The organism is Rhodococcus sp. P4_F3_2 (assembly GCF_056401335.1).
This window is the reverse complement of record NZ_JBFUJN010000029.1, coordinates 1-57,671: the sequence shown is the minus strand read 5'-3', so window position 1 is coordinate 57,671 and position 57,671 is coordinate 1. Positions and strand designations below refer to the sequence as shown.

The 57,671-nt window shown below is 62.7% G+C and carries 38 protein-coding genes (1 of these 38 running past the window's edge); 28 read left to right on the top strand and 10 right to left on the bottom strand.

Features of this window, described 5'->3' with window-relative positions:
• Positions 1-6,956, top strand: partial view of a non-ribosomal peptide synthetase gene (locus tag AC1DWA_RS25685; protein ID WP_477917190.1) — the final stretch only. It extends 9,238 nt beyond the left edge of the window; 6,956 of the gene's 16,194 nt are visible here — the last part of the coding sequence; its start codon lies off the left edge, out of view; the stop codon is at positions 6,954-6,956.
• Between the two features lie 350 nt (positions 6,957-7,306).
• Here the strand turns inward: AC1DWA_RS25685 and AC1DWA_RS25680 are convergent, their stop codons facing one another.
• Positions 7,307-7,876 (bottom strand): DUF5655 domain-containing protein, encoded by a 570-nt coding sequence (locus tag AC1DWA_RS25680; RefSeq protein WP_019748792.1) that lies wholly within the window; start codon positions 7,874-7,876, stop codon positions 7,307-7,309.
• 41 nt (positions 7,877-7,917) lie between these two features.
• Positions 7,918-8,571, bottom strand: a complete 654-nt coding sequence (locus AC1DWA_RS25675) for a GNAT family N-acetyltransferase (RefSeq protein WP_308370739.1) — start codon at positions 8,569-8,571, stop codon at positions 7,918-7,920.
• 123 nt (positions 8,572-8,694) lie between these two features.
• Here AC1DWA_RS25675 and AC1DWA_RS25670 point away from each other — a divergent pair, with 123 nt between their 5' ends.
• The 5 genes from AC1DWA_RS25670 to AC1DWA_RS25650 all read left to right on the top strand — a co-directional run bounded on the left by AC1DWA_RS25670 (position 8,695) and on the right by AC1DWA_RS25650 (position 15,041).
• On the top strand, positions 8,695-10,092 hold the full coding sequence (locus AC1DWA_RS25670) for an MFS transporter (RefSeq protein WP_477846889.1): 1,398 nt from the start codon (positions 8,695-8,697) through the stop codon (positions 10,090-10,092).
• Positions 10,089-11,663 carry a pyridoxal phosphate-dependent decarboxylase family protein gene (locus AC1DWA_RS25665; RefSeq protein ID WP_477846888.1) on the top strand — a complete coding sequence of 525 codons (1,575 nt, stop codon included), beginning with the start codon at positions 10,089-10,091 and terminating at the stop codon, positions 11,661-11,663. The genes AC1DWA_RS25670 and AC1DWA_RS25665 overlap by 4 nt, the downstream gene beginning before the upstream one ends.
• A 145-nt stretch (positions 11,664-11,808) precedes the next feature.
• Positions 11,809-13,140, top strand: a complete 1,332-nt coding sequence (locus AC1DWA_RS25660) for a cyclopropane-fatty-acyl-phospholipid synthase family protein (protein ID WP_355331493.1) — start codon at positions 11,809-11,811, stop codon at positions 13,138-13,140.
• A 288-nt stretch (positions 13,141-13,428) separates the two neighbouring features.
• Entirely contained in the window at positions 13,429-14,301 is an 873-nt protein-coding gene (locus AC1DWA_RS25655) for an alpha/beta fold hydrolase (RefSeq protein ID WP_477846886.1), read from the top strand.
• Positions 14,302-14,369: 68 nt separating this feature from the next.
• Positions 14,370-15,041 (top strand): DUF1345 domain-containing protein, encoded by a 672-nt coding sequence (locus AC1DWA_RS25650; protein ID WP_020908009.1) that lies wholly within the window; start codon positions 14,370-14,372, stop codon positions 15,039-15,041.
• 21 nt (positions 15,042-15,062) lie between these two features.
• Here AC1DWA_RS25650 and AC1DWA_RS25645 read toward each other — a convergent pair whose 3' ends face one another.
• Positions 15,063-15,692: a LysE family transporter gene (locus tag AC1DWA_RS25645; RefSeq protein WP_019748785.1), complete on the bottom strand. Its 630-nt coding sequence runs from the start codon at positions 15,690-15,692 to the stop codon at positions 15,063-15,065.
• Between the two features lie 110 nt (positions 15,693-15,802).
• On the opposite strand from AC1DWA_RS25645, the gene AC1DWA_RS25640 reads away from it, so the two are divergent.
• Complete coding sequence (locus AC1DWA_RS25640) at positions 15,803-16,459, top strand: nitroreductase family protein (RefSeq protein WP_003942413.1); 657 nt, start codon at positions 15,803-15,805, stop codon at positions 16,457-16,459.
• Positions 16,453-17,094, top strand: a complete 642-nt coding sequence (locus tag AC1DWA_RS25635) for a dihydrofolate reductase family protein (protein ID WP_477846885.1) — start codon at positions 16,453-16,455, stop codon at positions 17,092-17,094. The genes AC1DWA_RS25640 and AC1DWA_RS25635 overlap by 7 nt, the downstream gene beginning before the upstream one ends.
• On the opposite strand, the gene AC1DWA_RS25630 is transcribed toward AC1DWA_RS25635, so the two are convergent.
• The gene (locus tag AC1DWA_RS25630) at positions 17,091-17,894 is read right to left on the bottom strand and encodes a sulfite exporter TauE/SafE family protein (protein ID WP_259349288.1); all 804 of its coding nucleotides are present in this window, start codon (positions 17,892-17,894) and stop codon (positions 17,091-17,093) included. The two genes, AC1DWA_RS25635 and AC1DWA_RS25630, sit on opposite strands and share 4 nt — an antisense overlap.
• A gap of 92 nt (positions 17,895-17,986) precedes the next feature.
• On the opposite strand from AC1DWA_RS25630, the gene AC1DWA_RS25625 reads away from it, so the two are divergent.
• Positions 17,987-18,790 carry an AraC family transcriptional regulator gene (locus tag AC1DWA_RS25625; RefSeq protein ID WP_133727455.1) on the top strand — a complete coding sequence of 268 codons (804 nt, stop codon included), beginning with the start codon at positions 17,987-17,989 and terminating at the stop codon, positions 18,788-18,790.
• Here AC1DWA_RS25625 and AC1DWA_RS25620 read toward each other — a convergent pair.
• From AC1DWA_RS25620 to AC1DWA_RS25610, 3 genes are all read right to left on the bottom strand, one after another.
• Positions 18,768-19,217: a DUF8021 domain-containing protein gene (locus tag AC1DWA_RS25620; RefSeq protein ID WP_003942394.1), complete on the bottom strand. Its 450-nt coding sequence runs from the start codon at positions 19,215-19,217 to the stop codon at positions 18,768-18,770. The genes AC1DWA_RS25625 and AC1DWA_RS25620 overlap by 23 nt on opposite strands.
• 46 nt (positions 19,218-19,263) lie before the next feature.
• Complete coding sequence (locus AC1DWA_RS25615; protein WP_477847084.1) at positions 19,264-20,517, bottom strand: glycoside hydrolase family 1 protein; 1,254 nt, start codon at positions 20,515-20,517, stop codon at positions 19,264-19,266.
• A 140-nt stretch (positions 20,518-20,657) separates the two neighbouring features.
• A complete protein-coding gene (locus AC1DWA_RS25610) occupies positions 20,658-23,927 on the bottom strand; it encodes an arabinosyltransferase domain-containing protein (protein ID WP_477917187.1) in 3,270 nt (1,089 codons plus the stop codon).
• A gap of 55 nt (positions 23,928-23,982) precedes the next feature.
• On the opposite strand from AC1DWA_RS25610, the gene AC1DWA_RS25605 reads away from it, so the two are divergent.
• From AC1DWA_RS25605 to hisF, 11 genes are all read left to right on the top strand, one after another.
• Entirely contained in the window at positions 23,983-24,528 is a 546-nt protein-coding gene (locus tag AC1DWA_RS25605; protein WP_477917185.1) for a hypothetical protein, read from the top strand.
• A gap of 152 nt (positions 24,529-24,680) precedes the next feature.
• A complete protein-coding gene (gene hisD / locus AC1DWA_RS25600) occupies positions 24,681-26,003 on the top strand; it encodes a histidinol dehydrogenase (RefSeq protein ID WP_020908000.1) in 1,323 nt (440 codons plus the stop codon).
• A complete protein-coding gene (locus AC1DWA_RS25595) occupies positions 26,000-27,142 on the top strand; it encodes a histidinol-phosphate transaminase (protein ID WP_019748776.1) in 1,143 nt (380 codons plus the stop codon). The genes hisD and AC1DWA_RS25595 overlap by 4 nt, the downstream gene beginning before the upstream one ends.
• Positions 27,139-27,753 carry an imidazoleglycerol-phosphate dehydratase HisB gene (gene hisB, locus AC1DWA_RS25590; RefSeq protein ID WP_003942383.1) on the top strand — a complete coding sequence of 205 codons (615 nt, stop codon included), beginning with the start codon at positions 27,139-27,141 and terminating at the stop codon, positions 27,751-27,753. Before AC1DWA_RS25595 ends, hisB begins: the two co-directional genes overlap by 4 nt.
• On the top strand, positions 27,750-27,899 hold the full coding sequence (locus AC1DWA_RS25585) for a hypothetical protein (protein WP_007732248.1): 150 nt from the start codon (positions 27,750-27,752) through the stop codon (positions 27,897-27,899). The genes hisB and AC1DWA_RS25585 overlap by 4 nt, the downstream gene beginning before the upstream one ends.
• Positions 27,900-27,991: 92 nt before the next feature.
• The gene (locus AC1DWA_RS25580; protein WP_477847082.1) at positions 27,992-29,113 is read left to right on the top strand and encodes an MFS transporter; all 1,122 of its coding nucleotides are present in this window, start codon (positions 27,992-27,994) and stop codon (positions 29,111-29,113) included.
• A gap of 9 nt (positions 29,114-29,122) precedes the next feature.
• Positions 29,123-29,758: an imidazole glycerol phosphate synthase subunit HisH gene (hisH, locus tag AC1DWA_RS25575; protein ID WP_003942389.1), complete on the top strand. Its 636-nt coding sequence runs from the start codon at positions 29,123-29,125 to the stop codon at positions 29,756-29,758.
• Entirely contained in the window at positions 29,755-30,006 is a 252-nt protein-coding gene (locus AC1DWA_RS25570) for a hypothetical protein (RefSeq protein ID WP_019748773.1), read from the top strand. The genes hisH and AC1DWA_RS25570 overlap by 4 nt, the downstream gene beginning before the upstream one ends.
• Positions 30,007-30,025: 19 nt before the next feature.
• Positions 30,026-30,760, top strand: coding sequence for a bifunctional 1-(5-phosphoribosyl)-5-((5-phosphoribosylamino)methylideneamino)imidazole-4-carboxamide isomerase/phosphoribosylanthranilate isomerase PriA (priA, locus tag AC1DWA_RS25565; RefSeq protein WP_003942371.1), 735 nt, complete (start codon positions 30,026-30,028; stop codon positions 30,758-30,760).
• A 9-nt stretch (positions 30,761-30,769) separates the two neighbouring features.
• Complete coding sequence (locus AC1DWA_RS25560) at positions 30,770-31,603, top strand: inositol monophosphatase family protein (RefSeq protein ID WP_021333657.1); 834 nt, start codon at positions 30,770-30,772, stop codon at positions 31,601-31,603.
• On the top strand, positions 31,600-32,373 hold the full coding sequence (gene hisF, locus AC1DWA_RS25555; RefSeq protein WP_003942380.1) for an imidazole glycerol phosphate synthase subunit HisF: 774 nt from the start codon (positions 31,600-31,602) through the stop codon (positions 32,371-32,373). Before AC1DWA_RS25560 ends, hisF begins: the two co-directional genes overlap by 4 nt.
• Here hisF and AC1DWA_RS25550 read toward each other — a convergent pair.
• Positions 32,370-32,987: a TetR/AcrR family transcriptional regulator gene (locus AC1DWA_RS25550; protein ID WP_029255504.1), complete on the bottom strand. Its 618-nt coding sequence runs from the start codon at positions 32,985-32,987 to the stop codon at positions 32,370-32,372. The genes hisF and AC1DWA_RS25550 overlap by 4 nt on opposite strands.
• Before the next feature lie 118 nt (positions 32,988-33,105).
• On the opposite strand from AC1DWA_RS25550, the gene AC1DWA_RS25545 reads away from it, so the two are divergent.
• Positions 33,106-34,587, top strand: a complete 1,482-nt coding sequence (locus AC1DWA_RS25545; protein WP_020907997.1) for a flavin-containing monooxygenase — start codon at positions 33,106-33,108, stop codon at positions 34,585-34,587.
• A 21-nt stretch (positions 34,588-34,608) separates the two neighbouring features.
• Here AC1DWA_RS25545 and AC1DWA_RS25540 read toward each other — a convergent pair whose 3' ends face one another.
• Positions 34,609-35,130, bottom strand: coding sequence for a universal stress protein (locus tag AC1DWA_RS25540; protein ID WP_477846883.1), 522 nt, complete (start codon positions 35,128-35,130; stop codon positions 34,609-34,611).
• 101 nt (positions 35,131-35,231) lie between these two features.
• Between AC1DWA_RS25540 and hisI the strand changes: the two genes are divergently transcribed.
• The 4 genes from hisI (at position 35,232) to AC1DWA_RS25520 (ending at position 36,990) form a co-directional block, all read left to right on the top strand.
• Positions 35,232-35,579, top strand: coding sequence for a phosphoribosyl-AMP cyclohydrolase (gene hisI / locus AC1DWA_RS25535; protein WP_003942390.1), 348 nt, complete (start codon positions 35,232-35,234; stop codon positions 35,577-35,579).
• A gap of 6 nt (positions 35,580-35,585) precedes the next feature.
• Positions 35,586-35,879 carry a DUF1905 domain-containing protein gene (locus AC1DWA_RS25530; protein WP_019748768.1) on the top strand — a complete coding sequence of 98 codons (294 nt, stop codon included), beginning with the start codon at positions 35,586-35,588 and terminating at the stop codon, positions 35,877-35,879.
• 24 nt (positions 35,880-35,903) lie between these two features.
• Entirely contained in the window at positions 35,904-36,530 is a 627-nt protein-coding gene (locus tag AC1DWA_RS25525) for an SRPBCC family protein (RefSeq protein WP_020907995.1), read from the top strand.
• A 73-nt stretch (positions 36,531-36,603) separates the two neighbouring features.
• A complete protein-coding gene (locus AC1DWA_RS25520; RefSeq protein ID WP_020907994.1) occupies positions 36,604-36,990 on the top strand; it encodes a DUF2784 domain-containing protein in 387 nt (128 codons plus the stop codon).
• A 60-nt stretch (positions 36,991-37,050) separates the two neighbouring features.
• Here AC1DWA_RS25520 and AC1DWA_RS25515 read toward each other — a convergent pair whose 3' ends face one another.
• Positions 37,051-37,476, bottom strand: coding sequence for a nitroreductase/quinone reductase family protein (locus tag AC1DWA_RS25515; protein ID WP_477846882.1), 426 nt, complete (start codon positions 37,474-37,476; stop codon positions 37,051-37,053).
• A 109-nt stretch (positions 37,477-37,585) separates the two neighbouring features.
• On the opposite strand from AC1DWA_RS25515, the gene AC1DWA_RS25510 reads away from it, so the two are divergent.
• The 3 genes from AC1DWA_RS25510 to AC1DWA_RS25500 form a co-directional block, all read left to right on the top strand.
• Positions 37,586-38,008, top strand: a complete 423-nt coding sequence (locus AC1DWA_RS25510; protein WP_020907992.1) for an ArsR/SmtB family transcription factor — start codon at positions 37,586-37,588, stop codon at positions 38,006-38,008.
• A complete protein-coding gene (locus AC1DWA_RS25505; protein WP_020969780.1) occupies positions 38,005-39,030 on the top strand; it encodes a cation diffusion facilitator family transporter in 1,026 nt (341 codons plus the stop codon). The genes AC1DWA_RS25510 and AC1DWA_RS25505 overlap by 4 nt, the downstream gene beginning before the upstream one ends.
• A gap of 209 nt (positions 39,031-39,239) precedes the next feature.
• The coding region (locus tag AC1DWA_RS25500) for a non-ribosomal peptide synthase/polyketide synthase (protein ID WP_477917183.1) at positions 39,240-57,671 on the top strand (18,432 nt) is incomplete at its 3' end.

Genomic DNA, 57,671 nt, shown 5'->3' with positions numbered 1-57,671 from the left:
GTTCCCTTGGGCTGGTTGTTCCGCTCCGGACCGTGTTCGAGCATCCAACAGTTGCGGCGTTGGCGGCCCGGATCGATTCGCTCGAGCAGAGTGGCCCGGCGACCGATGTTGTCAGACTGGAACCGCGCCGCGACCCAACGCCCGCACCTCTGTCACGGAACCAGCGTGCGATGTGGGTACTGAACCAGCGGAACACGTCGAGCGGTGCGTACAACCTGCCGATCTGCATCGAGATCGACGGTGAACTCGACGTGCCCGCGCTGCGTCACGCAGCGACGGATCTTGTGGGCCGTCATGACGTCCTCAGAACCCGGTATCCGGGCACTCCACCGGTTCAGGTCGTGGATCCTCCGACCCCCCTGACAATGGAAACGCGACTGGTCGCCGACATCGAGGTCGAGGTGCTGCTGCGAGAGTTCGGCTCGCGCGGTTTCGATGTAGCGGAAGACCTGCCGGTGCGCTGGATGCTGCTCCAGGTGTCACCGGTCAGGCACGTTCTGGCAGTGAGCTTTCATCACATCGCAGTCGACGGGGTGTCGATGCGAACGGTGGTCGGCGACCTGCTGACCGCTTACGGCAAGCGACGAGCTGGACTGGATCCGCAATGGTCTCCGCTGCCGATCCAGTACGGGGATTTTGCCGCGTGGGAGGCAGCACGTGACGTTTCCCCTGTCGTCGAGGAGTTCTGGCGCCGAACGCTCGACGGCGTGACATCTGTGTCGCCGCTGACGGTGGATCATTCTGATGGCGGGCCGGATTCCGTAGCGCAGCGAGTGAACTTCGTGATTCCAGCCGTCATCACCTCGGCACTGCAGGCGCGAGCCGATCGATCGAAGGTCTCGCTGTTTGCGGTGGTTCATGCGGCGTTGTCCGTGGTGCTTGCCAAGCTGAGTGGAAATCCCGATGTCGTGATCGCGACAGCTGTCGACGGACGGCGTACGCCTGAGCTCGACGGCGTGGTCGGCATGTTCGTGGATACGGTGCCTCTTCGCCTTCGGATCGACGGGGACGTGCCGATCGACCTTCTGTTGGGTGCAGCTTTCGATGCTGATGTGGCAGCATTCGAAAACAGCTCTGTTCTTGCCGAATTGGTTGGTGAGCTGCTCGGCGGACGAACCCCCCAGATTGCGCTGGGTCTGCAGAACTTCGCGATCCCTGCCGTGGAGGTGGCTGGTCTCACTATCGAGGCTCGCGAAATCGAGACCGCGACTRCGAAGTTCCCCATGCACGTCTCGCTCGCACCCGCTGTCGACGGATCGTTGACCGGAGCGCTCATCTATGCTGCGAGCGCGTTCGATCCTTCGAGCGCCGACGCGGTTGCTCGACAACTGTCGAGAGTGCTCACCTCGATGGCCGAGGATGTGCCAGTACTCGTTTCGGATCTCGCGGTGGGCGCGGCGCCCAGTTGGGCTGCTGTCGAGGTCGATTCGTCCCGGACGCTGACCCAGATCTTCGCTGCCACAGCGGCGCAATTCCCTGACAACATTGCTCTCGACGACGGACAGCGCACGGTGACGTATGCCGAACTCGACTCTGCCTCGGATGCCCAAGCCTGGGAACTGGTGGCTCGGGGCGCAGGACCGGGTGCCGTGTACGAGATTCCGGCGGTACGGACTATCGCGTACCTGGTCCGAATGTTGGCGATCTCGAAAACGGGCGCGGCATTCGTGCCGATCGACCCCGACCTGCCGCCGGCACGGCTGAAGCAACTGCGCACAGTGCTCTCCGACCGCAGCCCCGTTCCCGGTCGGCAGTATCCGGATTCAGTAGCGTACGTCGTTCACACGTCCGGGTCGACTGGTGAACCGAAAGGCGTTGCAGTCACCCACCGAGGACTGGGCCTTCTTACCGACGACGCAATCCGGAAGTACGGCGTGACTTCGGACTCGGTTGTGCTGCACGGTTACAAACCGACGTTCGATGCGGCGATTCTCGAGATGATGTTGGCGATCGGCGCCGGGGCTACCTTGGCGGTCGCTCCTCGGGAGGCTTTCGGCGGAAGGGCACTCGAAGAATTTGTCGCAGAACGCGGCGTCACTCACATGTTGTCCACTCCGGCCGTACTCGACACCATGGCTCCGGAGCGGTTCGACTCGTTGGAGGTGGTTGCGGTCGGTGGCGATGTGCTCTCACCTTCCACCGCGCGTGCGTGGAGTCGACGCGCGCGAATGCTCAATGCGTACGGACCGACGGAATGCACGGTGGTCACGACCGTCGCCGAGGTGGATCATCGGGTCACCATCGGAGTTCCGCTCGCCGGAATCGGTGCAGAGGTACTGGATACGCGACTGCGTCCGGTGCCGTGGGCCGGGATCGGTGAGTTGTACGTCAGCGGGCCCGGGCTTGCGATGGGCTATGCCGGAGATCCCGCCGGCACCGCCAGCTCGTTCGTCGCAGCACCAGGTGGACGCCGCCGTTATCGGACCGGTGATCTGGTTCACCGCCGCACCGATGACACGCTCGGATTCGTCGGACGCTCCGACCGTCAGATGAGCGTGCGAGGAATCCGCGTCGAGCCTGCCGAAATCGAATCAGCTCTGCGGCGGTGCACGGGCGTCGAGGCTGCGGCGGTTGTCCTCGTCGACGAGATCGCCGTTGCGTGCGCGGTTGGCGATGGTGTGGAGGCGGATCAGCTGACAATCGAGTTGGCCGCGATGTTGCCTGCGTATCTGATGCCCGGCCGCGTGATCGTATTGGAGTCGATCCCGCTCACGACGAATGGAAAACTGGACGCAGATGCGTTGCGGCGCCATGTGTTCGAGAGCCAGGCGCCCGATGCAGCAGTGACGGTTTCGGAGGAACTCGTCACCGCTGTCATGTCGGAACACGTGTCCGGAAGTTTCGGCGCTCTGCACAACCTGTTCGAATCAGGTGGTGATTCGTTGGCCGCAGCAGCGGTGGCAGGTCGACTCGCCTCGATCTTCGCGCGGGATGTGCCTGTTCGCGCCGTCTTCGACAATCCGTCGCCGCGAGCGATGTCTCAGTGGCTGTCGGCGAGCGCGTCCGATGGCAAGCGCCGCGAACTGACTCGACGTGATCCCGGTATGCCGGCCCCGCTGGCGCCCTCGCAACAACGACTCTGGCTGATCAATCAGCTTCAGCCGGAATCGACTGCGTACAACCTGACGTTTGCAGCGGTCCTGGCAGACGACATCGATCGTTCGGTCTTGAGCAGCGCCCTCGGCGACGTCGTCGATCACCATGCCGTGTTGCGAACTGTGTTTGTTCCGGGTGAACTCGGTCCACAACAGGATGAAATAGACTCTGTTGCAGTCGATCTCACCGCTGAGTGCGTCGACGATATCCGTGCGAGCGCTTCGGCCTTCGCGACTGTGCCGTTCAACCTCGAACGAGATGTTCCGTTCCGTGTGCGTGTGTTCAGCGAAAAAGCTGGAGCCGATTCTGCAGGATTGACTGTCCTGGTACTGGTTGTTCACCACATCGCAATCGACGGTGCGTCGATGGGCCCGATCCTTGCCGATTTCGCGGCAGCCTTCGAGGCGAGGGTGCTCGGAGGGGAATGGGATCGCTCCGCCGGCGGGATCAGCTACGGCGACTACAGTCTCTGGGCGAGAGAGAGCTTGGGCGATCCGGAGGATCTTCTGAGCGTGGCGCATCGGCAACTCGACTACTGGTCGAACGCACTTGATGGCGTCGAGGATGTGTTGGCTCTACCCGTCGACAACCCCCGGAGTCCGGTGTCTTCACGATCCGACGAGATGGTGACGGAAGTCCTCGACGGCGCCATCTACGACGCGTTGTCGGCGTTGGCTCGTTCGCATGGCGTTACGGTATTCATGGTTGTCCACAGCGTGATTGCCGTGCTGCTCGCTCGCGAGTGCGTCACAGACGACGTCGTGGTGGGAGCAGCTGTGAGTCTGCGGAACGATCCGGCGCTGCTGAGCGTGGCCGGCATGATGGTGGGTACTGTCGCATTGCGCACGAGGATCAACTCCTCCGACCGCTTCGCTGCTGTCCTGGACGAGGTTCGCCGTGTCGATCTGGAAGCAATGGCGAACGCGGACGTCTCGTTCGACGATGTAGTTGCGAAGGTCGATCCGCCGCGCAGGATGAACGAGCATCCCCTGTTCACGGTCATGCTGGCATATCGGCGAGCGCTCGACGTGCCGCAGATCGACGGCATCACCGTCTTCGACATCGACAAGACAGGGTCGTCGACCGGTTACGACTTGACGTGGGACCTGGTCGACACCGGTGACAGTCTGACGATTCGATTGCTGTATGCCACAGACAGATTCCGCGCGTCGACGGCGGAACTGTTCATGCAGCGGGTGACACGTATCGCCGAAGCAGTGACAGGTGAACCCGAGATCGTGGTCGGGGAGATCGAATTGCTGTCCGGTCTCGAACGCTCGGCGCTGACGGCTGCGAATCCTCGACACGTCGAACCGCTGACGATTGCGGACATTTTCGAACGCGCGCTGCGGCAGGCACCCGACGGCATCGCGCTGGAAGAGAACGGCAGGCGCTGGACCTATCGCGACCTGCACGAGGAGTCGTCGCACTGGACTCGCGAGTTGGCGGTCCGAGGAATCGGACCCGATGACGTGGTGGCCGTTGCGCTCGGTCGCGGGCATCTGTGGATCGTTGCGCTGTGGGCGGTAGCGCGGGCAGGCGCAGCGTGGCTGTCGCTCGATCCGGCGCTGCCGACAGCGCGCCGACAGACGATGGTCGAGGAGTGCGGTTCGGTTGTCGGTTTGACAGCGCGAGGTGCATCCGAGAGTTTGCCGGACTCCGTCGAGTGGGTGGCGATGGATGAATCCTGCACTGCTGGTGGGGCTGTCGAGGTATCGGCAACGCCGGCTCATCCCGACAACCTCGCCTACGTCATCTACACGTCGGGTTCCACGGGAAGACCCAAGGGTGTCGAGGTTTCACACCGCGGCATCATGAACGTCTACACCGCGCACGCCGAGATCGCCGAGCTCGATCGTGGCCCCCGAGTCCTGCAATTGGCGTCGTCGACCTTCGACGCGTCGGTGATCGAGATTCTTCTGGCGGCGGCAGGGTGTGGAACGTTGATTCTGGCTCCTGACTTCGTCTACGGGGGAGAGGAACTCACGAATCTGCTGATCGCTGCCGACGTCACACATCTGATCGTGACGCCAACGGTCCTGGCCACAGTCGATCCGGATGCAGTGCAACCGTTGATCGTCGAATCGATGGGGGAGCCGCTCTCTGCCCGCCTTGCGTCGGCGTGGTCACCCCGACATCGCATCGTCAACGGATACGGACCGACCGAATCAACGATCGCGGCATCGATTTCCGCGCGGATCACTGACGGGGACGTCACCGTCGGCACCCCGGTACCTGGCACGACGGCGTTTGTTCTCGATCAGAGGCTCCGACCGGTTCCGGATGGCGTTGCGGGAGAACTATTCCTCGCCGGCGAGAATGTGGCACGAGGGTACGTCGCCTCTCCGGGTCTGACTTCCGAGCGTTTTGTCGCCAATCCTTATGCGGTGGGGACTCGGATGTATCGCACGGGTGACCTCGTGCGTCGTAGGCGTCACGACCGAGCGCTCGAGTACCTGGGGCGCAACGACGCACAGGTGAAGGTGCGGGGTGTCCGCGTGGAACCGGCGGAGGTCGACGTGGCTCTGTCAAGCCATGGAGCAGTGATCTTCTCGGTTACCGTCGTCTCTGACGACGGGCACGGATCCGCTGAACTCCGGTCGTACGTAACGCTGGCGGAAAACGGTTCGGTGACGGAATCGGAGCTTCGCGGGTTTGTCTCCGGCCTGCTGCCGAAGCACCTGCTGCCTTCTTCGGTGACGGTGATGGGAGTGGTCCCGTTGCTCGCTTCGGGGAAGATAGACGTAGCGGCACTTCCTGCTCCTTCGCCGCAGGTAGGGGCGAGTGTGGATCGACCCGTCTCGGATACCGAACGTCAAGTGGCACAGGCATTCGAGGGCGTGACCGGCGCGAAATCGGTGGGCCGCTACGACGACTTCTTCGAGCTCGGCGGGACATCCATGGGTGCAGTTCGAGTGGCTTCGCGCTTGCGTGAGACCCTGAACAGGGATTTCCCGGTTCAATGGATTTTCACCGATCGAACTGTGGCGGAGCTTGCCTCTCGGATGGATCTCGTTCATGCCGACGTCGTGGAGGGTGATTCGTTCCATTCGGATCCGCTGGACACGATCGTCATGTTGGGCGGCAATCCTGATGACCTAAGGCCGCCGTTGTTCTGTGTGCATCCGGTCAGCGGAATTGCCTGGTGCTACGTCGGACTCGTCGGTCAGCTCGAAGGTCGACGGGTATACGGCATCCAGGCAACGGGTGCAGGTGAGCTACCCGGCACGGTGGCGGAGTTGGCGTCGGGGTATGTCGATGCCGTACGGAATGTGCAGCCGTCGGGTGAATACCATCTACTGGGTTGGTCTGCCGGTGGAACGATCGCGCTCGAGATGGCGAGCCAACTCGAAGAGACGGGCGATCTGGTCGGTTCGGTTGTCATGCTCGACGCGCTGTTGCCGGAGATGATGCCATCGGTACAAGCGGCTCCGAAACCTTCCGAACTGTTTGCACAGATCGGACTAGCTGAGGTTGAAACTGAAACTGCAGCATTGACTTTCGTAGACGTTGCGGCAGAGATCCGAAGGCAGACCGGTATGGATTTCCTTTCCGATACGGTTCTCGAATCCGTAGTGGGGCGGGTTGAAAAACTGTCGCGAATCGTTCGGGACCACACGCCGCGGCGCTATTCCGGCTCAGTGGAATTGTTTGTGGCGCAGCATGATCTGCCTGAACATCGTCACCTGGTCGAAAAATGGTCCCAACTGGTGGGGCCGCTGCGGGCGTACCTGGTCGACTGCTCTCACGCGGAAATGTCGAGCATGGAGGCTTTGGCGAGTGTTGCGAAAGTCCTCGTCGACAATCCTCAAGGCGTCGAATCCGAAGCGGGGGAGAGCAATCATGCTGGGGTGCAGTAGATCTGCGGTGCCGGGACTTTGGTCCGGAGTTGTCACACCCGGGGTCCCCATGCTTCCGTTCCACAAGTAGAACCCGTAGCATTTTCCTTGTGGCAGTAAGCCATTCAGAAACTATCTCCGGAGGATCGTATGTTGGGTTCCCTTTTTTCCATCAGCTCTGAAATCGGTGTCCCGTCCGTTGATGCGCTCTTCGAGGCTGCTCGGACCATCATCGGCGCGATCTTCGGCCTGAGCTGACACGTCGCAGCGACCTTCCCCCGCGGTGAAGAAAGTCCCTGTTCTCCGACAAGGAGAACAGGGACTTTCGTGCAGCGTGCCGGTGAGTGGTTGCGTGGCGGCGAGTTAGTGTCCTACCGGCCGTTCTGTAGATACGCGATGGCTATCAGCGATCCGACTTCGTCGTTCACGTCCTCGGTGCTGGTGAGCCCGATCTTGTGAGTCGACTGCCCGGGAGCTTTGGCCGGCACCAGAAGTTCGGAACCGGGGGCCTCGACAAAACGTAGTCCGAGGTCGACTCGGGCTTTGGTGGCCGCTGCGATGGCAGCAAATTGGCGAGCGCGAACAAAGGGCGTGTATGTTCCGCGGCCTTCGACGCGAACATCGGTTCCGAGCTCTTCGATCAGACGTCGGGCTGCATCGAAGATGGGTCGCAGCGCTGCCTTCGGACCGCTGTACTGCTGGTCGATGTATTGCTCGACGGTCGGCTCCACCCATCCGGACTGTTTGGCAGTCTCGAATGCAATTGCCCACTGCGAGTTCTGCGGTACACCGTGCTCTGCTTTCAGCCACTTGCGGACTTCGTTCTGATCGAGCGGGTCGACCCCCGACGTGCGTACAGCCTCAACCCATTCTTCGAGAGTGCGTCCGGTACGGTCGCGCATGGACGAGGTGACTGCGGCCATCATGTCGGAGGGTTCCATGCGTCTGTTCTACCGGTTGCCGCTGTGCACGGGTAGCTCGCTCAGTCGATGCCCAGCATCGCCCTGAGCGCGTCTGCGCCGGTCACTTCGACGGGGTACGGCGGTGCGACAAAATGTTCGCGCCTGAGGGTGAAGAGTCGACGCACGGTCATTCGGCCGTCGGCAGCCAACTCCTCGACTGTGCCGTCGGCGCGGTACCCGACTTTGGTCGACACCGTGATCGAGGCGGGGTTGTCCGTGAACGCCGACGACACGACGCTTCGTGCGCCCAAAGAGTCGAATGCGAATGTGCAGATTGCCTGTCGGGCAAGAGTGCCGATGCCCCGGCCTTGGAACCCGCGCCCGATCCACGAGCCGGTTTCACCGGTACGACTTTTGGGAAAGTCCGTCGCGGCGAACGCCTGGCAGCCGACAATTTCTCCGTCGACGACAATGGCTGTTTCGAATTTCCAGTCGGCCGTGGTCATCGCTCCGCGGACCGACCAGTGGTATTGGATGAATCTTCGCGACACTTCGGTGGGAGTGCCCACCGTCCAGGGGACGAGAAACGGCATCTGTTCGGCAGGGTGAATGCCGGCTCGGACCAGCGCAGCGAGTTCGGGGAAATGGTCGTCGCGCACAGGGACCAAGGTGACGGGCCCACACGTGATCGTGACTCCGTACGGAGGCCAGATCTCTGTCAGTGGACCAACCATCGTCTTCAGGCTTTCGTTCGTGTACGAATCGGTTCACAGTCTGGCATGCCCGGCCCGTCCGAGTGAGCGACTTCTGGTCATCGAGATTCTTTTGCCCTCGCGGTACGGAGTCGTGACATTAGTGTGTGGACGGTGACTACAGACAAACCGGTACGTCTTCGTGAAGGTAGATCGCCTGACAGGCTTTCGCGCGGCGTGGTGGCCGGATACGCAGCGGGAAGTGTCGGCACGGGTGGATTCGGCGTGCTTCCAGGTCTGGTACTGGCGTACTACCTGACCGATACGCTCGGCGTGGCCGCGGCGCTCGCGTCGCTTGTGGTCATTGTCCCGAAAATCGCCGACGTTCTGATCGATCCGCTGATCGGGTCGATCAGCGATCGAAGCTCTCATCGAACTGGTACGCGAGTGCCACTCATGCTCGCAGGCGCTCTGGGACTGCCGTTGCTCTTCATTCTCACGTTCTCAGCCCCCGTGTCTGCGGGCCCCGGAGTCGGGGCGTTGTGGGTGCTCGTCTTCTTCCTGCTCGCGGCCAGTGCCTACAGCCTCTTTCAGGTTCCATATATCGCGTTGCCGACCGAGTTGACCGGCGATTACCACGAACGCACTCGTTTGGTATCGGTTCGAATTGCGGTGCTGGCCCTGACAATTCTGGTCATCGGCGCTGGTGGACCGGAACTCCGCGACGCTGCCGGGGGCGGAGCACGCGGTTATCTGGTCATGGCGATCGGGGTGTCGGCGCTGATGTGTGGGGCAATGATCTGGGCAGTTCGCGGAGCGGCGCGCCACACGGTGACTCACGCGGACGCGCCGGTCGGCTCGTTGCTCTCGCAGTACCGGGACGGGTTCGACGCGATACGACGTACCCGCGCGTTCCGATTGCTGGTCATCGTCTTCGTGCTCCAAGCACTTGCCACCGCTGTGATGTTGGCGGGTGCGCAATATCTGGCGACCTATGTGATGGGCAGCGAAGGCGCGCTCACCGGTCTGTTCGTTGCACTCGTCGGACCAGCTCTCGTCGTCATGCCGCTGTGGTACCGGTTCTCGCATCGGTACGGAAAGCTTCGCGGTTACGTCGTGTCCTCGGTTCTGTTTGTCGTCGCGACGGCGTTGTTGACCCTTGCGGCTGTCAACGCCGGTTCGTGGATCTACGGTGCCGTCGCCCTTGCCGGCGTCGGATATGCCGGCATGCAGGTTTTCCCGTTGGCGATGCTTCCTGACGTCATCGAGGACGACGCGCGAATCGGTGGACGCCAACGTGGTGGTTCGCTCAGTGGTATCTGGACAGCCTCGGAAGCCGCAGGCCTTGCCCTGGGGCCCGCGGTGTTCTTGGGTGTACTCGCGGTGACCGGCTTCGTTTCGAAAACTGCGGGCGAAACTGTCGTGCAACCGGAATCAGCGCTGACCGGAATAGCCCTTGGCTTCTCGGTCGTCCCGGCGATCCTGGTTGCGATCAGCCTGGTCGTACTGCGGAACTACCGCACCGAACAAGAATCCACTCACGAGAACGTAGGTGAACGATGAGTTCCACTCAGGCCGAGGAACTTCAGGGCAAGATCGTCGAGAGCACGAACCTCGAGAAGAGGGCGGCCGACATCTTGACTCGGCTGCGTTCGCTTCGTGAGCAGGACGCCCCGACGCACGGAGGCCGGGTTCTGTCGTACGTGTACGACAGCGGTCTCGCAACCCTCGACGAGTTGGCAGCGGACGCAGCTCGATTGGTTCAGCCGGTCAACGGTCTCGACCCGACGGTGTTCCCGTCCACGGCGGTGATGGAGCGTGAGTTGGTTGCGTTCGCTCGCGAGTTCCTCCATGGAGCTTCAGACCCAGCCGCTGATACAGACACAGATACAGACACAGACACCGGAGGCATAGTCGTCGGAAATGTCACCAGCGGCGGAACGGAGAGTTGTGTGTTGGCCGTCAAGGCAGCTCGCGACTTCCGCGGCCTCCCGCCGGGTGAGGGTTCGCTGGTTCTTCCGACCACCGCGCACGCCGCTTTCCACAAGGCAGCGCACCTACTCGGACTGGAACTCATCCTGGTACCCGTAGATCCCACGTCGGGGCGCGTGGGAGCACACGATATTGCGACGGCAGTTCGGAAGGACACGGTTCTGATCGTCGTCTCGGCGCCCAATTACCCGTTCGCGGCACTCGACCCGATCGCCGACGTCGCGGAAGTTGCTCGTGCACATTCGATTCCATTACATGTCGACGCCTGCATCGGTGGGCTTGCGTTGCCGTGGTGGGGTGATCTGCCGCCCTGGGATTTCCAGGTGCCCGATGTCACCAGCATGTCGGTCGACTTCCACAAGTACGGATACTCGCCCAAGGGCGTCTCGGTCTTGCTGCACCGTGGGCGTAACCTGCATCGCAAGCAGTATTTCGGGCTCACGGACTGGCCGGGGTATCCGGTGGTCAATCCCACTCTTCTCGGTTCCAAATCCGTTGCTGCACTGGCCGGAGCGTGGGCGATTTCGCAAGTTCTCGGGCAATCGGGGTACGCCGAACTGGTGTCCCGGGCGCAGCGGGCCACCCGTGCGCTGATCGAAACGGTCCAGAGCATCGACGGGCTTCGCGTCGTGGGCTCGCCGGTGGGGCCGCTGTTCGCGGTCGCCACCGATGGTTCGGTGCCCCTCGAACGTCGAGTCGATCCGCATCGCTGGGTCAGCGCTGTCGGTGCCCGCGGCTTCGTCCTTCAAGGGCAGCCGGCGTCGACGCAACCTGACGGAACTGTATTACCTCGAACAACCCACCTCACCGTCACCCCGGTGACCGAGTCGGTGCTCGGCGAGTTGACCAATGCGCTCGTCCTCGGTGCCGACGACGTTCGCGGCTTGGCGGCAGCCGAGGCGCCGCCGGCCCTGGCAGAATTGGCCGGAGCATTCGAACGTGGCGATGTCACCGTCGCCGATGTTCTTGCGTTGCCAAGTGACGCTGTCGCGGCAGCTTTGAGGTCGGCGGGGCTGGATCCTCGGGGTTCTGCTGATTCTCCCTTGGACATGGCGGCCGTCCTCGCGGCAGTGGAATCGCTGCCACGTGAGGTGACTAAGAGACTGCTGGTGGAATTCCTCGCCGGGCTGGTGGAGCCCTGACACCGCTATGAATACCGAAACCTCGATGAATACCGAAACTGCGATGAACACTGCCCAAAACTCGGACAAATGGCGCGAAAGATTCGCGAATCGGGCGTAAGTTTTCTGTCATCGGCTAACCATCTTTTGTCGGAGGGGTTGATCTGTGACTGGTGCCGCGACCAAAATTTTGACGGTTTTCGAGGAAGTGATCGGGGTTCCGCTTCCGGTTCGCGTGCGATGTTGGGACGGTTCGGAGGCAGGTCCGCCGGACGCCGCTGCGCGGGTACATTTCCGGAATCGGCGTGCCCTACGCCGAGTCCTGTACTCTCCCAACGAATTGGGACTGGCGAGGGCATACGTGTCCGGCGATCTGGACGTAGACGGCGATATCTTTGCGCTCCTCGATGTCCCGGATCTGGTCACGCGGCTCGGTGAGAATCGTTTGTCGGCGTTGCCGTTGCGCTCGCTGGTGCGCGCCGCCGGTACTTTCGCCGGCTTGGGGGCGGTGGGTCCACCGCCATCGCCTCCGTCGATCGAGATGCGTCGTAAGCGAGGCAAGCGGCACAGTAAATCACGCGATTCGGCCACGGTCTCCCATCACTACGACGTCGGGAACCGCTTCTACGAAATGTTTCTCGGGCCGAGCATGGTCTATTCGTGCGGGTACTGGCCGGAAGGGGTCGAATCCCTCGAAGCTGCTCAGTACGCGAAGCTGGATCTGATTTGCCGCAAGCTCGATCTGAAGCCGGGAATGCGACTGCTCGACGTCGGTTGTGGCTGGGGATCGATGGCACTGCACGCTGCCCAGAACTACGGCGTCGACGTCGTCGGAGTGTCACTGAGCAACGAGCAGGTCGAGTACGCCAAGGGACGAGTTGCCGACGCGGGTTTGGCCGATCGTATCGAGATTCGGGTGCAGGACTATCGCGACGTCGACGACGGCCCGTACGACGCGATTTCGAGCATCGGCATGTCCGAGCATGTGGGCCTGGCCAATTTGCCGGTGTACACGGCAAAACTCTTCGACCTGCTCGTGCCGCAGGGTCGTCTGCTCAATCACGCCATCGCGGCTGTGAAGTCTTTGTCGGACAACGTCGATGACGGACGCAGTTTCATCGACAGGTACATCTTCCCGGACGGTGAGATCCTTCCGCTGAGCAAAACCATTGATGCGCTGGAACTTTCAGGTTTCGAGACGCGTGACAGCGAGGCGTTGCGCGAGCATTACGCCTTGACACTGCGCGCGTGGGTACAGAACCTTCGCGAGAACTGGGACGCATCGGTCCTACAGGTCGGTGCTCCCCGCGTGCGTACCTGGTTGCTGTATCTCGCTGCCAGTGCCCTGGGTTTCGAGGAGCCGCACAGGCTTACGATTCATCAGGTCCTGGCCGTGAAACCAGGCGATCGGGGGGCCAGTGGCATGGCCCGCTCGCGTAGCAGTTGGTATCGATCGATTGAAGTCCCGCAGATCGAAACCGGTCCGCGCGTCGACTGAGGCCTATACGTTGGATTTCCATGAGCACCCGGAAGGTTGTCCTCGCGGCACTGAAGGTTTCGGCCGTTGCGGTATCGGCGCTGTTGTCGACCTCGCTACTGTTCACACCGATATCGAACGCCGAACCTGTGAACGACTTCGTGGCCGGGGGGGGGCCCGCGCCCGACGGTCGTGATCGGTCCGGGCACTCAGGGCCAAGGTGATCAGTGCGCGCCGTCGAGGATGTTTCCCACTGCCGGTCAACTCCGCCTGGCGGAACCCGGGAATCCGTCGAACTACGGTGCCGGTGTGGACAGTGTCGGTGTCAACTACGAGTCCGCATTTGCTTTCGCATTCCTAGCCCAGGGCGTTCGCGTGTTTGTCACCGACTACATCGGACTCGGAACACCCGGTATCCATACCTACGTCAATCGCGCCGAGGAAGCCCACGCGATGTTGGACGGTGCACGCGCTGCCCGAGCCTTGGCGAAGGCAGGAGAGGACGATCCGATAGCGCTGTGGGGCCATTCGCAGGGCGGCGGCGCCACTGCCGCTGCAACCGAACTGGCACCCGAATACGCGCCTGAGTTGAATCTGGTCGGGAGTTACGCGAGCGCGCCCCCGGCAGACCTGGCAAGCGTTCTGCGTCATATCGACGGTACCGGCCTGATGGCCGCGATCGGCTACACGATCAACGGCGTCCTCGACCGATATCCCGCCGCCCGAGAGCCGATCGAATCTCGACTCAACGACTACGGCCGGTCCGTGCTCGCCGACGTCGCCGGGCAATGCCTCATCGATTCCCGAACCAAGTACGGGAAGCAGTCGACGGCGTCGTGGACCACGGACGGCCGGCCACTTGCCGACGTGGTGGAATCGGTACCGGAGATCCAGCAGGTGATCGAGGAACAACGCATCGGGCGGCGAACCCCGGCCTCGCCGATTCTGGTCAACGGAGCGCTCAACGACGATTTCATCCCGTACGAGCAAACCCGGCGCCTGGTTCAGGACTGGTGCGCGCGCGGGGCCGAGGCGACGTTGTTCACCGACACCCTGCCTGCAGTGAATCCGGGGAGCGGTAACAATCACCTCGCGCCGGCCGTAGCGGACTTCGGTGTCGGATTGCGGTACGTGCTGGACAGATTCAACGGCAAGCCATTGGTCGGTGCGTGCAACGCCTGAGACACCTGCTTCTCGATTACCTTGCGGCGTAACCACCGTCTCATTGCGAACGGTGGTTGACTGAGCCCGTGAACGATCGATCGCACGACCTTCCGATCAACCCGGTTCCGCGGAGTGAGCTGGGTGCCGGGCCAGCGCTGAGAGTGTCGACAGGTCTGGTGCTCGGTGTCGCTGCAGGTGTCGTCACGGCGTTGGTCGGCTACCCCCGGTTCGCTTTCCTGATCGGCTGGGATGTCGCGGCGATGGTGTTCACGGTGTGGACGTGGATTCTGGTCTGGCCCTTCGATGCGACGCTCACCGCGAGCCACGCAACGCGGGAAGAACCGGCTCGCAACGTCGCACACCTGCTGATTCTCGGCGCTGCCGTCGCGAGCCTGGTCGGTATCGCGTTCCTGCTCTTGGCGGCACCCGACGGACATCACTACCAAGTCGTGGCGGCATCGGTTGCAGTCGGCAGCGTCGTGATCTCGTGGCTGGCGGTCCACACGCTGTTCGCCCTCGGCTATGCGCGCCTGTACTACTCGGGCCCCGACGGCGGAATCGATTTCAATCAGGAAGAACCGCCGCGGTACAGCGATTTCGCCTACGTGGCCTACACGGTCGGGATGAGCTTCGCGATTTCCGACACCAACTTGAAGTCGTCGGACATGCGCGCGATGGCGCTCGGCCACGCATTGCTGTCGTACCTGTTCGGTTCGGTGATCGTGGCGTCCGTCGTCAACTTGATTGCAGGCCTGTGACCGATCAAGCCGTGTGACCGATCAAGCCGCTGCACGCCCGATGCTCGAGAGGAAGCCGGCGGCTCCGAAGAACAGGCCGGCGAACACTCGATTGGTGGTTCGCTGCTGTTTGGGGGATCGCATCAAGGTGAGCACCCGTGCAGCCAGCCCGGTGTATCCGGTCATCACGATCACGTCGACTGCGCACATCGTGGCGGCGATGATCAGATACTGCGGAAGCAGCGGTGCCGACGGGTCCAGGAACTGTGGGAGCACAGCGAGCATGAAAACGACGGCCTTCGGGTTGCTCGCGTTCACGAGAAAACCGCGAAGCATCATCATCGGGCCCGAACTGCTCGCGGTTGCCTCGTCGGTCTCCACCTCGGTAGGCGTCGATCGCCACTGCCTGATTCCCAGGTAGACGAGGTATGCCACACCGAACCACTTGATCAAGGAAAAGGCCACGGTCGAACTGGCGAGAATTGCACCGACCCCGGCCGCGACAATTCCGATCTGCAGCAGCAATCCCAACTGCAGCCCGAAGATGTTCCAGTATCCGCGCCGCAAGCCGTAGGCAAGCCCTGACGACATCGACGCAATGGCGCCGGCCCCCGGTGACAGGCTGATCACCCAACTTGCTCCGAAGAACGCCAACCAGACGTGCCAACTCATGTCGAAAGTCCTTTGATCGGGGAATACTCCCGACAACCAGCACGCACGGGATCAGAAAAGTGTAGACGGACTGTCCTGCTCACTGCTCGCGACAGTGCAATGATCGGGAGATGACGTCGTATCCCGTACTCGACCTGACACCCGACGAATTACTGACCACAACGCGGACCGTTCGAAAGCGTCTGGATCTGACCCGTCCCGTGCCGTTGGACCTGGTGAAGGAATGCCTCCAGATCGCCCTGCAGGCGCCCTCCGGTTCGAATCGCCAGGGGTGGCAGTGGATGGTGGTGACCGATCCGGCACTGCGTGCAGCAGTCGGGCAGATCTACAAGGAAGTCACCGACGAGTACCTTGCTTCTCACGGTTCGGCGGCAAAACTCTTCGCCGATGATCCCGATCGCGCGCCGATCCAACAGCGAGTAGGCACCAGCGTCGCGTGGCTCGGTGAGCACATGGGCGAGGTGCCGGTTCTTCTCATTCCGTGCATCAAGGCGGGTAAGACGTTGCCGGAGGGGAACCAGGCCGGTCTGTGGGGTTCTCTACTCCCGGCCGCGTGGAGTTACGCTCTGGCCGCACGGGCACGTGGACTCGGTACGGCGTGGACGACATTGCACCTGCAGCGTGAAGCGGAAGTTGCCGAGCTGCTGGGTATTCCGGCCGGATTCCATCAGGCGGCGCTTATCCCGACGGCGTACTTCACCGGCGAGACGTTCAAACCCGCCGCCCGTGAACCGGTCGACAACGTGCTGCACGTGGACCGATGGTGAGCCTGATCTACTCGGCGATCTGCTCGATCGACGGGTATGTGGCTGATGAGCAGGGGAACTTCGACTGGGCGGTTCCCGACGCGCAGGTCCATTCGTTCGTCAACGAGCTCGAGAGGGGAGTCGGCACGTACCTGCTCGGGCGCCGGATGTACGAGACGATGATTCCCTGGGAGACGATGATTCCCTGGGAGACGATGATTCCCTGGGAGACAACGGCACACGAGGACCTTCAAGGTACTTCCGCATCGGTAGGTTCTTCGGTGCCGGACGAGTTTGCCGGAATCGAGGCGGCGACAGTCGAGTTCGCTCAGATCTGGGGTGGCATCGATAAAATCGTGTACTCCACGACGCTGAACGAGGTATCGACGGCGCGCACAACGATTTCCCGGGACTTCGACGCCGACGCCGTTCGTGCGCTCGAGAGCGAAGCGGTACAAGATATCTCGATCGGCGGGCCGACGATCGCTGCAAGTGCATTCGCGGCGGGGCTGGTCGACGAATGCCGACTGTTCGTCTGCCCGGTCAGCGTAGGAGGCGGATTGCCTGCCCTTCCGCGCGGGCGACTGGACCTGCAGCTGCTCGAAGAGAAAACCTTCGACGGCGGCGTCATCTATCTGCGGTACGCCGTCCGCTAAGCCGCGATCATCACCGCCGTGACTACTGCGAGTAGAGCGATGTAGGCGGCGGCATGGATCCGGTCCGGGATGGCGCCGACAATTCGCCGGCTCAGTGCAATCGCAGGTAGAGAGCCGGCCAGTAACGCGCAAACGGCGAGAAGGTCGATTGCGCCGAGTCTGCCCGCTGACAGATCCGAGGCGGTGCTGTGCCCTGATGAGGCCGCGTACACTGCAGTCGCGACGACGGCGACAGGCAAGCTCAACGGGTTGGCGCTCGCGGCGGCGTCGGCCATCGGAACTCCGCCGCGACGCATCATCGGAACCGTCATGACGCTCCCGCCGACTCCGAGGAAACTTGCGACGGCGCCGATGCCTATCCCGACAGCGCGGACGCCGTGACGGTCAAGATGTTCTCGAGGTTCAGGTGGTGTCAGAAACCCTTGTCGCAGAAGGCTGTCGAGGATTGTGACCACGAGGTAGAGGACAAAAAGAATCCTGACGGCGCCGTCGTCGACGTGACCTGCCGCAACCGCTCCGAGGCCTGCTCCGACTGCGACGGGGCCGATCAGTGGTCTGATGTACTCCGCCCGAAGCCGTCCTGACTTCCTGAATGCGATTGTGGCACCGAGTGAATTGACTACCATCACTGCCGCCGAGGATGCGACGGCGACATGCATCGGATCGATGGCGTCCGCCCGAAGTGTGGATGCAGCGTAAACGACTGGGACGGTGACAAACCCGCCACCGAATCCGAACAGAACGGTGGTGACTCCGGTCAAGGCGCCGAAAGCGAGAAGGATGAGGGCGTAATGAAGCACTTGATGAACGGTAGCGATTTCTCCGCTGGCGCACATTCGAAGGTTCGCCACGTTCCATTGTCAATCAGACACGGACTCGGTAGGTTCCTCCGGTGCGCAACATCTCGATCAACGACGTCGATCACTCACCTCGCGGTGTTCTCGCAATCGGAAGCGACTACCCACCCGGTCACGTGTTGGCCGCCCACGAACATCGACGAGCCCAGTTTCTCTTCGCTGTGAACGGTGCGATGAACGTCGAAACCAATGACGGTGAGTGGACGGTTCTGCCGTCCAATGCGGTCATGATTCCCGCCGGTGTCGCTCATGCCGTGACAATGGACGGCGTCAGCACGCGAAGCCTCTACATCGAACCGTCCGCAGCGCCGTGGTTCCCGGTCAGGTGCCGAGTCGTCGCAGTATCGTCGCTCCTGCGTGAGCTGCTCGTCGCTGCAGTCGACATGGATGTCGAGTTGAACGTGGAGGACGACTTCCCGGCACACGGACGCGGCGCCGCGGTATTTCAGCTGATCCTGCACGAACTTCGCGATCTTGCGCCCCTGCCTGTGGAACTTCCGCTGCCTCGGCACCCGGGATTGCGGGCGTTGTGCACGCGGTATCTCGCCGGCCCGTCGATCCACGACTCGCCCACGCGGTGGGCCGAGCAACTCCACATCAGTGAACGAACACTGCACCGCTTGCTGATCTCGGAAACGGGGATGAGCGCGTCGTCGTGGATGCAGCGTGCCTGCATTCTTCACGCGCTCCCGAAACTCTCTGCCGGTGCCAGTGTGACAGCCGTTGCGTCTGAACTCGGATACTCGACGCCGGCTGCCTTCGCAGCGATGTGCACCCGAGTTTCGGGTGCACCGCCCAGTAGCTATCGGGCGCGCGTCACGACACAGACACCGGGATGATGTCGGCGACGACGTCGTGGATGAGACCGTCACGGACTTCGAAGGTTTCACGAATCTCCACGGTCATGAGGCGAGTGCCACCGATTCCCGCGTCGAGCAGATAGGTGGTCGAGACGATGTCCCCGGCTTCCGACATCTCTAGGTCTCGTACGCCCTGGATAACGCGGTATTGGATACCGTTTTCGAGGTCGGCGGACATCTGTGGTCCGGAGAACCCCGTCTTGAGTCCGGCTTCGACGCGCGTCGCATCCGGGGCGAAATGAACATCGGAAACGTCATGGGAGACCAGGGCGTCGATGTAGGCACGTGCCTGCGCCTCGCGGGGTGAATCGGCCGGGTTGGGGGCTGCTGTCGCAGCGCCTCCGGCAACCAGGATCAGGGCAGCCGTGGCAGCGGCAGTTCCGGCGATATTTCGCAGTGTTCGCATGGGACATCCTAACGACGAGGTGTGGAGGAATTTCGGAAAACGGCCGTCATCGAGTAGCCGTACAGCTGCGGGGAGGATCGACGAGCGAGCAGAAAGCCGGGGCCATGACGGGCACGTAGTCGGCCCCGACGCCGTTCTCGTGAATGATCCGGCGGTAGGTGTCGACGCCGTCGGTCGGGATTCGCGCCGCAGTGGGATCGCCGAGAACATCGACCGTGTAGAGGCCGAATCGAGGTCGGTACGAACCCCATTCGTAGTTGTCGGTGATGGACCAGTAGTTGTAGCCGATCACGTCGGCACCGTCTTCTCGGGCGCGTTCCATCCAATAGATGTGATCGCGTAAGTGATTCGCGCGTGTGTAACCGTCGGCGCGCGGCGCTCCGTTGTCGGTAGGCATGCCGTTCTCGACGATGTAGAGGGGGAGTTCCGGATACTTGTCCGAGTACCGCATCAATGCGTCGTACAGGCCTTCGGGTTGTGGTGTGACGTTGTAGAACTCGTCGAGTGCGGCGTACGCGGCAGTCGGATTGTTCAGGGCCACACCGTAGTAGTAGTCGATCCCGAGAAAGTCGAGCTTGTCGCGCACCCGATCCGTGAATACCGAATCGATCGCCTCGGACACGCCGGGAATGAAGGAGAAATTACTGCTCACGCGGGCACCGGGATCGAGAACATGGATGCGGTCGTAGATCGCCCGGTGGGCTCGGACCAATGAATCGAACATCGACGGTGCCTGGGTGAGTGCGATTCCGCCGTAGGTCAATTCACGCTGAACATACACAGTCGGCTCGTTGATCGTGATCCACAGCGCCCCGATTCCGGAGTACCGCTCGACTACCTTCTCTGCGTTGACCAGCCAATCGGCTTCCGTCTTCGGATTTGTCCAGCCGCCTTGATCGACAACCCATCCCGGATACACCCAGTGGTCGAGCGTGATCATCGGAGTCATGCCCCGCGCGCGGATGTGAGCCACCACGTCGTCGTAGTACGCGAATTCGGTCTCGTTCCAGATCCCGGCGGCGGGCTGAACTCGCGCCCACTCGACGCCGAATCGGAAAACCTTCGATCCCAGATCGGCCGCCCGGTCGATGTCCTCGGCGTAGCGATGCCGGAAGTCGACCGAATCACCGATTTTGTCGTGGGTTCGTCCGGAATCGGAGTATCGAGACCAGTTGCTGTCCGGTGACGAACCTTCTGATTGGAATCCGGAGGTGGCAACGCCCCAGAGGAAGTCATCCGGTACCTCCGCCGAGGCGCGAGTGGGAAAGGCGAGCGCCCCGAGCAGGCACGTCAGTGCCATGAGTGCAGGCGTAACAGACCGTGACAGGGCTCCCATGCCTGGGAGACTAAGTCATACAAGTGTCCAGTCGCAGGCGTTTCGTCCGATCCGCCCGCGACTGGACCGTGTCACTCAGTGACCCAGCCGCTCAGAAATTCCGCTCAGAAAACCATGGTCATCGATCCCGGATTCCACGTCCCGGAGCGCTGAACGGTCGCTTCGTCGACCTGGGCAGGCACTGCACTCGGATCGATCGGTGTGTACTTCTCGATCGAACCCCAGTCGCGAGCCCAGTCGTTGTCGAGGTACGACGGAATGGTCTGAGCGGTCAGGAGCAGATCGATCCACCCCAACGGTCCACCGCCGTAGTGGTCCTGCCATGCGCTGGTCACGAGCGCGCCGGAATGGTCGGGAAGGATCCGATACTCGGGGACCTCGGCGATACCGACCCGATGATCGAAGGGGCGTTGGCACGGGAATGCCAGTCCGACAGCCCAATCCAGCATGACGGGCGCCTGTGAACCGACGACGTCGTTGAGCTTCTGAGTCTTCGGAACCCGCGGCGGGGTGACGGCCACCCATTGGTCGGGCTTGCTGTCGTAGTCGCTGACGACAAGTCGAATGCTGTTGGCTTCGACGGGAATCTGGTCCAGCGGCACACGCAGGTTCCGCCATGACGGTGCCGGACCGATGTCGAGGGGCGCGATCTTTCCGAGTGTTTCCACAGCGTCTGTTTCGGCATCGTCGACGCCACGCGCTGTTCCGTATTCGACCTCGATGTTCTGGCCGTAGGTGACGATTCCGTCCTTGTCGACCGACCGAACACGACCAGCGGTTGCAATCGAGATGATGTCTCCGCGTGTGGCGTTCTCGCCCACGTCGGGGAGTTGGTACCAGTCGCTGGTCAGAGTGCCGGGGGAGGGCTGACCGTAACTACCCATGACGGGTGTTGTCGCCGGGTCGAGACCGAACGGCAACGCGACCGAACTACCGTTGACTCCGGTCTGTCCGGCGCCACCGCCGGTTCCGGCCGAGTTACCGGCGGTGTCCTCGGAGGTGTCGACGGTGTTCGCGCCGCCGGTAGCCGTGGCTTCCTTGTCTGCTCGAAGGTCGGAGGCGACGCCATTCGGATCGAATCCCGTAGCCCCACCGGCGGAGAGTGCTGTGGCGACGCTGCCCGAGAGGGGCGTCAGCATCGAGGCGTTCGGATCGGTCTCGAGCAGAACGTCGTTGGCGAGTCCGCAGTGTTGGCCGAGAACGGCGTCGACGTTTGCGCGGCCCACCGAATAGGCCGGGTACTGGGTGATCGCGCCCTTGGCCATGGACAGCACCTCGAAGAGGACCATGGCACCTGCGGCAATCGTCAGTGGCGAAATGGCAAGCAGTCGAGCGTGCTTCGCGGACGGTTCCTTCCCGGCGGTGTACGGCTCACGGAAGAAGTACCACGCGGCGACGCCGAGCATCAGCACCGTCAGCCCGAGGAGGACGGTGCTCGCGCCGAGTCCGCWGATCGACACCGGCTTGTCCCACCACGGAACGCTGTAGCTGGACACGTAGTAATAGCTGTTGCTGCCGGTGAATGCGACAGCCAGGAGAAACAGTACGGCCGCCGCGAAGAGGGCCCGATTGCGCGGCGAGCGCAGGAGTTTTGTTCCCACGGCGACCGCCGTCATCATCGCCAGAACGGCGGTGAGTCCGGCAAAGATTCCGAAGTGGTGCGTCCACTTGGTCGGCGAGAACATCAGCAGTGGCAGTGCGCCGATCGTCAGCCCCACGACGCGGCGTGACGGACCGGCGGCCAAACCGGGAATCCGGCCGCCCTTGCGCAGCATCATCGCGGTGCAGACGCCAAGGCACAGAACCATGACGAACACACCGAATCTGCGAGTCAGAGAACCGTCGACAGAGATGTTGAAGAGGTATTGGTAGCGGAGGTACTCGTCGAACCAGGGCTGGTTCGGTGAGATCGAGTGGACGCGTTGCATCTCGATGACGGCGGCGAGGCTCTGATCGCCGAACGCGGGGATGAGGATCGACAGTCCGGCAGCTAGCAGTGGCCCGACGGCCGCGATGTAACCGGTGGTGCGGGCACGTTCGATGATGATGCGCATGATCGGGCGGATTCCGGCGATCAGTGCGGCGAAGCAGATGAGGCCGGAAGGCCCGGCGGTCAAGGTGAATCCGGCGATCAGAATCGCGACTGCGACCGGCAGAAGTCGTCTCGTCGCAACTGCGCGTTCGATCGAGCACCACGTCAGCAGGACGCCGAGAGCAACGATCGGTTCGGGGCGCAGTCCGTTGTTGAACGGAAGCCAGAACGCGAGGAAGACAAGCGCGCCGGTCCACAGGGCGAGCCGGTTTCCGCGAATTGCGGCTCCCAGTCGAGGCGCGACCTCGCGGCTGATGACGAGCCAGGTGATGATGCCTGCCAACAGAGCAGGCAGACGAACCCAGGGGCTTGCAGTGCTGACGTGCGCCAGGAGTCCGAGGATGTTGTAGTACGGCGTTCCGAACGGGGTCTCGGGGACCGCGAACCACCGGAAATAGTTGGACATGTAGCCCGATTGCTCGGAGGCCCTGGCCATCGTGAACTGGTAGCCGTCATCGGTGGTGGTAGCGCCGATGAAGTGCCAGAGCACCAGAGTTCCGACGACGACGCCGTCGAGGACGGTGAACTTCCACCATCGGGCGGGCAGAAATTTGCGTGTGCCCCGGCCGTCGCGGTTGTCGAGGCGGTGCAGCGCGAAGAGGGACACGACAGCCGTGAGTGCCCCGAGAATCATGGCGAGAGTCTTGATCACCGACGGGCTCGACGTGAAGCGAGAGTCCGCCTCGATCGAGACGTTCAAACCGGCTGATGCCGAATCGAGGTCGCTGAAGACGCCGACTACCTGTGGTCGGCTGTCGCCCTCGATGACGCGCGGTTCGGAACCGGTGGCGCTGAAGGTGGTTCGGGTCGGCTCGGCGGCGAGCGTGAGTGCGCATCCAGTTTGCAGATCAGCAACGGGTGTCGAGAGCAGCACTTGATCGCGCAGGACAACGTCGACCCGAGCGGGAGCGTCGGCGGATTCGGGGGAGACAGTGGCAACAAAGCCGTAGCGGCGCGCATCGGCGGCACCCGGGGGAGCCGTCGAGACGAGTGTTCCGCCGGTGGCGGCCAACTCACTGATCGACGCGCACGGAATCGATGCCTCCATGCGCAGCGGTGTGTACGAGACCAATGGCGCCTCGACGCTTGTCGTCGACCCGGCCTGCGGCCAGTTGACGACGGCTGTGTCCTGCTCGATCGGCAGGAACGGCACTGATCCGCACAAAACTATGCCGAGGATCGATGCGACAATCGCAACGATCCGTGCTCGGTTCGGTCCGCTGGATCGCTGAGGGGTCGGCAAGGCCGGAGGTGCGGTCGTGGCCACGTCACTGTCTGTCACGACTTTGGACCCTAGCTGTGCGTGACGTGTTTGTTATAAAAGCGCGAGTAATGGGATGGTCGTGTTCCCGGTGCCGTTCCGCGGTGCGGGGGTTGTCGGCGATCGAGGCGGGGGTGCTGTGCACGAAGTTCACGAGTCCATTTCGTTGAGCCCACTTCTGCGGCGTTCGACGGCCGCATTGTGCGTCGTCCTCGGAATTGTCCTGGTGATTGTCTGCGGGTTCGCGGCGATCGTGGAACACGACCCGGCGGGCTACGTCGGCGCCGTGTTGTCCGCGGTCCTGTCCTTCGGGTTGGCCGCGTACATGTGGAAGGTGCGCGTGATCATCACCACAGACGTCGAACGAGTGTCGATCGCGCTGTCTCCGGGGCTGCGTCAGGTATTTCGGTGGGACGAAGTTGTGTCTGCAACTGCAGTACATATCKGGATGGGCTCCGGAATCGGTTATCGAATGACCGGCCCAGGTATGCGGGTAATTCTCGCGTCACCCGGCGCCGGGGTCCGCTTTCGTCTGCACGACGGACGCGAAATCTCGGTGGCGACCGACCGAAGGGACGAGCTGATCGAACTCGCCCGGCGGCGGGCGCCGGACCTGCAGTGAGCGTCGCAGGTGGACCGGTGAAAAATGGGGTGCGCCTATCCTGGATAATTGACATCAGTTCTGTGTTTCAGGCGCGTTGTTCAGGCCTGTAATGCCGGACCGGTTTGCTGCCGCTTGCACAGGCACCCCGTTTGCGTACGAGAGGAACTCTCATGCTTGCCCGCACCGACCTGCGTGGTCGTACCCCATCCACGGCCGAACTTCGCGCCGCGCTTCCCCGAGGTGGAGTGGATGTGGACGCGGTGCTGCATCAGGTTCGCCCGATGGTCGAAGCTGTTCGTGATCGCGGGGCAGAAGCCGCCCTCGAGTTCGGCGAGAAGTTCGACGGCGTTCGTCCGGCTTCGGTTCGTGTACCCGCAGCCGAGCTCGAGCGCGCACTTCGTGAACTCGACCCCGCAGTCAAGGAAGCACTCGAGGTTGCGATCGAGCGCACCCGCAAGGTGCACGCCGATCAGCGTCGCAAGGACACCGTCACCGAGGTCGTTCCGGGCGGCACGGTCACCGAGCGTTGGGTTCCGGTCGAGCGCGTCGGGCTGTACGTACCCGGCGGCAATGCCGTGTACCCGTCGAGCGTTGTCATGAACGTCGTGCCGGCTCAGACGGCCGGCGTCGGGTCGCTTGTTGTCGCCTCGCCGCCCCAAGCCGACTTCGGCGGATTGCCGCACCCGACCATTCTTGCCGCCGCAGCCATGCTCGGCGTCGACGAGGTGTGGGCCGTCGGCGGCGGGCAGGGCGTCGCCCTCCTTACCTACGGCGGAACCGACACCGATGGAACCGAGCTTGTCCCGGTCGACCTCATCACCGGTCCCGGCAACATCTACGTCACTGCGGCCAAGCGTCTGTGCCGCGGACTGGTCGGCATCGACGCAGAAGCCGGTCCCACCGAGATCGCGATCCTCGCCGACCACACCGCTGACCCGGTCCACGTTGCCGCCGACCTCATCAGTCAGGCCGAGCACGACGTGATGGCCGCCAGCGTTCTTGTCACGACCAGCGTCGAATTGGCCGACGCCGTCGACAAGGCTCTGGCTGCGCAGCTCGAGATCACCAAGCACCGCGAACGCGTCACCACGGCACTGACCGGCAGCCAGTCGGGCACGGTACTGGTTTCTGATGTTTCCGCTGGTCTGCGCGTCGTCAACGCTTATGCGGCCGAGCACCTCGAGATTCAGACCGAGGACGCAACCGGTGTCGCAGCTCAGGTCACCAGCGCTGGTGCCGTGTTCGTCGGCCCATGGGCGCCGGTCAGCCTCGGCGACTACTGCGCCGGCTCCAACCACGTTCTGCCGACGGCCGGGTGTGCACGTCACTCCTCCGGTCTGAGCGTGCAGACCTTCTTGCGTGGGATCCACGTGATCGACTACTCCGAGTCGGCTCTGAAAGACGTTGCCGGACACGTCATCACGCTCGCCAATGCGGAGGACCTGCCCGCTCACGGCGAGGCTGTGCGTCTACGATTCGAGGCTCTGCGATGAGTAGTGCTCCTGGAGAATCGATTACGGTCGACGCCCTTCCGATTCGCGAGAACCTGCGTGGAAAGTCGGCATACGGCGCACCGCAATTGACGGTGCCGGTTCAGCTCAACACGAACGAGAACCCGCATCCGCCGACGCAGGCGCTCATCGACGATGTCGCCGAATCCGTGCGCGAAGCCGCGAAGGAACTGCACCGCTACCCCGACCGTGACGCTGTCGCGTTGCGGACGGATCTGGCGGCGTACCTGTCGAAGCAGACGGGTGTACCGGTCACCGTCGACAATCTGTGGGCGGCAAACGGATCGAACGAGATTCTGCAGCAGCTGTTGCAGGCATTCGCAGGTCCGGGACGTAGCGCGATGGGTTTTGTTCCCTCGTATTCGATGCACCCGATCATCGCCGACGGTACCGATACCGAGTGGGTCGAGGTCTTCCGTCGGGACGACTTCGCACTCGACGTGGATGCTGCCGTCACAGTGATCGAGGAACGTCGACCGGACGTCGTGTTCGTGACCAGTCCCAACAACCCGACCGGACACAGCGTCGGTATTGCGGAACTACGACGCATCCTCGACGTGGCGCCGGGCATCGTGATCGTCGACGAGGCGTACGCGGAGTTCTCCGCTGCCCCCAGCGCGATGACGCTGATCGACGAGTTCCCGGCCAAGCTGGTTGTGACCCGCACCATGAGCAAGGCTTTCGCGTTTGCCGGTGGCCGACTCGGCTATCTCGCCGCCGCTCCCGCGTTCATCGACGCACTGTTGTTGGTGCGCTTGCCCTATCACCTCTCGGTGGTCACGCAAGCGGCGGCACGTGCCGCCCTGCGTCACGCCGACGAGACCCTCGGCAGTGTCCACGCCTTGTCCGCCGAGCGTGATCGGGTGTCGAAGGCACTGGCGGACACCGGTTTCCGAGTGATTCCCAGTGACGCGAACTTCATCTTGTTCGGTCAGTTCACCGACAGCGCACAGGCGTGGAAGGAATACCTCGACCGCGGGGTTCTCATCCGCGACATCGGCATCCCCGGATATCTGCGGGCCACCGTGGGACTCGAAGCCGAGAACGACGCGTTCATCAAGGCCAGTGACGAAATCGCAGGCACCCAGCTGGTCGACACGAATTCAGGAGAGACGGCATGAGCGATCGCATCGCGCGGATCGAACGAACAACTCGGGAATCAAGCATCGTCGTCGAACTGAATCTGGACGGGACCGGCATCGTCGACGTCTCCACCGGCGTTCCGTTCTTCGACCACATGCTCAATGCCTTGGGTACGCACGCCAGCTTCGATCTCGACGTCAAGGCGAAGGGTGACGTCGAGATCGACGCCCACCACACCGTCGAGGACACCGCGATCGTTTTCGGCCAGGCGCTCGGCCAGGCACTCGGCGACAAGAAGGGCATCCGTCGTTTCGGCGACGCTTTCATCCCGATGGACGAAACGTTGGCGCACGCGTCGGTCGATGTCTCCGGTCGCCCTTACTGCGTGCACACCGGTGAGCCCGACTACATGGTGCATTCCGTCATCGGCGGGTACCCGGGTGTTCCGTATCACGCGGTGATCAACCGCCACGTGTTCGAGTCGATCGCATTGAATGCACGTATCGCACTGCACGTTCGGGTTCTGTACGGCCGCGATCAGCATCACATCACCGAAGCCGAGTACAAGGCCGTTGCGCGCGCTCTGCGTGAGGCGGTCGAGCCGGATCCGCGCGTGAGTGGCGTGCCGTCGACGAAGGGCACACTGTGAGCGTCCTCTTCACCTACCTGCTGTTCATCGGCGCGGGTATTGCCGTGGGCGGCGCCTACTCGATGTTCAAGGTCAACAAGCTTGCGTCGGGAATCCTTCTGGCGTTGGCGGTTCTGGCGGCGGTAGCGGGCGCACTGCGTCTGTGACGCGAAAAGTGACTGTGTCTGAGACGCAAAAAGTGACTGTGTCTGAGACGCAAGATCCTGCTCCATGGCCGGGGTTGCTTCGCACTCCGGGCATGATCGGTGTCCTGATCATGGCGGCGGCAGCTTTCGGTGGCTGGTCGTTGCTGTTGCCGGTGGTGCCGTTGCTGGTTGCGCATTCCGGCGGACCGGATGCGCTTGCCGGATCGGTGACCGGTGTCTTCATGGCGGCCACGGTCGTGACGCAACTGCTCGTGCCTCGGTTGTTGCGGACGCAGGGCTACCGGCGCGTGCTGGCGGTCGGATGTCTGCTCCTCGGTCCACCGTCGTTGGTGCTGTTGATCTCGGCCGACGCCGGCCCCGTCCTGGCGGTTTCCGCGGTGCGAGGAATCGGTTTCGGCATGCTGACTGTTGCCGGCAGTGCGCTCGTGGCGGAGTTGGCGCCCAAACGAATTCTGGGCCGTGCCACCGGCGCTCAGGGAATCGCGATCGCAGCGTCACAAATGGCGGGGCTTCCGCTGGGGCTTGCGATCATGGAACGGTGGTCGGCAACACCGGTGTTCGTTCTCGGTGCGCTGATCCCGGCACTCGCGCTGGTGGCCATTGCCGGGTTGCCGAAGATCTTCGCCCAGCCCACCGGCGAATCCGCCCGGTTGAGTGTGTTCGTCGTCTTGGTCCCGGTGCTCGCTCTGGCGTGTGTGTCCGCGTCGTTCGGCGGGCTGTCGTCTCTACTGCCGATCGCAATTTCGGAGCGCGCGGCCGTTGCAGGTGTGGTGTTGGCGACCGCCAGTGGATCGATGTTGATCGGCCGGTACTCGGCGGGCCTGATCGCCGATCGTCTCGGCAGTGGTCGGACACTCGCGCCGGCATTGGCGTCGTCGACCATCGGATTGGTGCTGTTCGCGATCAACGTCGACGGCGGGTCGACGCCGGTCTTGTTCTGCGCGGCGGTCCTTTTCGGGCTCGGGTTCGGGGCGGTGCAGAACGAATCCTTGGTCATGGCGTTTCAGGCTGCCGGCCCGAGGCAACTCGGATCCGCCAGCGCGATCTGGAACATCGGCTACGACGCCGGCACCGGAATCGGTGCACTGGCGTTGGGATTCGTGGCCACGACTGCCGGCTATGCGTGGGTCTTCGCGGTCTCCGCGGTCGTTGTCGCTCTGCTCCCGGCACTGGCCGCGGGCGGCAAAGTGATCGGCAGCAGGGTTGCCCGATAGAGTTGGGGCATGAGCGCTTCCACGATTGCTGTACTCGATTACGGCTCCGGCAACCTGCATTCGGCTACTCGCGCACTGGCGCGCACCGGGGCGCAGGTGGAGGTGACCAACGATATGAAGGTTGCATTGGCGGCCGACGGTCTGGTGGTGCCCGGCGTCGGTGCGTTCGCGGCCTGCATGGAAGGTCTGCGCGCAGTGCAGGGTGACCGAATCATCGGTAGACGCTTGGCCGGTGGCCGACCGGTGCTGGGTATCTGCGTCGGCATGCAGATTCTGTTCGACAGGGGAGTCGAATTCGGTGTCGAGGCGGAGGGCTGCGGCGAATGGCCTGGCACCGTCGAGAGGCTGCAAGCAGAGGTTTTGCCGCACATGGGCTGGAACACCGTGGAGGCTCCGGAGTCGAGCACGCTGTTCAAGGGTATCGACGCCGACACCCGCTTCTACTTCGTTCACTCGTACGGTGTGCAGAGTTGGGAACTCGCGCCGTCCGAGCACATCGCACCTCCGAAGCTGACGTGGGCAGATCACGGCGGAAAGTTCCTCGCTGCCGTCGAGAACGGTGCGTTGTCGGCAACGCAGTTCCACCCCGAGAAATCCGGCGACGCAGGCGCCGAGTTGCTGAGCAACTGGGTGCAGAGTTTGTGACCGGGAGTTCCGGCCCGAACCGTGGCGACGACTTTTCCCTCGCTCGTCTGGCGTTGTTCTCGCTCGGCGCCGCTGTGGCTGCGTTGGCGGTCGCCACCGTCGTCATCGTCGTGCTCAAACCCTCGCCGGGTGTCGGTCTCGCGATCGGTCTCGTGGGGGTCGTTGCTGCGATCGCGGCAATGGGCGTCGTATCCAAGCGGATGACCCGAAAAGCGTTCGGTGACCCGGAAGACGGTTCGAGGTCCTGACCTACTAGGGTTACCGCACGTGAGCCTGGTCCTTTTGCCTGCTGTAGATGTTGTCAACGGTGAAGCTGTTCGCCTCGTGCAAGGAGAGGCGGGAAGTGAGACCGGTTACGGGTCGCCCCGCGACGCTGCTCTTGCGTGGCAGAACGACGGTGCCGAATGGGTGCATCTTGTCGACCTCGACGCCGCTTTCGGGCGTGGGTCCAACAGTGAACTGCTGGCAGGCGTCATCGGCGACCTGACGGTCAAGGTGGAACTCTCCGGAGGAATCCGCGACGACGCTTCCCTGGAAGCTGCACTGGCCACCGGCTGTGCCCGCGTCAATCTCGGAACCGCCGCTATCGAAGATCCCGAGTGGTGTGCCCGTGCATTGGCCAAGTACGGCGACAAGATCGCCGTCGGACTCGACGTTCGTCTGGTCGACGGCCAGTACCGCACCCGTGGGCGCGGCTGGGTCACCGACGGCGGCGATCTGTGGGAGACCCTGGCCCGTCTCGATCGCGACGGCTGCACCCGTTACGTCGTCACCGACGTCTCCAAAGACGGCACACTCACCGGTCCCAACCTCGAACTTCTCAGTCAGGTCTGCGCTGTCACCGACGCTCACGTCGTCGCCTCCGGTGGTGTGTCGACCATCGAGGATCTGCTCGCCATTTCCAGCCTGGTTGATCAGGGTGTCGAGGGCGCGATCGTGGGCAAGGCGCTGTATGCCGGTCGCTTCACTCTCCCCGAAGCGCTGGCAGCAGTTTCCGGATAGATTTTCCAGATGACTCCGACGCGTGACCTCGACGAACTTCTCGCGATTGCGGGTCGGCTTCTCGATGGCGTCCACGATCAGTTCGTCGCCGGTGTCGGCGCCCCGAGTGCGGTCCGCAAGGGCTGGGGTGATTTTGCCACCGAGGTCGATCTTGCGCTCGAGAAGCGGTTGACCGCGGAGTTGTTCGAGCAGACCGGCATCGAGGTGCACGGCGAGGAATTCGGCGGCCCAGACGTCGGTTCGGGGCTCGTCTGGGTTCTCGACCCCGTCGACGGTACTTTCAACTATTCGGCCGGATTGCCTACTGCCGGAACACTGTTGGCGCTTCTCGACGATGGTGTCCCGGTGCTCGGATTGACCTGGCTTCCGTTGATCGGTCACACGTACGCCACTCGTGCCGGCGGTCCGTTGTTGGTCAACGGAATCGCCGTACCGCCGCTGGAGCCAACCGATCTGGCGTCGTCGATCGTCGGATTGGGTGCCCTCAACGTCAACAGTCGCGGCCGGATCCCCGGCAGTTTCCGTCTCGACCTCCTCGCCGAGATCAGCAAAGTGTCCTCGCGGATCCGGATACACGGCTCCACCGGAGTCGATCTCGCTTTCACGGCGGCCGGCATCCTGGGCGGAGCGATCGTCTACGGCCGCAACGCGTGGGACAACGCGGCCGGGGTCGCTCTCGTTCGCGGTGCGGGTGGGGTGGTCACCGATCTGGCCGGCAACCCGTGGACCGTAGAATCGGAGTCGGTGCTCGCTGCCGCCCCGGGCATCCACGGTGAGATTCTCGATATCCTCAACGCGCTCGGTGATCCGCGCGCTTCGTCCTCAGGAGGACCACAGTCATGACCCTCGCAGTTCGTGTGATTCCGTGCCTCGACGTCGACGCCGGACGAGTGGTCAAGGGTGTCAACTTCGAGAATCTTCGCGACGCCGGAGATCCGGTGGAACTCGCGGCAGCGTACGACGCTCAGGGCGCCGACGAACTGACCTTCCTGGACGTCACCGCCTCCACGTCGGATCGTGGCACGATGCTCGAYGTCGTAAGTCGTACTGCCGAGCAGGTTTTCATTCCTCTGACCGTCGGCGGTGGAGTGCGCACGGTCGCGGACGTCGATCGTCTGCTGCGTGCCGGTGCCGACAAGGTCAGCGTCAATACCGCGGCGATTGCGCGCCCGGAACTGCTCAAGGAACTGAGTGAGCGTTTCGGCTCGCAGTGCATCGTCCTCTCGGTCGACGCCCGCACCGTTCCCCAGGGGCAGCCGGACACACCGTCGGGGTGGGAGGTCACCACGCACGGGGGCAAGCGCGGCACGGGCATCGACGCTGTCGAGTGGGCCGAGCGTGGTGCCGAGTTGGGAGTGGGGGAGATCCTGCTCAACTCCATGGACGCCGACGGCACCAAAGCGGGCTTCGACCTTCTGATGATCCGCGCTGTCCGGGCAGCAGTCCACGTACCGGTGATCGCCAGTGGCGGTGCCGGCCTGGTCGAGCACTTTGCCCCGGCAGTCGAAGCGGGCGCAGACGCAGTTCTCGCAGCGAGTGTCTTCCACTTCGGCGATCTGAGCATCCCGGAGGTCAAGGATGCGATGCGTGCCGAGGGAATCGTCGTTCGCTAGGCGTTCTCGGCGCGGATTCCGTCGAACATGAGGCGGCTGATGGCTTGGTTCAGCGTGGTGCAGTCGACGGACGAATCGGCTCGCAATCCTTGAATCGCACTTGCCAGCATCATGCCGTTGACGGCCTGCGCAGTGTTGTCGACGTCGAGGTCGGCGCGTAGATAGCCGCATTCGACTCCGTGATGCAGGTACGCCGCGGTCAACGATGCCGACTGGTCGAGTAGATCGAGCATCCGGCCAGTGAGATCGGCGTCGACGCCTGTCGTCTCGAAGAGCAGAACCCGCGGAATGCGCGGGTCGTCGAAGAAGATGCGGGGGAGCGCTTCGGCGATGCGACCGACCTGGGCGCGGTACTCGTCCAACGTATTTGCTGCGTCAGGGGCATTTTCGACGGCGAGTGCGCTGATGATCTTTGCGATCAGATCGTCGATGACGTGGTCGATGATGTCGCGCTTGTTCTCGAAGTATCGGTAGAACGTGCCGTGACCGATTCCGAGAGTTGTTGCGATATCGGCAATTCCGGTCGCGTGGTAGCCGCGTTCCGCGAAGCACTCGAATGATGCGTCGATGATCTCGCGGCGCAATTCCGCTTTTTTTCGTTCCGCTCGGGTCATGGCCTTCGTCACGTCTGGAATGATACCGTTCTCAATAACGGAATGACGTGTCAGTTTCTGATGTGCAGTTCACGGGTGCGTGGTTCATGGGTGTGCAGTTCATGAGAGGGATTCTCCGATGGCAGTGCAGTACGACGCAGTAGTGGTGGGGGCGGGCTTCGGCGGAATGGGTGCGGCCATTCAACTCAAGCGGATGGGCCTGGACAACCTGGCGATCCTCGAGCGTGAGGACGATCTGGGTGGAACCTGGCACGTCAACCGCTATCCCGGTTTGGCTGTCGACATCGCGTCGGTCACCTACTCGTATTCGTTCGAGCCCAATCCGAACTGGTCCAGGCTCTTCGCACCGGGTGCCGAACTCAAGAAGTACGCCGATCATGTCGCGGACAAGTACGACCTGCGGAAGCACATGACGTTCGGTGCCGTGGTCAACGGAGCCCGCTGGGACGAAGATTCCTCGCACTGGGTCGTATCCGTGGAGGGGGCACCGGACATCACTGCCAAGTACCTCCTGACTGCGACGGGTTTCCTCTCGCAGCCTCATCGACCGGACATCTCCGGTATCGACGAATTTGCGGGCAAGATCATCCACACCACCGCCTGGGACGATTCCTACGACTTGTCGGGCACCAAGACTGCAATCATCGGAACCGGCGCCACCGCCGTGCAGTTGATCCCAGAGGTGGCGCGGCAGGCCGCAGAGTTGACCGTCTACCAACGCACCCCGATCTGGGTCGTTCCCAAGATCGACGTCCCCATTCCGAGCGCAGTGCAGAAGCTGTTCTCGCGCATTCCGCTCACCCAGCGAATCGCCCGCGCTGTCAGTTCGTCGATACTCGAAATGATCATGGTCAGCGCGGTCCTGCATTACAAGCAGGTCAAACTGTTGAACAAGGGCGCTGCAGCCGCATCACGAGCGTTTCTGCGGTCGCAGGTCCGTGACGCGCATCTCCGCAAGCAACTCACACCGGACTACGACTTCGGGTGCAAGCGACCCACGTTCTCGAACAGCTATTTCCGTACCTTCACCAAAGACAACGTGCACCTCGAAACCACGTCGATCGACCACATTGCTGCCGACGGAATCGTCACGGCCGACGGCCGCAAGACCGAGATCGACACGCTGGTGCTGGCAACGGGATTCAACCTCTGGGATGTGAACTTTCCGGCCATCGAGGTTATCGGCCGTGAGGGCCGAAACCTCGGTAAGTGGTGGCGCGACAACCGTTTCCAGGCCTATGAGGGGGTCGCGGTTCCCTACTTCCCCAATTTCCTCACGCTCGCCAGTCCGTACTCGTACAGCGGGTTGTCCTACTTCACGACTATCGAATCCCAGATGCAGCACATGGATCGACTGTTCGGCGAGGTGAAGCGGCGTGGCGCGGAGACGTTCGAGGTCACCGAAACCGCCAACGCCGAGTTCCTGGACCGGATGACGGCGAACCTGGCGGACTCCGTCTTCTACGGCGGCAGTTGCCAGACTTCGCGGAGCTACTACTTCAATCAGCACGGGGAGGCGGCGATCCTGCGGCCCACGTCTACACGCAATGCGTTTGTCGAAGCGAAACGCTTTCCGCTCGAGGATTATTCGATCAGCTAGGCGGGCATGCCCCGTGTTCGGCTATCTCGCCGATCTGACTCCGCTCGGAACCGATATCACGGGATAGCGGTTCTGCCGGTTCAGTCGGGAAAAGACCGAGCTGTGTATCAGTTGGCTCACCGCGGAGGCAGCGCCTTTTCGCGGTGAGCCGATCACGATGGTGAAGGCGTCGTACTTGTCCGCGGTCGCGAGGATGACACCGGCCGGGTCGCCGTAGGTGCAGTCGTATGTCCAGGTGTCCGTGTGCGAGGCAAGTGTCGAGGTTGTCTGTTCGCGTTGCGACACCATCTCGTCGTGCAGACGCGTTTCGAACTGTGGTGAGTCGGTTTCGACAGGCAAGTCCTCGGACGTGATGCAGTGAACGACGTGGAGTGCTGAATCCTCCTTGGCGGCAAGCGTCAATCCGTAGCTGACGACATTCTTGCCGCTCAGGCCTGTGCCGATCCCGACAACGATGTGGCGGGTCGGGACGCGATCGGTGCTCGCGTTCACGAGGTGGCAGGTGTACTCCGGGTGTGGGCCGTCATGACGTTGATGGTTCATGTCGGATCCTCTTCCAGAGCGAGAAGCGAAGAAACTTCCATTCTACGGCGACCAAGCAGGGGAATTCCACGGAAGTCACAGGTGGAAGGTATAAACGTCATATGAGTCTTGATCCCGCAATCGCGGCGAAGCTGAAGCGAAACGACGCCGGACTGTTCAGCGCGGTTGCGCAGGAGAAGTCGACCGGTGATGTGCTGATGGTCGCGTGGATGGACGACGAAGCGCTCGCGCGAACACTGGAAACCCGTAAGGGGACGTACTATTCGCGCTCGCGCCAGCAGTACTGGGTCAAGGGTGAGACGTCGGGGCACACCCAGTACGTCCACGAAGTGCGACTCGACTGTGACGGCGATTCGGTCTTGCTGATCGTCGATCAGGAGGGCGCCGCGTGCCACACCGGCACTCACACCTGTTTCGACACCGACGTCCTACTCGCTGCGGAACAGTGACACGAGATGGCCGCTGACAAGACTCCACAACCGCTCGATTACGCCTTCACCGCTCCCATCGAGAAAGACGGGGCGTTTGCGACATTTCTGACGGTGCCTGGTTCGGCGGAACTTCTGGGAACCAGGCGCGCTGTGAAGGTGGTCGGGACTCTCGATGGTGAACATCCCTTCGAGGCGACGCTGATGCCGTCCGGTGACGGTCCACACTGGCTTCCGCTGCGCGTGGCGCTCTGCAAGGCGATCGGCAAGAGTGCCGCTGGAGAAGAAGTATCGGTACATCTACAGCAGCGACTGAGCTGAAGTTTTCCCGAACCAAGGAGCGTCGTGGTCGACAGAGCGGTTGATTCGTTGCAGGTGGTAGCGCGAGAGCTGAGCCCGTTCGGCGGTGACGAGTCGAAAACACGCACGTTGCGCATGTCGCGGACCCTCGCGGCGCCCATCGGCACGGTCTGGGCGGCGATCACCGAGTTCGACCGCATTCCCCAATGGTTCATGCCGGTCGGGGGAGAAGCCAGGATCGGCGGCCACTATCAGCTCGAGGGCAACGCCGGCGGCGAAATTTTGGCGTGCGATGCTCCTCGAACACTTCGCATCACCTGGGAATACGGCGGCGATGTGAGCTACGTGACCGTGAATCTCGCCGAAAAAGGCAGTGGTGCAACGCTGTTCGACTTCGAACACGCCGCGGACGTCGAGCCGGATCGGTGGGGCGAGTACGGTCCAGGTGCCGTCGGTGTCGGGTGGGACATGGGACTGCTCGGGCTGGCTCGACACGTGGAACTGGGGATCGCGACGCCACTCGAGACACCCGAGTGGTCGGCGAGCGACGAGGCCAAGGCATTCATCGCGGGAAGCAGTGAACTGTGGGCCGAAGCTGCGATCGCATCGGGCGACGACCCGGATGCGGCTGCAGCCGCCGCTGCTCGCACGACCGCTGCATACACCGGGTAGATCACCTCTACGAGGACTAACATCGGATTAGTCTGGTTGTTGCGGGACTTCCGCGCCACGAGCGGAGACGACGATGGTGTATCGGCTCATCGAAGTAGTGACGGTGTTCGTCCACTTCGCGTTTGTCCTCTATGTGGTGCTGGGTGGGTTCGTGGCGTGGAAGTGGCGTCGTACCATCGGTTTCCACCTTCTTGCAGTCGTCTGGGGAGCCGGTTCGATAGCGGTCGGATATGACTGCCCGCTGACCAATCTCGAGAACTGGGCCCGCCGAATGGCCGGTATCGCGGAGTTGCCGTCCACCGGATTCATCTCGCACTACATCACCGGCGTGTTCTATCCGGCGAGTATCGAAGGCCTGGTACAGGCGCTSGCGGCGACAGTGGTTGTCGGATCCTGGGTCGGATACGTGCTGCTCGGACGGCATTCGAAGGCTGAGGTCAAAGCGTCTTCAGTGTCGTGATTCCGTACAAACGATCCCTGCCGTTTCCGGATGGAAACGGCGGGGAGGCGCGATCAGGATTTACGCGCGAGTCAGTGCCACCACCGGAATTGTGCGGATCCCAGCTGTCTTCTCCGCGTATTCGGCTAATCCCGGGTATCGACTGGCCTGCTCGTCGTAGATGCGGTCACGCTTCTCGCCGGTTACTTCGCTGACGGAGACCGGGTATGTTTCGGTGCCGATCTCGACCTCTGCCTGGTCGGTGGCAACGAGGTTGTAGTACCAGTCGGGATTGGTCGGGGCACCGGCCTTGGATGCAAAAACGTAGATGGTCTTCGGATCCTGCTCGTCTGCCAGATACATCATGGGACTCACGAAATCGCGTCCGGATTTGCGTCCTGTGTGGTGGACCAACACCATGGGCGCACCTTCGAAGGGGCCACCTACCTTGCCCTCGTTCTCCCGAAACTCCGCAATGATTCCTGCGTTCCAATCGTCGGTACTCATCGTTGTCTCCCGGTCTGCGAGTGGCGAAGGGCTCTGCCGCCAAGCTTTGCACAACTGGTGAATCGACGAGAGGTCATCTTCGGCGTCCAGCATGATCTACTATCTACGTATGAACGCAGATAGTGGTGTTTGTCGCCGCAAGCTTCCCGATGATCAAGTCGACCTCGTAGTCGAGGTGTTCCGCATGCTGGCCGACGCAACCCGTGTGCAGGTTTTGTGGGCATTGGTAGACCGCGAGTGCTCGGTGAACGAACTGGCGGAACGCGTCGGCAAGCCGGCGCCCTCGGTGTCGCAGCACCTGGCGAAATTGCGCATGGCAAGGTTGGTACGAACGCGCCGCGATGGTACGACGGTGTTCTATCGTCTGGAGAACGACCATGTGCGCCAACTGGTTACGGATGCGGTCTTCAATGCCGAGCATGCCGGACCAGGATTGCCGGGGCATCACCGTAGTGAAGGTGAGCTTCGGGAGATACACCCGGAGCGCTCGGCGAAGGTCGATCGTAGCGATCAAGAAGAAGGTGCGTCATGACGCACGAACCAAAGACGTCCCACGGCCACGGCCATGTCCACGGCCCGAAGGGGTTTCGATCGGCAGTTCGCGAAGTGTTCTCCCCGCACAGTCACGACGCTGCCGACAGTGTCGACGACGCGTTGGAATCGAGCGCAATCGGCATCCGGGCGGTCAAGATCAGTCTTGTCGCGCTCGGAGTCACCGCAGTTGCTCAGGTTGCGATCGTGGCGATCTCGGGTTCGGTGGCGCTGCTGGCGGACACCATTCACAACTTCTCCGACGCGCTCACGGCAGTCCCACTCTGGATTGCCTTTGCGCTCGGTCGGCGCGCTGCAACCAGGCGCTATACCTAYGGTTTCGGGCGTGCGGAGGATTTGGCCGGACTGTTCGTGCTCGCCATGATCGCACTGTCGGCAGTGATCGCCGGTGTCGAGGCGGTGAGGCGATTGATCAACCCGGTCGAGATCGAGCACCTCGGTTGGGTAGCGGCGGCAGGTTTGATCGGTTTCATCGGAAACGAATTGGTGGCGTTGTATCGGATCAGGGTCGGCAGGCAAATCGGTTCAGCGGCCCTGGTGGCCGATGGATTGCATGCTCGGACAGACGGATTCACCTCGCTCGCAGTCCTTCTGGGGGCCGGGGGAGTTGCGCTGGGTTTCCCGTTGGCAGATCCGATCATCGGCCTTGTCATCACCGTGGCCATCGTGGCGGTGCTGAGGACTGCAGCGCGAGACGTCTTCCGGCGGTTGATGGACGGCGTCGAACCGGAGTTGGTGGACGGCGCCGAGCATGCATTGATGCACGAACCCGGAGTCCTCGGTGTTCGTGATCTGAAGATGCGGTGGATCGGACACCGACTGCATGCCGATGCAGAACTCGACATCGATCCCCGGGCAACGCTTGCCGAAGCTCACGCGATTGCACACAGCGCCGAGCATTCGCTCACTCACGCGGTACCCAAACTCGCTACCGCCTTGGTGCATGCGTACCCGGCGCATGACGCACCGAATATTGAGACCGCACTCGAATCCCAGGTCTGATCTGCAGAAACAGACCTGGCGGAATCCTTTATGTGATCGCATGGGAACTTGTTTTGCCATTTGACGAGATGGAAAGGTTATGCAACCCTATCTTTGATCAATCGGCGGACTGTGTCGAGTGGTAGTCGGCACGGTCGTCTCGCGCCGCAGGTCCACGGCAATCGATGCAGGCCGTCGGTACTTTTTTCGGCAGATGAGAGAACGACGCTGTGCATGCTGATCGACGTTTCGAGCCCTTTCCGCTGACCAGCGCGCAACGCGGAATCTGGTTTGCCCAGCTACTGCGCACTGATGTGCCGATCACGATCGCGCAGTATGTCGTAGTCGACGGGACTCTCGACGCGGCGGTGCTCGAAAGTGCCTGCGTCACAGCAGCGCATGRGTTCGGCTCCGGGATGCTGAAACTGCTCGAGATCGACGGCGAACCGTTTCAGCAGATCGATTCCGAGCTCAGTCAGAGCGTCGAAGTCGTCGATCTGAGCGGTGAGCGCGAGCCGGAGGCAGCCGCACTCGAGTGGATGCGGCAGGAGTACACCCGACCTTTTGATCTACTCGCCGATCGATTGGTGAAGTCAGCCGTCCTGAGCGTCGGCGCGAACCGCCAGTTCTGGTACTGCCGGATCCATCATCTAGTCCTCGACGGCTACGGCGCCATGAACTTCATGACACGCATCGCCGAGCTCTACTCAGCGGAGGTCGCCGGCCTTTCAGTCCCCGAATCGTCGGCAACCGATCTTCTGGCCGTGCACGACGCCGAGGCCGAGTATCGGCACTCGCCGCGATTCCGCCGAGATCAGGACTACTGGGCAGCCAAGACAGCAGAGCTTCCGGCCGTGGCAAGTCTGGCCGGGAAGCGGATGGACGCCACACCGGGTGCGGTCGTGGTCGGCCGAACACTCGACAGTTCGAACGCGACGGCGAAGGCGGACGAGTTCTCTTCGGCGGCGGCGGTGGCTGCCTTCGCGCTCTACTTCGCCCGGGTGACCGGCACCGAAGACGTAGTGCTGAGTTTGCCGGTGACCGCGCGAACGAACAGGGTTCTGCGCGGTTCGGGTGGCATGATCTCCAACGTCGTTCCGCTGCGCCTCGCGGTGACCGCTTCGGCCACGGTTGCCGAATTGAGCGCGGCTGCCTCGCTCGAACTGACCGGCGCGCTCAGACATCAGCGGTACCGCACCGAGGACATGAGACGCGATCGAGGCGTCGGTGCCGAGCGTGGGTTCTTCGGTCCCGCGATCAACATCATGAACTTTCACCCCGAAGTGGTCCTGGGGTCGGTGACTGGTCGATTCCACGTCTTGTCGACAGGGCCGGTGGAAGACCTGTCGGTCAACATCTATCCGAGTGCCTCGGGAGAGGCGCCGCGAATCGATTTCGAAGCCAATCCCCATCTGTACACCGCAGATGTCCTGAGCGACCATGTCCGCCGATACGTCGAACTGCTGTCCCGGTACACGCAAGCGCTGCCGGACACTCGTGTTCACGATCTCGAGATCCTGAGCGAAGCCGAGCGGAAGTCGCTCGTTCCGGCACGCGGCCCTGACGCACTGGCACCGATGACCTTGCCCACGATTCTCGCCCGCGGCGTCGCGGCATCGTCTGAGGGGATCGCACTGAGCTGCGGTACCCAGCAGCTCAGCTACCGCGAACTCGATCGTCGCTCCAACGTACTCGCTCGAATGCTGATCCGGCGCGGAGTGGGTCCTGGCACCAGTGTCGTGATCGCGCTGCCTCGATCCATCGATGCCGTCATCGCGTGGTGGTCGGTTGCCAAAACCGGCGCTGCATCAGTTCCGGTCGATCCGACGTACCCGGTCGAACGAATCGGTCACATGGTCGGGGACAGTAATGCTGTTGTGGGAATTACTGATTCGACTGTCCATCAGATGCTGCCCGTCGATCTGGACTGCATCTCGATCGACGCCTTCAGCTTTGTCGGCGACGAGTCCGTCGTCGACGACTCTGACCGCACGGCGCCGTTGCGAAGCGATCACATCGCCTATCTGATCTACACGTCCGGTTCCACCGGTACACCGAAAGGTGTTGCCGTCACGCACAATGCGTTGGTCGATTTCACCGCGTGGGGTCGCCCCGAACTCGGCGTCGGTGCGCATTCGCGAGTTCTGCGATTCTCGTCCGCGAGTTTCGACGCCTCCGTCTTCGAAATGGTTCAGGCGTTCAGTGCCGGGGCGACGATGGTCATCGCTCCGGCAGATGTCTACGGCGGCGGCGAGCTCACAGAACTGCTGCGCAGCGAGCGCGTCACCCACATCATCAGTGCGCCGGCAATTCTGGGCACGGTGGACGCCACCGATCTTCCGGATCTCGAAGCTGTGGTTGTCGGAGGTGACGTGTGCCCGCCGGACCTGGTTCGACGCTTCGGCCCGATCTGCCGGTTCTACAACAGTTACGGCCCCACCGAGTCGACCATCGTCATCACCACGACACCCCCGCTGGCGTCGGACGAGGCCATCACGATCGGTTCTCCGATTCAGGGCGCGCATCTGATGGTTCTCGACCGCTGGTTGCGACCTGTGCCGGCCGGGGTGGCCGGTGAACTGTATCTCGGTGGCCCCGGATTGGCGCAGGGCTACCACTCACGTTCAGCTCTCACCGCTGCGAGTTTTGTCGCCGATCCTCTCGGCGGCGGAACTCGGTTGTACCGCACCGGAGACGTGGTCCGCTGGACTCGGACTCTCGAACTCGAGTACGTCGGCCGCTCCGATTTCCAGGTGCAGGTCAATGGACTTCGCATCGAACTCGGTGAGATCGACGCTGTGCTCGCACGCCATGAATCCGTCGATTTCGTGGTGACGCTTGCCGGCGGCACCGTGTACTCGTATGTGAAGATCAAGCCGGGACACGATCTCGACGAAGAAGCGTTGATCGCACACGCATCTCGATTCCTGCCCGCTCACATGGTGCCGTCCCAGCTGATACCGCTGGCCGAAGTGCCACTGACCCCGGCAGGCAAGCTCGATCGCCAGGCGCTACCCGAACCGGAATTTCGTTCGGCGGCTCAGAACTACCGGGCGCCGAGCGGTCCGGTCGAGCGCATCATCGCCGACGCCGCTGCGTCGGTACTCGGCGTCGAGCGAGTCGGCGTCGACGATTCCTTCTTCGCGCTGGGTGGAGACAGCATCGTCGCGATCTCGCTCGTCTCTCGAGCAAAAGCCGCCGGAGTTGTCTTCACTCCTCGCGACGTGTTCGAACGCAAGACGGTGGCGCGATTGGCCGAAATCGCACTCCCGGCAGATGAATCGGTCGTACTCGAAGAACTGCCGGGTAAGGGAGTGGGGTTTGTCCCGCTGACCCCGATCGCAGCCAAGATACTGGGCACGGCCGGCAGCATCGACACCTTCTATCAAGCCGTGTCGGTCAGTGTTCCTGTCGGACTTGATCTCTCGCGCCTCGCGGCAACTCTTCAAGTAGTTGTCGATCAACACGACGCTCTTCGTGCGCGTTTGCTGCCCGACCACTCCGGATTCGACATTGCCCCTGGCTGTGCTGTCGATACATGGGTTCGTCGGACCGTCACCGAAGCGCTACCCGGAACCCCCGAGTTCGAGGAAGCTCTCACCCAGGCGACCGCGGACGCCGCGTCGAGGCTCGATCCGTACCGCGGCGATACTGCTCAGATCGTCTGGCTCGACTCGACGCACGATTCGGGCCGATTGGTGGTCGTCATCCACCATCTGGTTGTCGACGGCGTCTCGTGGCGGATTCTCCTTCCGGACTTCGCTGCAGCCTGGCAACAGATCGTTCACGGTGGCACGCCGGTACCGATGCCCGTCGGAACGTCACTGCGGCGTTGGTCGCACGGACTCACCGAGCTGTCACCGTCGGCGGAACTCGAGTACTGGCGTGAGGTCGTCGACTCCGATGGTGCGCCGATCGGTTCGCGTCCTCTCGATGCGGAACGGGACCGAGGGTCGTCACTGCGTCGGGTCCGGGTCGACATCGACCGTGACACAACAGATCACCTGTTGCGCGCGGTACCGTCGCACTATCGGACCGGTGTCAACGACGGCTTGGTCAGTGCGCTTGCCCTGGCATTGCGCACCTGGAGCGGATCACAGCGGATGCTGGTCTCGCTCGAAAGTCACGGACGAGACGAAGCCGTGCTGCCCGGTGCCGACCTGTCCAGGACCGTCGGCTGGTTCACGGCGGTGTACCCGGTTCGGATCGATCTCACCGGACTCGGAGTGGACACGCCGGCGGTCGTGAAATCCGTCAAGGAACAGCTGAGAACCACGCCGGGGTCCGGTATCGGTTACGGGCTGCTCCGACGTGCAGGGATGCTGACCGGCCCGGAACCGCAGATCGGTTTCAACTACTTGGGCAAGATGTCCACCGCGGAGTTCGGTGACGAATTGCGGGCCGCGGGCTGGATTCCCGACGCCGGAATCGATCTCAACAACGGCAGCGGAAGCGATCTCGCGGTCAGTTATGCGATCGACATCAATGCCGCCGTCGTGGACGGTCCGGAAGGCGAGTTCCTTTCGGCGTCATTTGCTTTCCCCGAAGGTATCTTCGAACCCGCTGCAGTCGCGGAGCTCGCGACGGCGTGGCGCGTCGAACTGGAGAAGATTGCCGCCTCCGTCGGTGATCATGCCGGCCTCACACCGTCAGACGTTCCTCTGGTCTCGGCTTCGCAGGACGAAATAGAACTGTGGGAGAAGCAGTTCGGCCACCTGGAGGACATCTGGTCGCTCTCGCCGCTGCAAGCCGGATTCCAGTTTCACGCCGGCCTCACCGCCGATGCCGTCGACGTCTACACCGGCCAGATCGTTCTGTCCCTCGCCGGGATCGTCGACAGCGATCGACTACAGCGGTCGCTTTCGAGATTGTTCGAGCGCCACACCGCACTTCGGACTGCTTTCGTGTACGACTCGAACGGCGTTGCAGCACAGCTCGTTCTCGATTCCGTGACAACTCCATGGCGGGAGGTGCTCGGGGATGATCCGCACGTCGTCGCGGAACTCGAGCGCACGGCACCGTTCGATCTGAGCGCACCCCCACTGCTTCGTGCAGTCCTGGTACGCCAGGGTGCGGATTCGGCGCACCTGATCGTGACTAATCACCACATTCTCTTCGACGGTTGGTCCATGCCGTTGTTGGTGCGCGATCTTCTGTCGCTCTACGCCGCCGACGCGTCGCTGCCGGTTCCCGCTCGGTCGTATCGCACCTACCTGCACTGGCTCGCCGAACAAGACAACGGCGCGGCATTGGACAGGTGGATCGGCGCACTGTCGGGAGTAGACGAACCGACGCTGATCGCACCACACCGCGCAGAGTCCTCCGTGCATGCAGTTCCCGTGGATGTCGAAGTCCCGCTGGAAGCCTCGTCGACCGAGGCGATCTTCGAGTTGGCCAGGCGCAGCGGCGTCACGGTCAACACTATCGTCCAGACTGCGTGGGGTCTACTGCTCAGTGGCATGCTCGGACGCGACGACGTCGTGTTCGGAGCCACCGTCTCGGGTCGACCCGCGTCGCTGACCGGGGTCGAAGACATTCTCGGGTTGTTCATCAACACAGTTCCTGTTCGCGTTCGTGTCAACCCGGACAGTTCGGTGTCCGAACTCCTCGAACACGTTCAGTCCGAGCAGGTTCGGCTGCTCGAAAGCCACCACGTCGGCCTGGCCGAGGTGCGGTCGGCCGTGGGCGCCGGCGCGATGTTCGACACGTTGACGGTGTTCGAGTCATATCCCGTCGACCGTTCGGCGCTCGAATCCGCGACGGATATCGCCGGGATGCGAGTTACGGGAATCGAGGTCGCCGACGCGACTCACTACCCGCTCGCCCTGATCACGGTCCTCGAACCGAGCCTTCACCTCACCATCGAGTACGCACCCGATTCGATGGACCACGACGCAACAGAGCGTGTCGGCCGACGCCTTGCATCGATACTGGGCGCGATGACTGGCGAGAAAATCCGCATCCGGGACATCGACTATCTCGACGCGGCCGAACGACGGCTCGTACTCGACGAGTGGAACGACACTGCCAACGTCATCGCTGACAAGACGCTGCTCGACCTACTCGGCGCCGACTCGGAAATCGCCGACTCGGAAATCGTCGACTCGGGTATCGCCGACTTGGCCGATGCTGCACTGACCTTCGCGGGCACGACGATCAGTCGCGGAGAATTCCGGTCCCAGGTCAACTCTCTCGCTCGTCACCTCGTAGAACGCGGCGTCGGGCCGGAGTCACTGGTCGCGATCGCTCTGCACCGGAGCGCGCAGTACGTGGTGGCAGTGCACGCCGTCATCGCAGCCGGCGGTGCGTATCTTCCGATCGATCCGCAGCATCCGGACGAGCGGATCCGGTACCTGCTCGACATCGGAGCACCGTCGGTCGTCCTGTCGGTCGCGGCCGACGCCACATCGCTGCCCGATGGGGTCAACCCCGTACTTCTCGACGAGATCGATCTGTCGGGGTACTCCACCGAGCGGCTCGCGGACGTCGAGCGTCTCGGTCGTGTATCGCCGGATCACGTTGCTTATGTGATCTTCACATCCGGGTCCACCGGAAAGCCCAAGGGCGTTGCAGTGTCGCATCGAGCGATAGTCAATCGCCTGCTGTGGATGCAACATGAATATCCGCTCGGCCGTCACGACGTCGTGCTGCACAAGACACCCGCCACCTTCGACGTCTCGGTGTGGGAGTTGTTCTGGCCATTCGTCGCCGGCTCGCGACTGGTAGTTGCAGAACCCGATGGACATCGCGATTCTCGGTACCTCTCCGAGCTGATCGCTCGCGAAGGTGTCACCACCTTGCACTTCGTCCCGTCGATGCTCGACGTCTTCCTCGTCGACGGAGATCTCGCACAACTTCGATCCGTTCGTCAGGTGTTCGCCAGCGGCGAGGCACTTCCGCGTGCGACGGTCGTTCGCTTCCACGAACGATTCGGTGCACGTCTGCACAATCTTTACGGTCCCACCGAAGCTGCCGTCGATGTCACTTTCCACCAGACGGATGCCGCCGCAACAGGTCCGGTGTCGATCGGCGCTCCGGTCTGGAACACGCAGGCCTATGTGCTGGACCACCGCCTCGCGCCGAGCCCGATCGGAGTGGCGGGAGAACTCTATCTCGCGGGAGTCCAACTCGCCCGCGGCTACGTGCAACGCTCTGACTTGACAGCAGATCGTTTCGTAGCCAACCCCTTCGGTCCCGGCCGGATGTATCGGACCGGCGACCTCGTCATGTGGAACTCCACCGGTGAGATCGAGTATCTGGGTCGTACCGACTTCCAGGTGAAGCTTCGCGGGCAGCGCTTGGAACTCGGAGAAATCGACGGGGTCCTGTTGGAACTGTCGGGAGTTCTCTCGGCCGCCACCGTCGTCCGTCAGGATCGTCTGATCGCCTACGTGACAGCTGATTCGGCAATCGACAGTTCCCTTCTCAGCGCGCACGCGCAGGCGAAGCTGCCTACCTACATGGTTCCCTCCGCATTCGTGTTCTTGACGTCGATGCCGCTGGGCCCCAACGGAAAACTCGACCGGCGTGCGCTGCCGGAACCGGATTCGGCGGCAGCTGAGTATGTCGCTCYCGTCACCGAACCCGAAAAGACCATTGCCGCGATCTTTGTCGAACTCCTCGGTGTGAGCGAAATCGGCCTCACCGCCGACTACTTCGCGCTCGGTGGCAACTCTCTGACGGCTGCGCGGGTGGTGGCACGGATCAACTCGGCACTGGGATCGACTCTGGGTGTCCGAGACCTGTTCGACGCTCCGACAGTTGGTGCGCTGGCCGGACTCGTCGCCGGCAGCGCGCCGTCCAGGTTCACCGAGCTCGGACTGCGCCCTCGACCGGACCGGATTCCGCTCTCACCGGCCCAGCAACGTATGTGGTTCCTCAACCGATTCGATCCGGAATCCGGGGCGTACAACATCGCGGCAGCACTCTCGTTGTCCGGCGACCTGAACGTTCAGGTTTTGCGCCAGGCGATCAGCGATGTCATCGACCGGCACGAGGTGCTGCGCACTCTCTATCCGGATTCGGATCAAGGTCCTTACCAGCGCATTCTCGACGACGCGCCAGTTGCTCTCGAACCCGCGGATGTCAGTGACCCCGTCGCGGCTATCGGCGAATTGGTCGGTGCCGGGTTCGACGTCACCACCGAGGTTCCGGTGCGGGCTTCGCTTCTCCGGACGTCTGGTCGGGAGCATATTCTTGTACTCGTCGTCCACCACATCAGTGGCGACGGTTGGTCGATGCAACCACTGGCCGCGGATGTGATGACGGCCTACGCGTCACGGCTCGCGGGAACCGCGCCACAGTGGTCGCCGTTGAGCGTTCACTACGCGGACTACACGCTCTGGAAGATCGATTCTCTCGGCAACGAGGACGATCCGGAATCGGAGGCAGCGCGCCAGATCGAATACTGGCGTGCTGCATTGGCGCACGTCCCGACCCGCCTCGATTTCCCGACGGATCGGCCGCATCCCACAGTCGCGTCCTATCGAGGTGCGACGGTGTCGTCGACCCTCTCGGCGCAGACGCACCGCGCCGTCGAATCCCTGGCTCGCAGCACTCGGTCCACACCGTTCATGGTGCTGCACACGGCGTTGTCGGTACTGCTGTCTCGGATGGCGGGGGAGTCCGACATCGCGATCGGCACCCCGGTCAGCGGACGCGGCGATCAGGCCCTCGAGAACCTCGTCGGCATGTTCGTCGGAACCGTGGTTCTCCGGACTCAGGTGGATCCGACGGCTTCGTTCCGCGGATTGCTCGAATCGACCCGTAACGCCGACCTCTCGGCATTTGCCCACTCAGATATTCCGTTCGAGCGTCTCGTCGAGGTGCTCGACCCGCCTCGCTCGACGGCGCACCACCCCTTCTTCCAGGTGGTACTCGCGACCGGCGATATCCCGACTCCATCCGTGCAGCTTCCCGGCCTTGCCGTCTCTCAGGTCCCGTTGGATGCTCCGATCTCGAAATTCGATCTCCAACTGGACATCTCGACGCCGGGCCGGGACGGGGCGGTGACCACGACGTGGACCTATGCCCTCGACGTCTTCGACGAATCGACTGTGCGCGAGCTCGCGGATCGGTTCGTCGCCATTCTCGACGCTGTTGTCGCCGAACCGGAATCAGTGGTCGGTGACCTCGATCTGCGGACGCTGCCAGAAATCGAACGTCAGGAAACTGCTCATTCGGTCGTCTTGACGGAGCTGACGCTGCCGGAGATCCTCACGGCCGGGGTCAGCAAATCCAACGGTGGTCCGGCCATACTCTGCGGCGACCTCGAACTCTCATACGACGATGTAGACCGGCGTACCAATCGGTGGGCGCGGGCACTCGTAGCGCGAGGGATCGGCCCTGAATCGGTAGTGGCGATCGCCATTCCACGATCGGCCTCTTCTGTACTCGCCACTTGGGCCGTTGCCAAGACCGGAGCCGCGTTCGTACCCGTCGACCCGAGCTACCCGGCCGAGCGAATCGAGCACATGCTCACTGATTCGGGCGCGATCCTGACGCTGACGGAAGAAGTCGTGGCGTCGCTTGATCGCGACGACGTCAGTGACACGCGAATCCTCGATTCCGAGCGCACGTCACCGATTCGCACGGACCACACCGCGTACGTCATCTACACGTCGGGATCCACCGGCACTCCGAAGGGCGTCGCCGTCTCCCATGCGGGTCTCGCGGCGCTGGTCGACGAGCAGGTTTGCCGATACGAACTCGACAACCTCAGTCGCACGATGCATTTCGCTTCCCCCAGCTTCGACGCATCTGTGCTCGAACTGGCCATGGCTGTCGGTGCCGGTGCCGCGATGCTTGTTGTTCCCACCGGCATCTACGGCGGAAGCGAACTCGCAGCCCTCATGCGGGCGTCGAAGATCAGTCACGCATTTGTGACCCCGGCTGCCCTGGCTACGATCGAACCGGCAGAGGTTCCGGATCTCGGTGCGGTGATCGTCGGCGGTGAAGCGTGCGACGCCGCGTTAGTCGCGCAGTGGGCATCGGCGCGAAAGATGTTCAACGCATACGGTCCCACCGAGGCCACCGTCATGGCTACCCTCGCGGGGCCCATGTCGGCGACTGATCGGATCACCATCGGTAGTCCTGTTCGCGGCACCGTCGCACATGTTCTCGACTCTCGCCTCCGTCCAGTTCCGGACGGAGTGACAGGTGAGCTGTATCTGACCGGGCGTGGACTTGCCCGCGGTTACCACCATCGCGGCGACCTGACAGCGTCTCGATTTGTTGCCGACCCCTCACGTTCGGGGCTGCGGATGTACCGCACCGGAGACCTCGTGCGACGTCGTGGAACGGAACTCGAGTATCTCGGCCGCAGTGACTCGCAGGTCAAGATTCGCGGCTTCCGCATCGAACTCGGTGAGATCGACGCGGTGCTCGGTGCGCACTCCGGTGTACGAACTGCGGTGACGACAGCAGACGACACCGTCGGGCTGCACTCGTACGTGGTCGGTGGTCATCTGGATCCGGAAGAAGTGCGCACCTTCGTCTCCAGTCGACTGCCGGCACACATGGTTCCTTCCTCTGTGATCGTTCTCGAGGAAATTCCGTTGACGCCGGCCGGAAAGGTCGATTTCCGCGCGCTGCCTGCCCCGACGATGCGCCGGAATGCGTATGTCGCACCCGTCACGAAGACGGAGGAGTTGATCGGCCGGATCTTCGGTGACGTCCTGGCAGTCGACCAGGTCAGCATGACGGACGACTTCTTCGACATCGGTGGAAACTCTCTGAGTGCTACCCGAGTGATGGGACGGGTCGGCACCGAACTCTCAGTCACCCTCCCGGTTCGGGTTCTCTTCGATGCCAGGACAGTCGCGGCCCTCGCTGTGGCAGTCGATGCAGCGCAGAGCGGAACGCGGCCCGCTCTGGCCGCCGGGCCTCGGCCCGAGCGAATCCCGCTCTCGCCGGCGCAATCGCGAATGTGGATTCTCAATCGATACGATCCTGCCTCGCCCGCGTACAACATCCCGCTCGTCCTTCGCCTGCGCGGCCGGCTGGATTCAGTGGCTCTCCGAGAATCTCTGTCGGACATCGTTCTTCGCCACGAATCCTTGCGGACGATATTCCCTGACGATGCCGAAGGGCCTTTCCAGCGGATTCTCGACGACGTCGACGTTCCTTTTCGTCACACGGTGGTTTCTCCGGAACAGGTTGCCGATCAGATTGTCGGCGCTGTGGACGAGGGGTTCGACGTCACCAGAGCAATCCCGTTGCGGGTAAACCTGTTCGAGCTCTCGGCTGACGAACACATCCTGGTCGCCGTGATTCACCACATAGCCGCGGACGGTGCGTCAGTGGCGCCGCTCGCACGGGATCTCGTTCTGGCTTACTCGGCGCGCCGTTCGGGTACGGAGCCGTCACCGGCCCCGTTGGTTGTTCAGTATCCGGATTACAGCGTGTGGCAACACCAGGTCCTCGGTTCGGAAAGTGATCAGACCAGTCTTGCTTCGGCGCAGGCCGAGTATTGGCGTGGCCAGTTGGCCGGCGCGCCGGAGCTTCTCGAACTTCCGGCCGATTTCCCGCGGCCGGCGATTGCGTCGCTGCGCGGAGCGAACACCGAACTGGTGTTGGCGCCCGCGATGGTCACTGCACTCGGGCAGTTGGGCCGCACACAGGGCGCCACGACCTTCATGGTGCTCCAGGCGGCCCTCGCGGTGCTCCTGTCCAACCTCGGTGCGACCGACGACGTGGTGATCGGGACACCGATTTCCGGACGCGGCCAACACGCGCTGGACGACGTGGTCGGAATGTTCGTCGGCACGGTGGCACTACGCAGCCGTCTCACCCCGGCGATGTCGTTCCTCGATCTGTTGGCGCAGGTGCGAGCCACTGACCTCACTGCGTTCGAGAATGCCGACCTACCATTCGAGCGGCTGATCGACATACTGCAACCCGCTCGCTCCCAGGCCCACGCGCCGATCTTCCAGGTGGCTCTGTCTCAGGAGCAAGAGGGAACCGCTGCGTTCACGCTGCCTGGTCTCGAGATCGAAGCCGTGGACAACGCAGTCGCGGCGGCAAAGTTCGACCTCCAGATCACGATGGTCCAGCACGCAGATTCGTTGAATCTCACCTGGACATACGCCACAGCCCTCTTCACCGGCACGTCCGTGGACGGATTTGCGCAGCGGTTCCACCGGATTCTCGCGCAGATTGTCGAGACTCCGGAAGTGGCAATCGCGGATATCGCCGTTCTGGACGAGAACGAATACACCAGACTTACTTCGGCATTCGGTCCGTCAGCGCCAACGGTTCGCACCCTGGCAGATCTGTTGACCCTGCACTCGGAATCCGCGAATGTGGCAATCGTTTCCGAGTCGTACGGTGAGATGACGTACAGCGAGCTGGATGTGCGATCCTCACAGCTGGCTCGGCTCCTCATCGAACGTGGGATAGGCCCCGAAACAGCTGTTGCGGTGTCTCTTCCACGTTCGACGCAGTCCATCCTCGCACTGTGGGCTGTTGCCAAGTCCGGAGCAACGTACGTTCCGGTGGATCCGACGTATCCCGACGAGCGCATCGCACACATGCTGGCAGACTCTGCAGCGCTGGTCGTGATCACCGACTCCGAGACGGCGCCAACACTTCCGAACGGAATCGATACGATCGAGATCGACTATCTCGACCTCGATCGCTACCTCGCAGCGCAGGTCGACGATGCCGATCGGATCCGCCCATTGCACGCGGATCATGTTGCCTACCTGATCTACACGTCAGGCTCGACCGGTCTCCCCAAGGGCGTCGCTGTCACTCACCGGGGACTGTCCGTGTTCTCCGCTCGGACCCGCACTGATCTGGCGGTATCGCGCGGTTCTCGGGTACTGCGACTGTCCTCGGCCAGCTTCGACGCGTCCATGTTCGAGATGATCCTCGCGTTCACCGCCGGTGCCACGATGGTGATCACACCGCCGTCCGTCATTGCCGGCGAGGAACTCACCGACGTGATCCGGCGTCATCGCGTCACCCATGTGGTGACGGCTCCTGCTGCGATGACCACCGTCGACGCAGGCATTTTGTCGGATCTCGAAGTCGTCGTGCTCGGCGGCGACGTCTTTCCGCCGCAGCTACTCGACCGTTTTCCCAGCCAGACAAGACTCTTCAACAGTTACGGGCCGACCGAGAGCACCATCGTCATCACCAAGACCGGGGCTCTCCACGACACTGCAGCTCTGGTCGGTGACGGCGAGCAACACCGTCACACGTCACTCTCGCCCGTCACGATCGGTATTCCGCTCGAAGGCGCACACGTTCTGGTCCTCGATTCCGCCCTCAATCCCGTCCCCGTCGGTGTCAGGGGCGAGCTGTATCTGTCGGGACCCGGCCTGGCACGTGGGTACAACCGGCGCGCGGCATTGACCGCAGAACGCTTCGTGGCGAACCCGTTCGGTGCATCGGGCGCGCGGATGTACCGGACCGGCGACGTCGTCGCCTGGACCGAGCAGGGCGAACTGGCGTACATCGGACGATCCGACGCCCAAGTTCAGCTTCGCGGGCTCCGCATCGAACTGGGGGAGATCGAATCAGCGCTCGCCTCCGTTCGCGGAGTGAGCGCTGCTGCCGCCACTGTTCACCGACATGACTCTCTCGGCGATCAACTCGTCGGTTACGTCACCACCACAGATGCGGTGTCGGCGGAGTCCGTCCTCGAAGCCGTATCCGCGGTGCTGCCACGTGCCTCGGTGCCCAGTGCCGTGATCCTGCTGGATCTGCTACCCCTGACTCCGGCCGGAAAGCTTGATCGCGCAGCACTTCCCGTTCCGGAGTTCATCGCCTCGGCGATGTTCCGGGTGCCGACCACACTCGCAGAGATTCGTGTCGCGAGCGCTTTTGTCGACGTTCTCGGTACCGGTACCGTCGGCGCAGAAGACAGTTTCTTCGAGCTGGGTGGAAACTCGCTCAGCGCGACTCGGGCGATTGCCCGAGTCAACGCCACGTTCGGGATCAAACTCGGGGTTCGGGCGCTGTTCGAGGCGCCGACCGTCGCAGAACTTGCACTGGTGGCAGACTCGGCAGAACGTGATGATCAGCCCCGATTGGAAGCACGACCGCGACCTGAACGTATTCCGCTCTCACCGGCGCAGAATCGGATGTGGTTCCTCAATCGATTCGACACCGCGGCTGCCACGGACAACCTGCCCCTGGCGCTTCGTCTGAGCGGAACCCTGGACGCGCCGGCGTTGGCTCTCGCGCTTCGTGACGTGGTCCAACGCCACGAGTCGTTGCGTACCTACTATCCGGATTCCCCGAACGGTCCTCGCCAGGAAATCCTGCCCGAGTCTTCGGTGGATCTCGATCTGGTTCCGCATGACGTCACCGAAGCCGAAGCGTCGCAGCGGCTCTTTGCTCTTGCCGGCACCGGATTCGACGTGACAACTGACGTACCACTGCGGACCGCTCTGTATCGAATCTCCGAGACCGAACATGTGCTCGCCGTCGTCATGCATCACATCGCATCGGACGGATCATCGCTCGGACCCCTGGCCGCCGACGTCATGGGTGCCTACGTTTCGCGGTCTCGCGGCGAAGCTCCACAGTGGACACCGTTGCCCGTCCAGTATGCGGATTACGCGCTCTGGCAACATGATCTGCTCGGCACGGACGCGAATCCCTCCGCCGATGCTCAGAGACAAATTCAGTTCTGGACCTCTGCGCTCGCCGGAATTCCGGACCTGTTGAAATTGCCGACGGACAGGCAACGTCCGCCCCGTCAKAGCTACCGCGGCAAGGAGATTCACTTCACGATCGGCTCGGACACCGCCGATCGACTGCGTGATCTTGCTGTCGGATCAGGCGCGAGCCTGTTCATGGTGGTCCACGCGGCATTCGCCGCACTGCTTGCCCGGTTGGGCAACAGTGCTGACATCACCATCGGCTCGCCCAACGCGGGACGAGGGCACGAGTCGCTCGATGCACTCGTGGGGATGTTCGTGAACACCTTGGCATTGCGAACCCAGGTGAACATGGCAGCACCGTTCACGGACCTGCTGAACCACACCCGCGATCAGGATCTCGCAGCCTTCGCGCACGCGGACCTACCGTTCGAGCGGCTCGTCGAGATCATCGATCCGGTCAGATCGACGGCCCGCCATCCGTTGTTCCAGGTGGCACTGTCCTTTCAGAACCTCACGCCGACAATGTTCGAGCTACCCGGACTGCAGATCGCGGCGGTTGGTGCCCCAGTCGAGACGGCGAAGTTCGACCTGCACCTGACCGTCACCCCTGGGGACTCGGGTTCGATGTCGGCGTCGTTCACCTATGCAACGGATCTGTTCGACCAATCCACAGTGGCGACATTCGCCAACCGTCTGCTGCGCGTTCTCGATTCGATCGGTCGAAACCCGGACGTCCCGGTAGGCGACGTCGCTCTGCTCGGCGACGAAGAGATCGCCGCCACCGTCAACACGTGGAACCGCACCGACACCGTCGTTCCAGAGACGACCCTCGCGGATCTGTTCGACGCCCAGGTACGCAGAACACCGCGCGCCGAAGCGCTGGTTCTCGGTGACCGTCGCCTGACCTACGCCGAGTTCGACGCCGAAAGCAACCGGCTGGCACGGTATCTGATCGGAATCGGTGTCGGCCCGGAAGTGACTGTCGCGCTCAATCTGCGGCGCTCCGTCGAACTGGTCGTTGCCATGTACGCAGTGGTGAAGGCAGGCGGGGCCTACGTTCCACTAGACCCGGATCAGCCGGCAGAACGCACGACTCACATCCTCGAATCCGCAGCGCCCGCAGTTGTTCTGAGCACTTCCCGCGATTCGCTCGACGGGCAGTTCCACGTCGTGGACATCGAAACTCTCGATCTGGACGGAAACGACGCAGCACCGATTCGGGACAGCGAACGCCTCGCCTGCCTGCGACCGGACAACATCGCGTACGCGATCTACACCTCGGGATCCACCGGAAAGCCCAAGGGCGTGGCGATTTCCCATCGAGCGATCACGAACCAACTCTTGTGGAAGCAGGATCAATTCCCGCTCGGCGCGCACGACCGCGTACTCGTCAAAACTGCAGCTACCTTCGACCTATCCGTTTGGGAATACTGGTGGGCGTTGCAAACCGGCGCCTGCATGATTCTCGCCGAGTCAGGGGCACAGCAGGACGGCGAGTACCTCACGCTGCTGATCGAGCGTGAGCACGTCACGACACTGCATGCCGTCCCCTCGATGTTGTCGCTGCTCAGTGTGTCCGAGCGCCGACTGCCGAATTCGCTCACCAGGATTCTGTGCATCGGCGAGACCCTCCCGATACAGACAGCCAAGCAGATGCGAGAGCAGAGTTCGGCGCAGGTCTACAACCTGTACGGACCCACGGAAGCAGCGGTCAGCGTCACAGCGCACCGAACGAGCGATGCAGACGTTGCCGTAGTTCCGATCGGAACCCCCGCCTGGAACACGCGCCTGCATGTACTCGACGAGCGGCTTCACCCGGTTCCGGTCGGTGTCGCAGGTGAGCTCTATCTCGCTGGAGTTCAGCTGGCGCGCGGGTACATCGGGGATGCGGGGCAGAACTCGAGCCGTTTCGTCGCCGACCCGAATGGAACGGGAGAGCGTCTCTATCGAACCGGCGATCTGGTTCGGTGGAATGCCGCGGGCAGCCTCGAATACCTCGAGCGTGCAGATTTCCAGGTCAAGGTCCGAGGTTTCCGCATCGAACTCGGCGAGATCGAAACAGCGTTGCGCGCCGAACGACCGATCCGCGATGCGGTGGTCACGGTCACGACGTCGGCCACCGGTGAGCAAAACCTGGTCGGCTACGTCACCGCGGCAGCTGGCTCGGACATCGAGAGCTCAGCGATTCTGGCACGACTGCGCGCCACCCTGCCCGGCTACATGGTTCCGACAACGCTGATGACGCTCGACTCCCTGCCGCTGGGGAGTACAGGCAAGGTAGATCGACATGCGCTACCGGAGCCAGTCTTCGAGGCACGTGGTTTCCGTGCACCGACGACACCGGCCGAACTGTCGGTGGCGACCGCTTTTGCCGAGGTTCTCGGCAGCGGAAGCACGGGGGAGGTGGGCATCGACGACGACTTCTTCGAACGCGGCGGCAATTCGCTCAGTGCAACTCGGGTGCTCGGGCGGATCAACGCCGCGGCGGGCACGGACTTGCCGGTGCGTGTGGTCTTCGAGTCGCCCACTGTCGCAGAGTTGGCTGCAGTGGTGGAAACTGCCGAGCTTTCGCGGCGGCCCGCGCTGGGTTCGCAGCCGAGGCCGGCGAGGATTCCGCTCTCCGCTGCACAGACTCGTATGTGGTTCCTCAATCGCTTCGATCCCGATTCGTCGGCATACAACATCCCGGTGGTTCTGCGATTCACAGGTCCATTGGATGTCGAGGCGTTGCGCGCCAGTGTCGCCGACGTGATCGCTCGCCACGAGGTCCTGAGAACCGTGTACCCGGAGTACGACGGAACGGGTTACCAGGAGGTCGTCGAGGAACCTCGTGCTCTCGACATTCTTGACATTGTCACGGTGCAGGGGGATTCGCTCCACAGCGTGCTGGCCGATGTTCTCGGCGTATCGTTCGACGTCACGTCCGAGATCCCCGTTCGAGCCTCGCTGTTGCAGGTTGACGAGTTCGAGTACGTCCTGGCGATGACGGTGCATCACATTGCGGGTGACGGTTTCTCGATGGGTCCGTTGACGCGTGACGTGATGGTGGCGTACGAGGCGCGGTCCCGAGCTATGGAGCCGTTGTGGGCGCCGCTCGAGGTGCAGTACGCGGATTACGCGCTGTGGCAGCTCGAGACGTTGGGTTCGGAAGAATCGTCGACCTCACTCGTCACACGACAGTTGGACTTCTGGCGGAACGCTCTCGAGGGAGCGCCCGCCGTCCTCGAACTCCCGTTGGATCGGCCCCGCCCGGCTGAGGCCTCCGGACGAGGATCGCTTCTGAGCGTGCATCTCGAACCTGCTCTGCAACAGGCAATTTCCGAACTGGCACGACGGCATCGCGCTACGCCGTTCATGGTGTTGCATGCTGCTCTGGCCGTCGTACTGTCACGGTTCAGCGGCAGTTACGACTTTGCCGTCGGGACGCCGACCGCCGGGCGCGGCGAACGCGTGCTCGACGATCTCGTCGGTATGTTCGTGGGGACCGTCGTGTTGCGCACCAGAGTCGATCCAGGTGAGGAGTTCACCGACCTGCTGTCCCGAGTCCGCGACGTCGATCTTCAGGCTTTTGCGCACGGCGACGTTCCGTTCGAGCGTCTGGTCGAGGTACTCGATCCCGTTCGTTCGCAGTCCTATTCACCGCTCTTCCAGGTCAGCCTCGCACTACAGAACCATCTCGATTCACGGTTGACTCTCAACGGGTTGCACATCGAGAGCATCGAACCTGCGGTGGTGAGCACTCAGTTCGACCTCGATTTTGTTGCGGCCGAACAGTTCGACAACGACGGCCTACCGGCAGGGCTTGTCGTTCAGTTGACCTACGCCACTGATCTGTTCGAGGAATCCACCGCCTCACGCCTGATGTACGCCTTCGAATCGGTCTTGACTACTGCTGTCGCAGAACCGGATCGGCGAGTCGAGATGTTCGAGGTGGAGTCTGTGGTGGAGCGTGGGTTGGTGTTGGGGGGTGTGAATGAGACGGATCGTTGTGTTGACGGTGTGACGTTGGCGGATTTGGTGGCGGCTTCGGTTGAGGTGTCGTCGGGT

Coding starts and splice junctions, on each gene's coding strand:
- AC1DWA_RS25515 (WP_477846882.1), bottom strand. CDS start 37,476: ATGAGTACCGACGATTGGAACGCAGGAATCATTGCGGAGTTTCGGGAG.
- hisD (WP_020908000.1), top strand. CDS start 24,681: ATGCTTGCCCGCACCGACCTGCGTGGTCGTACCCCATCCACGGCCGAA.
- AC1DWA_RS25615 (WP_477847084.1), bottom strand. CDS start 20,517: ATGGCACTGACGTGCCTGCTCGGGGCGCTCGCCTTTCCCACTCGCGCC.
- hisH (WP_003942389.1), top strand. CDS start 29,123: ATGAGCGCTTCCACGATTGCTGTACTCGATTACGGCTCCGGCAACCTG.
- AC1DWA_RS25530 (WP_019748768.1), top strand. CDS start 35,586: ATGGCCGCTGACAAGACTCCACAACCGCTCGATTACGCCTTCACCGCT.
- AC1DWA_RS25540 (WP_477846883.1), bottom strand. CDS start 35,130: ATGAACCATCAACGTCATGACGGCCCACACCCGGAGTACACCTGCCAC.
- AC1DWA_RS25545 (WP_020907997.1), top strand. CDS start 33,106: ATGGCAGTGCAGTACGACGCAGTAGTGGTGGGGGCGGGCTTCGGCGGA.
- AC1DWA_RS25580 (WP_477847082.1), top strand. CDS start 27,992: ATGATCGGTGTCCTGATCATGGCGGCGGCAGCTTTCGGTGGCTGGTCG.
- AC1DWA_RS25680 (WP_019748792.1), bottom strand. CDS start 7,876: ATGGAACCCTCCGACATGATGGCCGCAGTCACCTCGTCCATGCGCGAC.
- AC1DWA_RS25595 (WP_019748776.1), top strand. CDS start 26,000: ATGAGTAGTGCTCCTGGAGAATCGATTACGGTCGACGCCCTTCCGATT.
- AC1DWA_RS25620 (WP_003942394.1), bottom strand. CDS start 19,217: ATGCGAACACTGCGAAATATCGCCGGAACTGCCGCTGCCACGGCTGCC.
- AC1DWA_RS25665 (WP_477846888.1), top strand. CDS start 10,089: ATGAGTTCCACTCAGGCCGAGGAACTTCAGGGCAAGATCGTCGAGAGC.
- AC1DWA_RS25675 (WP_308370739.1), bottom strand. CDS start 8,571: ATGGTTGGTCCACTGACAGAGATCTGGCCTCCGTACGGAGTCACGATC.
- AC1DWA_RS25635 (WP_477846885.1), top strand. CDS start 16,453: ATGGTGAGCCTGATCTACTCGGCGATCTGCTCGATCGACGGGTATGTG.
- AC1DWA_RS25510 (WP_020907992.1), top strand. CDS start 37,586: ATGAACGCAGATAGTGGTGTTTGTCGCCGCAAGCTTCCCGATGATCAA.
- AC1DWA_RS25640 (WP_003942413.1), top strand. CDS start 15,803: ATGACGTCGTATCCCGTACTCGACCTGACACCCGACGAATTACTGACC.
- hisI (WP_003942390.1), top strand. CDS start 35,232: ATGAGTCTTGATCCCGCAATCGCGGCGAAGCTGAAGCGAAACGACGCC.
- hisB (WP_003942383.1), top strand. CDS start 27,139: ATGAGCGATCGCATCGCGCGGATCGAACGAACAACTCGGGAATCAAGC.
- AC1DWA_RS25560 (WP_021333657.1), top strand. CDS start 30,770: ATGACTCCGACGCGTGACCTCGACGAACTTCTCGCGATTGCGGGTCGG.
- AC1DWA_RS25550 (WP_029255504.1), bottom strand. CDS start 32,987: ATGACCCGAGCGGAACGAAAAAAAGCGGAATTGCGCCGCGAGATCATC.
- AC1DWA_RS25645 (WP_019748785.1), bottom strand. CDS start 15,692: ATGAGTTGGCACGTCTGGTTGGCGTTCTTCGGAGCAAGTTGGGTGATC.